This window comes from Rhizobium esperanzae (genome assembly GCF_014197615.1).
Classification (GTDB): Bacteria; Pseudomonadota; Alphaproteobacteria; order Rhizobiales; family Rhizobiaceae; genus Rhizobium; species Rhizobium esperanzae_A.
In genome coordinates this window covers 446413-493808 of record NZ_JACIFY010000001.1, presented here as the reverse complement: position 1 = coordinate 493808, position 47396 = coordinate 446413, and the positions used below count along the sequence as shown (strand labels likewise).

Sequence of the window (47396 nt, the reverse complement as noted above, 5' to 3'; positions counted from 1 at the left end):
CTGCGGTCCCGGCCGTCCGCAGTCCGGCGGATGGCCATCCGCCGGACTGCGCACCGATCATCCAACAATCAGCGCTAATTGAACATGCAAGGGGCCTCACGGCACGCCATCCAATGCCCTTCGCTTGCGCTCAGCGCATTCGCGGCTCTGCCGCTCACCCCCTCATCGCCTCGCTGTCGCTCCGGCACTTCTCCCCGCTGGGGAGAAGAGATGTGCGGCGGCCACCGCGGTTCCTTCCTTCCGGATTACCTGAGACGATGCCTTCTTGGGCGTTGACGCTTTGGCTATGCTTAGGAAGTTTGCCGCACCCTTTCCCGGCCCTTCGCTTAGGCTCAGGGCGTTCGGCCCTGCGATCGATTCACTGGATCGATCGCTCCCCGCTTTGCGGGGACCGGGCCTCACCCACCAGTGACACTCATATGCCGGGCCACCGCCGGGCGATTATGCGTGCGGTCGATGATGAAGTCGTGGCCCTTGGGTTTGCGGGTGATGGCTTCGTCGATGGCGGCGTGGAGGAGGGCGTCGTCTTCGGTGGCCCGCAGTGCAGAACGCAGGTCGGCGGCGTCGTTCTGGCCGAGGCACATATAGAGTGTACCGGTGCAGGTGAGGCGGACGCGGTTGCAGCTCTCGCAGAAATTATGGGTCATCGGCGTGATAAAGCCGAGGCGGCCGCCGGTCTCGGTGACCCTGACGTAACGCGCCGGGCCGCCGGTCTGGTAATCGATATCGGTCAGCGTGAACTGCTTCTCCAGATCGGCGCGCAGTTTCGAAAGCGGCAGATACTGGTCGGTGCGGTCTTCTTCGATCTCGCCCATCGGCATGGTTTCGATGACGGTCAGGTCCATGCCGCGGCCATGGGCAAAGCGCAGAAGGTCGGGCATCTCGGCCTCGTTGAAATCCTTCAGCGCCACGGCATTGAGCTTGATCTTCAGCCCGGCCTTCTCTGCAGCGTCGATGCCTTCCATGACCTTTGCAAAATCACCCCAGCGGGTGATTTTGCGGAACTTGTCGGGATCGAGCGTATCGAGCGAGACGTTGATGCGGCGCACGCCGCAATCATAAAGCTCCTCGGCATGGCGGGCGAGCTGGGAGCCGTTGGTGGTCAGCGTCAATTCGTCGAGGCCGGCACCGATCTTTTCGCCGAGCTGGCGAACCAGATACATGATGTTCTTGCGCACCAGGGGCTCGCCCCCGGTCAGCCTGATCTTGCGCACGCCCTTGGCGATGAAGGCGGAACAGAGCCGGTCGAGCTCTTCCAGCGTCAACAGATCCTTCTTCGGCAGGAAGGTCATGTTTTCGGCCATGCAATAAGTGCAGCGGAAATCACAACGGTCGGTGACGGAGACGCGGAGATAGGTGACCGCCCGCCCGAAAGGGTCGATCATCGGATGCGCATCCGCCACCAGCGGCGATGCAGTGCCTATCGTTCCAACTCTGGTGTTCACCTGTATCTCCGTACTCCAGTCAATGTGGGCATATGCTATTGTCGCGTCAAGGGAAACAGGCTGCGCGCGCATTCCAATTTCAGCTTGCGCTGAAAAAGATCAGCGCCTACTCCTCGCATGAGAAGAGGACAAAATGATGAGCGATATCTGGCCGAGCGAACTCCGCGTCTCGAAAGACAGGCAGCGGCTGGTGGTGACCTTCAACGACGGCCAGAGCTTTGAGCTGTCGGCCGAGATGCTGCGCGTGCTGTCGCCCTCCGCCGAGGTGCAGGGGCATGGGCCGGGGCAGAAGGTGACGGTGCCCGGCAAGCGCAATGTCGCGATCATTTCGATGATGCCGACCGGCAATTACGCGGTCCGGATCGGCTTCGACGACATGCACGATACCGGCATCTACACCTGGACCTATCTGCGCGAGCTCGGCGAACGGGGCACCGAGCTGTTTTCGGCCTATGAGGACGAACTCAGGGAAAAGGGAATGAGCCGCGACACGGCGGAAAAGCCGCGCTGACTTCAAGCTGAATTTTTTTAAGTATCGGGGGCGATATGGCGAAAACGGGAAAGAACTGGCTGCGCGCCAAGGGAAGTGCGAGCGGCAGCAAGGTGACCTTCCTCGAACTGTTCTTCGACCTGGTCTTCGTCTTTTCGATCTCGCAGCTTTCGCATGCGCTTGCCGCCCATTATACGCCGCTCGGTGCGGCCGAAGCGGCGCTGATGACCTTTGCCGTCTGGTGGGTGTGGATCTTCACCGCCTGGGTGACGAACTGGCTCGATCCCGAGAAAATGCCGGTGCGCGGCATGCTGGTGGCGCTGATGATGCTCGGGCTGCTGCTGTCGGCCTCCATTCCCGAAGCCTTCGGCGACAAGGGGCTGCTGTTTGCCGGCGCCTATGTGGCGATGCAGGTCGGGCGCTCGCTGTTTACGACCTATGCGATGACGCGCGTCGACCGCGCCAATACGCTGAATTTCATCCGCATCACCACCTGGCTCGCGGTGGCCGGCGTCTTCTGGATTGCCGGCGGGCTGTTCGAGCATGAAGCCCGGCTGATTGCCTGGGTGATTGCGCTTGCCATCGAATATATCGGGCCGGCCGCGGGTTTTGCCGTGCCCGGGCTCGGCCGCTCGCGGCCAAGCGACTGGGATGTTTCCGGGGCGCACATGGCCGAGCGTTGCGCGCTCTTCGTCATCATCTGCCTCGGCGAGGCGATCCTGGTTTCCGGCCGTACCTTTTCGGAACTGCCGTTTTCAGGGCTGACCGGTATCGTCTTCGTCACCGCCTTCATCGGCACGGTCGCCATGTGGTGGCTCTATTTCCGCTTCGGCCATGGGCGCGCCGCCCACCGCATCGAGCATGAAGAGACGCCGGGGAGCTTGGCGCGGCAGGCCTTCACCTACGGGCATATCCCGATTCTCGCCGGTATCATCGTGCATGCGGTTGCCGTCGAGTTCATGTTCTCGCATCCGCACGAGACCGGCGATCTCGGCATCGCCGCGGCGGTGCTCGGGGGCTCCGGCCTGTTCCTGATCGGCAATCTCTGGTTCAAAGGCGCAACCAGCGGCCAGTTGCCGCTGTCTCATCTCGCCGGCCTGGTTTTGCTGATCCTGCTCGCCTTCGCAGCGCCCTTCATCGAGATCTATCTGCTGGGCATTCTGGCGACACTGGTGCTGATCGTCGTCGCCGCCTGGGAATACCGCTCGCTGAGCGGCGCATCGGCAGCTCCGTCGCTGCATTAGTCGTCGTCGCGCAGATCCTTGAGCAGCGTGGCGATGATGCGCTCCATCGAGGTGGCGGTCGCCATGCATTGTTCGATCGGCTCGTCGGCGAGCGTGCGTTCGATGAGATCGGTCTGGATCGCCATCGCCGCCTCCGTTACTTTGCGGCCTTCGCCGGTGAGGTAGAGCCGCAGGACGCGCTTGTCGCGTTCGTCGCCGCGCCGCTCGATCAGCTGGCGTTTCTCCATTTGCGGTAAGAGCATGCTCATATTGGAGCGGCCGACCAGCAGCTTGCGCGCCAGCTCCTGCTGCGAGATGCCTTCGAAGCGGTAGAGATTGACGAGAATGTCGAGGTGGGGCGGCTTGATGTCGAGATCGGCAAGCGAGCGCGTCAGCGACTGCTGCATCAACTGGCAGGCACGCGCCACCGCAATCCAGCTGCGAAAACGCGGATGATCCCAGGGAAGGGATTGCTTTTTGTTCATCGTTGTACTTTATTGTTCAGTGTTGAACAGTCTTTTGGATTCTCACTATGGCAAATTTTGCGCTTGAGGTCACCCGCCTCGGCTTTTCGGCTCTGCAGGCAATTTCAGCTGATCTGGCGGGCAGGGCGGCGTTTCGGCTGTTCTGCCGCACACCATCACCACGTCCGAAAGGAGCAAGGGCCAAGGCGGCGCATGGCGCCGGCGCCGCCCGGCTTGCCGGCGCCGAACGCTTCACCCTCAAACTCACCGGCGGGGCGAAAGCGCATGCCTACCGGCTGAACGGCGGGGCGCGGGGCAAACGCAAGCGCTACCTGGTGACACACGGCTGGGGTTCGAGCGCCGAATATATGGCCGAGCTCATTTCGATGCTTTCGGCAACGGGTGCGGAAGTGGTGGCGCTCGATTTTCCCGGTCACGGGCGCGCGGGGGGACGCTTCCTGCATATGGGGCTTGCGGTCGGCGCGATCGCGGCGGCAGAGCAGCGCTTCGGCGCATTCGATGCGGTCATCGGCCATTCCTTCGGCGGTGCGGCGCTGATGGTTTCAGCGGCGGGTCTGCTGCCCGGTGTGCCGCCTGTGACCTCAGAGCGGCTGGCGCTGATCGGCGCGCCGAGCGAGATGGCCTGGCTATTTGCCGATTTCGGCCGGGTGATTGGCCTTCGCCCCGCCGCTCAAGTTGCACTGGAGAAGAAGGTTCATCGTATCACCGGTCGGAGACTCGAGGAGTTCGACGCCGCCAATGCCGTCGGTGCGATCGGGCGGCCGGTGCTCGTCATTCATGCTGAGGACGACAAGGAGGTGTCGCCGGTCCATGCCAGGCGTTATGGCGCGGCGGGTCCGAGTGTGCGGCTGTTCTGGGCGAATGGCTTCGGGCACCGGCGCATCGTTGGAGCGGCCCCCGTGCTTGACGCGATCGCGGCCTTTCTCGACCGCGGCGCGGATGAGGAAGCCGGCGAAAGCATCAAAAAAGATGCTGCAATCATTCCGTTTTTTGAGCTTCCGGCAAGGCGCGCGGCATTGTAGCGTCCGTCCCGATATCAAGCCGCGGCGGGACGCCTCATGAAAATCATCAGCAGCATCGAAGAGCTCAATACGATCTATGGCGCCGGGCTGTCGCAGGCCTCGGTCGACAAGGTGACCAAGCGGCTGACGCCGCTCTATCGTGAGATGATCGAGATCTCGCCCTTTGCGGCGCTGGCGACCGTCGGGCCGGAGGGGCTCGATTGTTCGCCGCGCGGCGATCTCGGCGGCGTGGTGCGTGTCGTCGACGACGAGACGCTGCATCTGCCGGACTGGCGCGGCAACAACCGCGTCGATTCACTCTCCAACATCGTGCGCGATCCGAGGCTTGCGCTGATGTTCCTGATCCCGGGCTCCAACACGACGATGCGCATCAATGGCCGCGGTGTCGTCTCGGATGATGCGGCGCTGCTTTCGAGCTTCGAGATGGACGGCAAACATCCGCGCACCGTCATCGTCATTTCGATCGACGAGGTTTATTTTCAATGCGCGCGTGCGGTGATGCGGGCCGAGCTCTGGAATGCGGCGCGCTTCGCCGATCCGGCAGGACTGCCGACGCCGGGACAGATGCTGAAGGCCGCTGTCGGCGATTTCGACCAGGAAACCTACGACCGGGAATGGCCGGGGCGGGCGGCGAAGACGATGTGGTAAAACCGCCGTCATCGTATCGTGACGGTTGAGGTTTCACAGACCTTGCCCTTATTCAATGTGATCCTCGGCCTTTGCCGAGGATCTGCTGCACTGGTTGCAGATGCTCGGCACAAGGCCGAGCATGACGAAAGAGAGGCTGTCACCTGGTGGTGACGGCGTGCGCGTGATGCGGAATTGCCGTCAGGTCTTGTAGATCAGCCAGCTCTTGGTGAAATCCTTCTGCATGCCGTCCTGATAGAGGATGGTGCAGTTGCGGCCGGCATTCTTGGCGCCGTAGAGGGCGATGTCGGTCTTGCTGTAAAGCTCGCCGGCATCTTCTGCGCAGGAGGCCATGCAGATGCCGATCGAGACGGTGATCGGGCCGTAGTTCACCCGCGTGCGGGAATTCTTGAATGGGGTCGTTTCCAACGTGCGGCGGATGCGCTCGGCAATCGCCGTGATTTCCTCTGCGGTATTGCCGTCGATGATGAGGGCGAATTCCTCGCCGCCGGCGCGCGCGACGAAGACATCACGCCGGACGTTGCTGCGGATGACGGAGGCGACGGTGGCCAGGATCTTGTCGCCGACCGGATGGCCGTAGGTGTCGTTGATCTTCTTGAAGTTGTCGATGTCAGCGAGCAGCAGCGCCGTCACCGGCCGCATGCCGGGATTGTTGAAGACGGCGGCGAGGCGCTCGTCGAAGGCGCGGCGGTTGGAAAGGCGCGTCAGCGAATCGGTGTTGGCGATGCGCTTGTATTCGTCGAGTTCCTTGCGGACCTGATCCATCTCCTGGGAACGTTGGACGACGTCCTCGACGGTGCGTTCGCCATGCGCCATGGTGTCGCCGGTCGCCTGGCTCAAAAGTTCGATGGCGTTTTCGATCAATTCGACGCTGGCATTGCTCTTGGAGGTGATGCGCTTGTGAGTCTCGCCGAGCAGCCTTGTATAGCTTTCCAGCGAACTCTGCTCCTGTCGCAGGATCCGCAACAGGCCATCGAGTTCGCCCGATATGCGCGAATGGGCGTCGTCGAAGACGCGGACCGGGCTGGTGGTGAAATATTGGGCGCCGAGCGCATCGAGTTCGGCCTGGGTCACCGGGGAGCCGAGGGCGGCTAGTTCCCGGGTGAGCGCCGGATTGGAGCCGATATAGGCCTCGTAGAAGAGTTCGTAATTGCGGGGTATCGGCGCAACGCCCATCGAGCGCATGGCATAGGTGATCTGGCCCGCTACGTCGGGAACCTGCACCTTGGGCGCGACAGCCGTATTCATCCGGCGATACTCCTCATATATTCAAAGGCAATATTTTAGTTGTTAGCTTAAATTCCTTGGGAAAAGATTAAAGCGACATATACCAAAGATTACATACGACAACTTCACAATAGGGCAATACTTCGATCAGGCCTATGATTTTCCATCGGAAAACGTATTTTTAGCAGGACAATGCATGCCCGCTGAACGGGAATGGATGTCTGAAAAACTTACAGTTCTTCTCGTGAGATCATGGAAACATCCCGCCATACTTCTTTCGCCATCCTCGCCTTCACCATTATCGCCGCCGGCGCCTTACTGCTGGAGCACACCGGCTTCCTGGCTTTCCGCACCGAAATCCTCGCGAGAGTGGACGATGGCGATGTGATGGGAGCTACGGATATTGTGAGCGAGACGCCGCCTGCGGCACCGGCACGATAGGTGAGTTGCCGGCGCACGTCGCGCATTTTGCCGGCAGGCTATAGAGCCTGCCGCAATTAGCCGAGGTTCAATTCCTGGAAGAAATCATTGCCCTTGTCGTCGATGACGATGAAGGCCGGGAAGTCTTCGACCTCGATCTTCCAGACCGCTTCCATGCCGAGTTCGGGATATTCGAACACTTCGACCTTGCGGATACAGTCCTGGGCGAGGCGGGCCGCGGGGCCGCCGATCGAACCCAAGTAGAAGCCGCCATGTTTCTTGCAGGCCTCGCGCACGGCGCGCGAACGGTTGCCCTTGGCGAGCATCACCATCGAACCGCCGAAGGACTGGAACTGGTCGACGTAGCTATCCATGCGGCCGGCCGTCGTCGGGCCGAAGGAGCCGGAGGCGTAGCCGGCCGGCGTCTTGGCAGGGCCGGCGTAATAGACCGGGTGGTTCTTCAGATAATCGGGCATGCCTTCGCCCTTTTCCAGCCGTTCGCGGATCTTGGCATGGGCGAGGTCGCGGGCGACGATGATCGTGCCGGTGAGCGACAGGCGCGTCTTGACCGGATGCCTCGACAGTTCGGCAAGCACTTCGGCCATCGGCTTGTTGAGGTCGATATGCACGGTCGATTCCGACAGTTTCGCCTCGTCGATCTCGGGCATGTATTTCGACGGGTCGGTTTCGAGTTGCTCGACGAAGATGCCGTCGCGGGTGATCTTGCCCTTGGCCTGGCGGTCGGCGGAGCAGGAGACGCCGAGGCCGATCGGCAGCGAAGCGCCGTGGCGGGGCAGGCGGATGACACGCACATCATGACAGAAATACTTGCCGCCGAACTGGGCGCCGACGCCCATCTGCTGCGTCAGCTTGTGGATTTCCTTTTCCATTTCGACGTCGCGGAAGGCGTGGCCGCTTTCCGAACCTTCGGTCGGCAGCTCATCGAGGTAGCGGGTCGAGGCGAGCTTGACCGTTTTCAGGTTCATTTCGGCCGAGGTGCCGCCGATGACGATCGCCAGATGGTAGGGGGGACAGGCTGCCGTTCCTAACGTCAGGATCTTCTCCTTAAGGAAGTCGATCATCCGGTCATGCGTCAGCAGCGAGGGCGTGCCCTGGTAGAGAAAGGTCTTGTTGGCCGAACCGCCGCCCTTGGCGACGAAGAGGAAGTCGTAGGAGTCGGTGCCTTCCTCATAGATATCGATCTGCGCCGGCAGATTGTTCTTGGTATTCTTCTCCTCGAACATTTTTATCGGCGCAAGCTGCGAATAGCGCAGGTTCTTCTTCTCATAGGCGTCGAGAACGCCCTTGGAGAGTGCTGCCGCATCCTCGCCCTCGGTCCAGACCCTGCGGCCCTTCTTGCCCATGATGATCGCCGTGCCGGTATCCTGGCACATGGGCAGCACGCCGCCGGCGGCGATATTGGCGTTCTTCAGCAGATCATAGGCGACGAAGCGGTCGTTGTCGGTCGCCTCGGGATCGTCGAGGATCGAGGCGAGTTGCTTCAGGTGGCCGGGGCGCAGCAGGTGGTTGATATCTGCAAAGGCCGTTTCGGCAAGCAGGCGGATGCCTTCCGGCTCGACGGTCAGGATGTTTTGGCCCTTGAAGCTGTCGACCGAGACGTGGTCATCGCTGATCTTGCGATAGGGGGTGTTGTCCTTGCCGAGCGGGAAGAGATCGTCAGCCATCGAAGTGACCTTTCTGGTGGGCGTGCGTCGCTAAATTGGAACCGGTCTAAATCCGCAGCGCAGCAAATGCAATCTGGATGCGACGGAGTCTGGCGTCGGGGCTTGCCCGTGCGACATTTTGCAGTCGGTGCGACACACGCGGTGGGCGAGTTTCGGGCGGAGAAATCGACATTTATTGCGATGTGAACGACTTCAGGTTGCTTTCGGTTCAGGCCCAGTCCATATTCCCGGCAGCGTTAACCTGCCGGGGCTTCCCATGACAAATGCCAAGCCAACTGCTGTCGACGACCTTCTCGTTTTTTTCGAGCATGACTGGATCAGGGGCGATCTGCTGCGCCTTGCCAGCGATCCCGAGGGAGCGGACATGTATGCTCGCTTCGTCAACGGCGTTCGTATCGACGCCAAACATGGGCCTGACCACGAAACAATCATTCAGGGCAAATACGGAACCTTCAAAGTGAAACCTGACGGTCACTTCACCTATGAGCTGGATTACACGCTCGACGTGGTGAAGAATTTGGGGAAGTCCGATCAGCTCATCGAAAAGCTGAGTTACAAGATGTCCGATGGCTCGGGAGGCACGGACCTCGGCGTGCTGACCCTTGCGATCGACGGCGTCAACGAAGACGAAAAATACCACGAAATCCTGGATTTCGACGATATGGGCGTCCTGTCGAGGGCGGATAATTTCTCTCTCCCCAATTACCGGGGCTTTGCGCTCTCGGTGAATGGCAGCCACGACCTGACGCTTCTGAACGGCATCGTCTATGATACGATCCCGGGCGTCGACGCCATTACCGAGGACGGTTTCAGCGATACCGTTCTATCGCCCGGCTCTGCGCCCGTAAGCTTGAAATTGCTCGATGGCGGGGAGTTCACCTTTCAGAGCGTCTCGATCGCCGAACTATCGGCAGCGCCATTTCACCTGACGCTCACCGCCCTGAATGGTGGCCAGATCGTCTATCAGCAGGAGCTCGAGGTCACCGGTCCCAGTCTCGAGGTCAATCTCGAAGACATCGAAGAAATCCGTTTCGACTTCATGGGCAATTCTGTCGTGATGGACAATTTTTCGCTGCTGGTTTGAACGTTTGCTCTGGGGAGGGCGCCTCACCGACTTCCCTCATTCCTGTGACATCCCTCGGGCGCAGCCCTGAGGGCACTGGAATGAGGGAGGTGAATGGGGAGCCTCAGCCGCCTACTTCGGCCCGATCATCGTCTCCGGACGCACGATCGCGTCGTACTCTTCCGACGTCACCAGGCCGCTGGCGAGCGCCTCTTCCTTCAGCGTCGTGCCATTCTTGTGGGCGGTCTTGGCGATCTTGGCGGCGGCGTCGTAGCCGATTTTCGGAGCGAGGGCTGTGACCAGCATCAGCGAGCGTTCGAGGCCGGCCTTGATGTTGTCCTCGCGCGCCTCGATGCCGACGACGCAATTGTCGGTGAAGGAGACGGCGGCGTCGGCGAGCAGCTGCACCGACTGCAGGAAATTATAGGCCATCATCGGATTGTAGACGTTAAGTTCGAAATGGCCCTGGCTGTCGGCGAAGGTTAGCGCCGCGTGATTGCCGAAGATGTGGATGCAGACCTGTGTCAGCGCCTCGCACTGGGTCGGGTTGACCTTGCCGGGCATGATCGAGGAGCCGGGTTCGTTTTCCGGCAGCGCCAGTTCGCCGAGACCGGCGCGGGGGCCGGAGCCGAGCAGGCGGATGTCGTTGGCGATCTTGAAGAGGGCGGCGGCGGCCGCGTTGATGGCGCCATGGGAAAAGACCATGCTGTCATGCGAGGCGAGCGCCTCGAATTTGTTCGGCGCGGTGACGAAGGGCATGGCTGTTATGGCGGCGATTTCTTCGGCAACCTTTTCGGCAAAACCCACCGGCGCATTGAGACCGGTGCCGACGGCGGTGCCGCCCTGGGCGAGTTCGCAGAGGCCGGGCACGGTCATTTCGATGCGCTTGATGGCCGAGCCCACCTGCGCGGCATAGCCTGAAAATTCCTGGCCGAGCGTCAGCGGCGTGGCATCCTGGGTGTGGGTACGGCCGATCTTGATGATGTGGCTGAATTCGATGACCTTCATGTCGAGAGCGGCATGCAGATGCTTCAGGGATGGCAGCAGGTGGTGGGCGATCCGTTCGGCGCAGGCGATGTGCATCGCCGTCGGGTAGGTGTCGTTCGACGACTGGCTCATATTGACGTGATCGTTCGGATGCACCGGCTTCTTGGAACCCATGACGCCGCCGAGCATTTCTATAGCGCGATTGGAGATCACTTCATTGGCGTTCATATTGGACTGCGTACCCGAACCGGTCTGCCAGACGACAAGCGGAAAATGCTCGTCGAGCTTGCCCTCGATCACTTCCTGGGCGGCATCGACGATGGCTTTGCCAAGCGCCGGGTCGAGCTGGCCGAGCGCCATGTTGGCGCGGGCCGCCGCCTGCTTGACGATGCCGAGCGCACGCACGATTGACAGCGGTTGCTTTTCCCAGCCGATCTTGAAATTGCCGAGCGAACGCTCTGCCTGGGCGCCCCAATATCGGTCGGCGGCGACGTCGATCGGGCCAAAAGTATCGGTTTCGGTGCGGGTTGCGGTCATCGGCCTTGCCTTCCCTTTACATGCTGTTTTCGATCATCTGAGAAAGATGAGGTCTTATAGGTTGGAAAGCCCGACAAGAAAACCGGATGCCCTGCGAAATATTGAAGACGGCACTCATGTTTGCGCGGGTTCTGCGGCGTGCCTTTTAGGCCACTTTCAAAATTTTATGCGTTCGGGCGTTTTCGCCGCACTGGTCTGGCGACAAAAATTGGGTAAAAAATTAACTAATAATTTCATAATTTTGTGTGAACTTCTGCGCGGCGCCGTGCAGGATCTCCGTCACACAAAATTGAGTCCGCCGGCGCTGGCGGCGCACGCCGGTTTCTGATCAATGAGCCGGACGCTGAGTTTCGCGTTATTTGAGCTGAGAACAGCATGACACCGGGACTGGAAGATATATGACGTTCGTTTTGAAAAGCGCGGCATCCGCATTGGCAATTTCCTGCGGCGTGGCAGTTATGAGTGCCGCACCCGCGCATGCTTATACACTGATGGACATGCTGCGCGGCGACAAGCAGCGGACCCAAAGCACCATCTTCATGGATCAGGCGCCCGGCCGTCCGGTGCCACGTGGCGCCGTCGGCGGTTCGCTCGGCGGGCTCGATCCGGAAGCGCCGCTGCCAAAGGTCAGCGGCCCGCGTTACTACACCTACAAAGCCGAGACGCTGCAGTTCGTCGATACCAGCAAGTTCGCCGATCCCGTCGTCACCGGCGCGGTCGCCGATGTTTCGGCAAGCGGCGATGCCAGCGCCGAACCTGCCGTGCAGCGCCGTTTTCTGGCACAGGCCAAGGTGCGCGCCAATGCCGACGTCGCCAAGGCACTCGAAGCCTATTACGCCGACAGCGGCAATCCGCTCGTCTGGGTCGAAGGCAGTCAGATCAACGAACGCGCGAAGTCGGCGATGGCGGCCCTTGCCGATGCCGCTTCCGTCGGCCTCGACCCTGCCGACTACGCCGTCCAGACGCCTGATATCGATCCAGCCAATCCCGATCCCGCCGCCCGCGATCGGGCGCTGACGCAGTTCGAACTGGAACTCTCGGCCAAGGTGCTCGCCTTCGTGCAGGATACGGTGCGCGGCCGCATCGATCCCAACAAGATTTCCGGTTATCACGACTTCCAGCGCAAGACGGTCAATCTGACGCCGGTGCTGAAGCTTGCGCGCATGAGCCCCGATGCCGGCGCCTATATTGCCAGCCGGTCACCCGATGGTCCGCAGTTCGAAGCGCTGAAGGCGGAGCTTGCCAAGCTGCGCGCCGCCGACGGCGGCAATGAGGAGCGAATCGTTGTTTCGCTCGACAAGCTGCTGAAGCCCGGTGAAAGTTCGCCGGAGATCGCCAATATCGTCAAGGCGATCGGCAAGCATGGCTCCGAAACGCTGAAGACCGATCACGCGGCAACGCTTGCGGCCTATACGGGCAGCGCCGACTATTCGCCCGAAATCGTCTCGCTGGTCGAGGATTTCCAGAAGGAGCGTGGACTGAAGGCAGATGGCGTCATCGGCCAGGCGACGGTGCGCGCCATGACCGGCGGCGATAGCAATGCCTCGAAGATCGACAAGCTCGATGTCGCGATGGAGCAGGCGCGCTGGCTGCCGGAGGACCTCGGTTCCCGTTACGTCATGATCAACCAGCCGGCCTTCATGGCCTACTACCACAATGACGGCAAGGAACAGCTGTCGATGCGCGTCGTGGTCGGCGGCAAGAACAATCAGACCTATTTCTTCGACGACGAGATCGAGACGGTCGAATTCAACCCGTTCTGGGGCGTGCCGCAGTCGATCATCATCAACGAGATGCTGCCGAAGCTGCGCTCGGATCCGAACTATCTCGACCAGCTCGGCTATGAGGTCGAGGTGAACGGCCATGCCGTCGCCTCATCGAGCGTCGACTGGTACGGCTCGACCGACAATGTGTCGGTGCGCCAGCCGCCGAGCAGCGACAATGCGCTCGGCGAACTGAAGATCCTGTTCCCGAACAGCCACGCGATCTACATGCACGACACGCCGTCGAAGAGCTTCTTCAAGCGCGACATGCGGGCTCTGAGCCACGGTTGCGTGCGCCTGTCCAATCCGCGCGCCATGGCAGCGGCTGTGCTCGGCACGACGGTCGACGACGTCGCCAAGCAGATCGCCACCGGGCAGAACCATGCGGTAAAGGTGCCGCAGAAGATCCCCGTTTACGTCTCCTACTTCACCGCCTGGCCGAACAAGGATGGCGTGGTGGAATATTTCGATGACGTCTATGGCCGCGACGCCTATGTCGACAAGGCTTTCGACGCGACGAGCAAGGCGCGTGGGGCGCAGATCTGACGGAGGTTTATTAGGTTATGGAGCGGGCGGTCTTTGGGCCGCCCGTTTTGTTTTTGAGGTGGGCTTTTAAAAATAAGGAATGACGAGAGTGTGTGCCGTGTGGCACCCCGGCAAGGGAGAAATGGGCAAATCGCCTCAAACCGCGACCTTCTCCGCAAATTCCCGCAGCAATCTTTCCACCAACTCCGTCGTCAGCTCATCGTAATGGGTGATGATGACATCCGGATCGAGGCTCGAAACCGGCACGTCGGAATAGCCGAAAGGCACCGCGATCGACGGGACGCCGGCGTTTCTGGCGACGGCGATGTCGTTGATGCTATCGCCGATCATCACGGTGCGGGCGATGTCGCCGCCGGCATGGTCGATGGTGCCGGTCAAGTGGCGGGCGTCGGGTTTTCGGTATTCGAAGCTGTCGCCACCAGTGATGGCGGCGAAATAGTGCGTGAGATCGAGCTTTTCGAGCAGGCCGAGCGCCAGGCTCTCCATCTTGTTGGTGCAGACGGCGAGGCGGAAGCCGGCAGATTTGAGCCGGTCCATCGCGGCGACCAGGCCGGGATAGGGCTCCGTGCGGCCGGGCATATTGCCGGCATAATGAGCGACGAAACGCTCGACCAGCGGCGGCAGGGCGTCACTTTCGAGCGGATGGCCGCGCAGCCGGCAAGCGCGCTCGATCATCACCCGCGCGCCATGGCCGACGAGGTGGGTAAGGTCGTCATAGCTGACCGCTTCCAGGCCAAGGGCTGCGATCGTATGGTTGAGGCTTTCGACCAGGTCCGCGTGGGTGTCGAGAAGGGTGCCGTCGAGATCGAAGACGATAAGCGCCGGGCGAACGGGGGCAGGGGTCAAGGGCTTGCCTCTTTGAGCGACGGGTCATCCAAGGGAGCAATGGATCGCCCCAAGGGAACGATCGTCTTTCTTGGGAACGATGGATGGCCCCGGAGTGAGATGTTCTTCCTGAGGTAGGCGATCACGCTGGGGAAAGCAACGTCCTGTGATGGCTGTGGAGGCTGCAGGCATTTGTTTCGGCTTTTCATTTTCCGTGATGATTTTGACTTTCGTTTGCCAGGCGAGCCGTGTAAACAGCACATCCAACGCAATAATCGGAGCTGGCGGCGCATGGATGCCCGCGAAATGAAGATCAAGGCCGCCGAGGCCGCACTCGCCCATGTCGAAAGCGGAATGCGTCTCGGCATCGGCACGGGCAGCACGGCGGAAGAATTCGTCCGCCTGCTGGCGGAGAAGGTCGCGGGCGGCTTCAGGGTCGAGGGCGTTCCGACGTCTGAAAGAACGGCGCGACTCTGCGTCGAACTCGGTGTTCCCTTGAAGTCGCTCGATGAACTGCCGGCACTCGATCTGACGATCGACGGCGCCGACGAGGTCGATGCGGCGCTCAGGCTGATCAAGGGCGGCGGCGGTGCGCTGTTGCGCGAAAAGATCGTCGCGGCTGCTTCCGAGCGGATGATCGTCATCGCCGACGAGAGCAAGCTGGTCGACACACTCGGCGCCTTCGCGCTGCCGATCGAGGTCAACCCGTTCGGTCTCGTCTCGACGCGGATCGCGATCGAGAAAGTTGCGGCCCGGCTCGGTCTTTCCGGCGAACTCAGTCTTCGCCAGTCCGGTGACGGAGAGTTTACCACGGATGGCGGCCATCACATCATCGATGCATCTTTTGGCCGCATTCCTGATGCAGAGGCGCTTTCGAGCGAGCTGAATTCCATACCCGGCGTCGTCGAACACGGGCTCTTTATCAATATGGCGGCACTTGCGATCATTGCCGGTCCTGCGGGTGCGCGCACACTGCAGAAAAACAGATAACAGGAGCATACACTCATGATGAACATTGCAGGTCTTGGCCGTCTTGCTGCTGCGACCGTCGTTCTTTCCGGGCTTGCCTTCGGCTCCGCCGTCAAGGCGCAGGAGGTCTCCGAGGAGCAGTTGAAGGCGTCTCGCGCGGCGATCGACGCGATCGGCGCCACGGCCCAGTTCGACAACATCCTGCCTGGTCTCGCCGAGCGGCTGAAGGCCGGCCTGATCCAGGATTCGCCGAACTACCAGGACGTGATTTCGTCGACGGTCGACGCGCAGGCGCTGAAGCTGGCGCCCCGCCGCGGCGATCTCGAGAAGGAAGCAGCGCTTACCTACGCCAAGGCCTTCACGGTCGACGAGTTGAAGGCGATTGCGGATTTCTATAATTCCGACGTCGGCAAGAAGCTGCTGCGCGACGGTCCGGTCGCCTCGCGCGAAACAGCGAAGGCTGCCGATATCTGGGCGCAGGGCATTTCGCGAGACCTGGAAAAGCAGAGCAATGCCGAGCTGTCCAAGGTCATCAAGGCGCCGCCGCCGGCAACCGACAGCCCAGTGGCTCCGGCACCCGCTCCGGCGCCGGCCCCGGCTGCTCAGAAATAAGGGCTGCCAACCGTCTCCGATGCCGGATGTCATTTCCGGGCATCGACGCAATAGGAACCGCCGTTTCGGCGGTTTCGTCGTTCATGTGGATCGATTGAGGCGACCGATGCGTCTTCTTCGCTCACCCGTGCCGTCGTCTGTGACGCATTCGTCTGATATTATCCGGGTTCAACAGCGCTTTTGGAGGGGAGCCAATGGCGAATGCGGACGCATTGCTTGGAACTTGGCGAATGCTGTCCTGGACGCGTGAGATCGTTGCGACGGGTGAGATCACCGACGCGATGGGACCCGATCCGATCGGTTATATTTCCTACAATTCGGATGGCCGGATGATGGCGCTGGTGGTGAACCGTCATCGACCCGCACTCAAGGGGGAAAGGCCGTCGGACGATGAAAAGATTGCGCTTTTCGATTCCATGCTAGCCTATTCCGCCTCTTATACGCTTGAAGAAGGGAGGGTCATCCATCATGTCGATGCAAGCTGGAATCCCGCCTGGGGTGCATCCGACCTGATCCGTCCATTTTCGCTCGATGGTGATACACTTGTCATCGGCGATGCACCGGGAATAGATCCGGCGACGGGCGAGGAGGTCATCTACCGGATCGAGTTTCGCAAGGTCTGAGGCGATTTTCGTGCGTCAGTCTAATACCCATCCGTTCTGCGGGGGATTGCAAATGTCGGATCATCATGCGGCAGTCCGGGTGCAGATATCCGGCAAGGTCCAAGGCGTCGGTTTTCGGGTCTGGACGCGAGGGGAAGCGGTGCGGCTCGGATTGACGGGCTGGGTTCGCAACGAAAGTGATGGGTCGGTGTCTGCTTTGATAGCGGGATCCGATGCCGCCATCTCGGCGATGATCGAGCGCTTGAAGCGCGGACCTCCCGGGGCATCGGTTTCAGGCGTCGCGACGGGAGCGGCTCAGCTCGAGGATATGCCGAGGGATTTCCGTATCATCGGCTGATCGTCGTGGCCAAGGATGATGTCGCGGTCGCAATTCGCAACAGTCAACCCCAATCCTTCAGGCTCTTGGCCAGTTGCCACTCGCCCGTTTCATCCGGCTCCACGCGCTTGTTGCCGCGATAGAAAATCGGCAGTCCTGTTTTCTTGTCCATCGCGAAGCGGCTCGGCGCGTATTTGTCGTTCTCGCGGCCTTGGATGGCGAGGCCGAGCGCTTCCTTGAATTTGCCAGCCTTGCACAGGTTGGCGAAGAGAGTTTGATCCATCTTTTGCTCCGGCGTCTTTTCTACTCCGTGGATTGCCTGCCAGCCTCAGCCGGCCGGGTCAACCGTTTGCCGGGAAGATTCGGTGAAGGGAACGGGATGATGCGAGGGCGGGCTTTTGTTTTCAGGGCGATCGCCCCTATATCAGGGACATCCTTCCTGCGATTCCCTTCCGGAGTTCCTCATGTCTTCCTACGACTACGACCTTTTCGTCATCGGCGGCGGTTCCGGAGGTGTGCGCGGCGCGCGTGTCGCCGCCTCGCTCGGCAAGAAGGTGGCGATCGCCGAGGAGTACCGCTACGGCGGCACCTGCGTGATCCGCGGCTGCGTGCCGAAGAAGCTCTTCGTCTATGCCTCGCAGTTCCACGAGCATTTCGAGGATGCGGCGGGCTTCGGCTGGACGGTCGGCGAAAGCAGCTTCGACTGGAAGAAGCTGGTGGCCGCCAAGGATGCCGAAATCACCAGGCTGGAAGGCCTCTACAAGAAGGGGCTCGCCGGCGCCAAGGCCGAGATCCTGGAAACACGTGCCGAACTCGTCGACGCCCATACGGTGCGGCTTACGAAAACAGGGCAGACGGTGACGGCAAAGACGATCGTCATCGCCACCGGCGGACGACCGAACCCGCACGCGGCCCTTCCTGGCCATGAGTTCTGCATCTCCTCCAACGAGGCCTTTCATCTCGAAGATCTGCCGAAATCGATCGTGATCGCCGGCGGCGGCTATATCGCCGTCGAGTTCGCCAATATCTTCCATGGCCTCGGCGTCGAGACGACGCTGATCTATCGCGGTGCCGAGATCCTGTCGCGCTTCGACGAGGATCTCAGGCGCGGGCTGCATGAGGCGATGGTCGCCAAGGGCATCCGTATCCTCTGCCATGATACGATGCAGAAAGTTTCGAAGGGGCAGAACGGGCTCGTGGTGGAGACGCTGAACAGCGGCATGCTGCAGGCCGACGTCGTCATGCTGGCGCTCGGGCGCGATCCGAACACGGAAGGCCTTGGCCTGGAGGCAGCCGGCGTCGCCGTCGACGAACGTGGCGCCATTATCGTCGACGAATATTCCCGCACCAACGTCGAGAACATCTACGCCCTCGGCGATGTCACCAACCGGGTACAGCTGACGCCGGTGGCGATACACGAGGCGATGTGCTTCATCGAGACCGAATACAAGAACAATCCGACCCGGCCGGACTACGAGCTGATCCCGACCGCCGTCTTCTCGCAGCCGGAGATCGGCACCGTCGGCCTCTCGGAAGAGGAGGCGGGCAAGCGTTACGCTGAGCTCGAGGTGTATCGGGCACAGTTCCGGCCGTTGAAGGCCACGCTTTCCGGCCGGGCCGAGCGGATGATCATGAAGCTGATCGTCGATGCGGCGAGCCGTGTGGTGGTGGGCGCCCATATCCTCGGCCATGATGCAGGCGAGATGGCGCAGCTGCTCGGCATCACGCTGAAGGCCGGCTGCACCAAGGACGATTTCGACCGGACGATGGCGCTGCATCCGACCGCGGCCGAAGAGCTCGTCACCATGTATGCGCCGAGCTATCGCATCCGAGACGGGCAGCGCGTCTGAGCCCTCTCGTCATGCTCAGCTGGTGATGCGCGGTGCGCGGATGACCTTGAGGAAAAGCGCCTTCATCGCATCGGCGATGCCGTCGGTCGGCGTCACCTCGAAATAGAGGCCGGGCGAGGCACATGCCTGCATCCTCGTCGGAATTTCGCTCTGGAAGGGCTTGATCCAGGTATTGTACCAGTTGTTGCTCGGCAGCGGCAGATAGGTGGTATAGAGCACGGCGATCTTGACGCCGCGGTCCTTCAGCGGCTTGCAGAAAGAGGTGTCGATCGGCTCCTGACAGCGGCCGCCGGTCGTCTTCTTGGTGCATGAGGACGGCTTGTAGCTGTCGCCGACGCCATCGGCGACGAAGAACAGGATCTTTTCGGGACTGATGTTCGATGTACCGTCACCGGCCGGATCGACGATGGTGTTCATCTGTGTCATGGCGCTGTCGAAGCTGGTGAGCTGGTCCTGGTTGTAGTTCTGGTAGGGAATGGTCATCAAGTCGACGGCGTCGGTGTAATTCTTCACTTTCGTCAGGTCGGAGGTGAGGCTGGAGATCGTCGTGAGTTTTGCGTCCTCGGCCTTGGTGCCGAAAGTATAGACGCCCATGCGGAACTGGTCGCTGCTGACGCGCTCGGTCTTGGCCGTATCGGTCAGCGCCTGGGTTGCCTGGCGCACCACGTCGATGCGCATGGCGACGCCGAGGCTCTTGGCGATGGTGTAGTTGTTGGTGGCCTGGTCCAACTGATGACAGGCGAAGGCGCAGCCTGTCTTGGCTTCCAGCTTTGAAACGTCGCTCGGGGTCGCGCCGACGCCCATGGAGGGCGTATTGTCGAGCAGGATGTAGAAATCCATGAAGGCGGCAGTCTGGTATTCGGCTGTCGCCGTGCCCGAGATGGTAATCGAATCCCGGCCGAAAATACGCATGAAGGTCGTCGGCACGGTGGCGGTGAAAGAGACCTGCGAATTCAGCTTGTTGGCCGTTTTGGTGACGTCGATGCCGAGATCGACGTGAACCTCGGACAGTTCTCCCGACACCTGAGACATGAAGATGTTGCGGGCATCGGTCTTGCCGAGCGAGATCGTGCCGTTGCCGCTCATCGTCATGGCGGTGGCGACCGCGCCGGATTTCTCGGCGATCGAGCCAACGGCGGCTGCATCGGCAGCCGCGTAAAGCTGCGTCCTCAGGCTCAGGGCATGTGCGAAATCCAACGCCATGCCGGCGGTACCGAGGAGCGGCACCATCAGCAATGCCGTCATGATGCCGAAATTGCCCGAGCGGTCCGCAATGAAGCCCGGCGGAAGGATCGCCATGACATGTCCCCAATGTTGAAATCCTTTGCGGTTCTACATTCAAAATCTAAAATATAGGGAAATCGACGTGGTATATGCCGGTTTAACGGTGGAACTGGCGGTTTTTGCTACCTATATGCGAGCTCTCGCCGATGGCGGCAGGGCGGCAATGGCGCTTTGGGTGATTGGTCTTTGCAAGGCCGATCTAAACGTCTATAAGCCGCCGCAATCAAGGATACAGGCATCCCGGGGACGGGTGTGATCGAGGTGAGTGACATGGCAGAAAATTGGACCCCGAGCAGCTGGCGGCAAAAACCGATCCTGCAGGTTCCCGATTATCCCGACGCAGCCGCTTTGGCGGCAACGGAAGCCACGCTCGCCAGCTATCCGCCGCTCGTTTTCGCCGGTGAGGCACGCCGCCTGAAGAAGCATCTCGCCAATGTTGCCGAAGGCAACGGCTTCCTGCTGCAGGGCGGCGACTGTGCCGAGAGCTTCGCCGAACACGGCGCCGACAATATCCGCGACTTTTTCCGCGCCTTCCTGCAGATGGCAGTCGTGCTGACCTTCGGTGCGCAGCTGCCGGTCGTCAAGGTCGGCCGCATCGCCGGCCAGTTCGCCAAGCCGCGTTCGTCGAATGTCGAGAAGCAGGGCGAGGTGACGCTGCCCGCTTACCGCGGCGACATCATCAACGGCATCGAGTTCAACGAGGAGTCACGCATTCCGAACCCGGAACGCCAGGCCATGGCCTACCGCCAGTCGGCTGCGACGCTGAACCTTTTGCGCGCCTTCGCGATGGGCGGTTACGCCAATCTCGAAAATGTGCATCAGTGGATGCTCGGCTTCGTCAAGGACAGCCCGCAGGGCGAACGTTACCGGAAGCTGGCTGATCGCATCAGCGAGACCATGGATTTCATGAAGGCGATCGGCATCACCTCGGAAAACCATCCGAGTCTGCGCGAGACCGATTTCTTCACCAGCCATGAGGCGCTGCTTCTCGGCTACGAAGAAGCTTTGACCCGCGTCGATTCCACCTCGGGCGACTGGTATGCCACATCAGGTCATATGATCTGGATCGGCGACCGCACCCGCCAGGCCGACCATGCGCATATCGAATATTGCCGCGGCATCAAGAACCCGATCGGCCTGAAATGCGGCCCGTCGCTGCAGGCAGACGATCTGCTGCAGCTGATCGACATCCTGAACCCGGCCAACGAAGCCGGACGCCTGACGCTGATCTGCCGCTTCGGCCATGAGAAGGTTGCCGAGAACCTGCCGCGGCTGATCCGCGCCGTCGAGCGCGAAGGCCGCAAGGTCGTCTGGTCCTGCGACCCGATGCATGGCAACACGATCACGCTCAACAATTACAAGACCCGCCCCTTCGAGCGGATCCTGTCGGAAGTCGAAAGCTTCTTCCAGATCCACCGCGCCGAAGGCACGCATCCGGGCGGCATCCATGTCGAAATGACCGGCAAGGACGTAACGGAATGCACCGGCGGCGCCCGCGCCGTCACCGCCGACGACCTGCAGGATCGCTACCACACCCATTGCGATCCGCGCCTCAACTCCGACCAGGCGCTCGAACTCGCCTTCCTGCTTGCCGAACGTATGAAGGGCGGCCGCGACGAGAAGCGTATGGTCGCCAACGGCTGATAGTAGCCTGAAACGGATGAAGAAAAACCCGGCGCGACGCCGGGTTTTTATTTGGTTTCATATACTCGCCTGAACGCTGTGCAGGTTGGCATAAACACCGCCTAGCGCCATTAGATCATCATGTGTTCCCTGTTCGACGATGCCGTCGCCCGTCAGGACCAGGATGCGATCGGCATGGCGGACGGTGGACAGGCGGTGGGCGATGACCAGGGTGGTGCGGCCATTCGCCAGGCTGAGCAGCGCCTGCTGCACCGCCCGTTCGCTCTCATTGTCTAGCGCGCTGGTCGCCTCGTCGAATATCAGGATTTCCGGATCTTTCAGGAAGGCGCGGGCGATGGTGATGCGCTGGCGCTGGCCGCCCGAGAGCTTGACGCCGCGCTGGCCGATATCGGTGTCGTAGCCTTGGGGCAGGGCCATGATGAAGTCGTGCGCATTGGCGGCGCGGGCGGCCGCTTCCAGCTCGGCATCCCCGGCATCGGGTCGGCCGTAGCGCAGGTTTTCGGCCACGGTGCCGGCAAAGAGGTAGACATCCTGCTGCACGACTCCGACATGGCGCCGGAGTGAGGCGAGCGTGACATCTCTTACATCGGTGCCATCGATGTGGATGGCGCCTGCCTCGACATCGTAGAAGCGCGGGATCAGCGCGCAGAGCGTGCTCTTGCCGACTCCCGAAGGCCCGACCAGGGCAACGAACTCTCCGGGCGCGATGGTGAGCGACAGCCGTTCCAGCACCCTCGGGCCATCGGCTTCATAACCAAAGGCGACGTCGGAAAAACTGATCTCGCCTTTCGGCGCCGGCATCGGACGGGCGTCCGGCCGATCGGTGATATCGGGAGCGATCTCCAGGATTTCCATGGCTCTGATGAAGCCGGTGTAGCCCTCCTGCCAGAGGCGCACGAAATTGGCGAGCCTCTGCACCGGATCGACCAATACGGCGACGCAGAGCAGGAAGGTCAGCATATCGGGGACGGTCAGTTCGGCCGCGAGGATGCGAAGGCCGCCGACGACGATCACCAATATGGTGATGAGCTGAGCGAAGGTTTCGGTGCCGACCGAAAACCACGCTTCGCTGCGGTAGCCGTCGGCGCGGCTTTGCAGGAAGCGCCGGTTCTGCTCGGCGAAGCGCTGCCGTTCCAGCGCCTCGTTGGCGAAGGACTGGACGACTCGGATACCCGCCAGCGCATCCTCGACGCGCTCGTTGACGGCAGCGATCTGCCGTTTGCTGGCTTCGAGCGCACGGTTCATGCGCCGGTTGAAATAGAGCGCATAGGCGACTGCGACCGGAGTGAGCAGCAGGATGAGGGCGGCCAAGGGCGGGTCGATTGTGAATAGCACCAGCATGGCGCCGCCATATTTCAGGACGGCGATGAAGAGATCTTCGGGGCCATGGTGAAAGAGCTCTCCCAGCCACAGGGAATCATTGGTGATGCGGCTCATCAGCTGGCCGGTGCGCTGGCGGTCGTAGAAGCTGAAAGAGAGCTTCTGGCAATGCTCGAAGAGCTCCTGCCGGACCGTCGCCTCGATGCGGGCGCCCATGACATGACCGCGATAATCGACAAAGAAGATGGCGGCCATCTGGACTGCCAGAACGGCCAGCATGACGCCGCCCATCGCCAGGACGTGTGCGAAGGCCTGCGGCGCGTCGGGCAGGGCCAGAAGCCGGCTGGTGACGATGTTGGCGCAGAGCGGCAGGGCGACGGCTGTGCCGGCGACCAGGATGGCGCAAAGCAGATCCGCCAGCAGCAAAGGCAGGTGCGGGCGATAGTAAGACAGGAATTTGCGCATACGCGACGAGCGCTGCGCGCGGTCGGCGGCTTTCGAATCGTCGCGGAAGAATTTCAGGAAGCGGTTATGGCGTCGCGAGCTTTTCCTCGCACGGGAGAACGAAATGTTCATGAGGCTGAATGTCCTTGTGGGCGATGTTTCCTTTCTGTTTGGACAGGGTCGCTCTCATGTCAGTCTCCCGGGGCGGAATGGATTGGATGGTGAGTATCGCCCGTAATGGTAGTAAATTCAATGCGGCGATGGAGGAGACTGATAAGTGTTGTCGACGGGCAACAGGTCTAGGCCAACGCCGGCCGGTACCGATGCCCGGCTCTTACTGCACCAGCACTGGCTGCTGGCAGCGCACATCGGTGACGCGTATGTCCGCCTCACCGATCTTGATGCCGAGCAGGGTCAGCGTGTTGAAAAGCAACTCATCAAGCGGTTTCGCCAGCGCCGAGAGCGTATCGGCGACAGCGCCTTGCACCACGGTCTTCGACAGGCCGATACCGAGACCGGCAATCGTGACCTGGATATCGGTATCCTTGACCAGCGATTGCACGGCCGAGGTCAGCGTATCTTTCGTCGAGACGTTTTTGATGGTCTTTGCCGCGATGTCGCTCGGCTGGAAGGTCAGCTTGCTCTTGCTGAGATTGGTCACGTTGATATGGGCCAGGCCAGAGACGTTGAGCAGCGGCGCGTCCATTAGCGTCGCGCGCGTCACGCGGGGCGGGCTGTCGAAATTGACGAAGGCCTTGCTATCGACGTCGCCGAGCGACAGCTCTGCGACGCCGGGCACGACTTCGACGCCGACGCTGGCATTCCTGGCCGCGCCGCCGAGACAGGAGATGCTCGCAAGCCGGGCCTCGGCGTGGGCGACCTCAAGATAGAGGGGAACGCGCACCCTCAGCCCGGCGATCGAATTGGCGCCGAGCAGCGTTACTTCGAGCGCCAGTCGGACCTGGGCCGTCCGCACGGTTGCGCCGGTGACTCCGACCGCGTTCGAGGCCGCGCCCTTCGGCATCTCGCCGATAGCCAGCGTCAGCTTGACCGTGCCAAGTCCGGGCACGGCGGCCCCCAGATCGGCGGAGACCTGCTTCTTCTGGTTTGCCGCAACGGCTGCTGCCGAGACGATATCCATGACGCTCGCCTGGGCCGAGAGCTGTGAGCCGCTGCCGATGACACGCTCGCCTGCTAATCCTAGATTGAATATGCCTTCGAGTCTTATCTTGAGTTGATTTGCGCCAAGCGACTTCCCGATCGCGTCGAGCGACTTGGTGACGGTGGGTGTAAGGCCGCCGGACTTTTCAAGCGTCTTCAAGAGGCGGGGATAGGAGATGTCGGTCGCCAGCAGCTCATCATAGGTGGCGGCGGTCAAATTGAGATCGGTCGCCAGCATTTCCAAAAAGGGGAAGAGCTTGACGTCGGCAGAGGCGAGGGCCTCGTAATCGGCTGCCTTCAGCGAGAGGCTGGTGCCGAGCAGGTTGCCGAGCAGCGAGTTCAGCACGCCGCCATTGAGGCTCGCAAGCCGAGAGCCGATGGAAAAGGCCGCAAGTTTCGAGGCCGAGGCGGTGCCGACGGCGGTGAGGTTGGGAGCGGCGGCGAAAGCAGTGGCGAAGAACAACTCCGCTTTCTGGGTAATGCCCACCTTGGCGGCGTCGTAGGGCTGCGTGCCGGCGGCAAAACGGCTGCCGAGCGGCACCGACGCATCCGCGAGGTAGGTGCCAGGGGTGAAATCGGCAACGGCGTCGAATTGCATGAGATCTGCCGTCAGCGGCAGAAGGCCCTTCTTCGTCGCATAACCGGAGCTGGTGCGGACAGCGATATTAAGGCCGTTCTCGTCGAAGTTGGCGACGAGACTGTCAACGGCGTGGTGGATGTCGGCGGCAGCGACGATGGCGCCGAGATCGCTCAACTGCTGAAGACGGCGCTGCTGAAGCGTCATCATGCCGTAGTCGACGCCGAGGCCGAGAGAATAGAGGACGAGAGGCGCGCACAGCGCTGCCATGATGGCGATATTTCCGGAAGCATCGGTGGCGATGCGCCGCCGGCGAGGATAGAACATGCGCATCTACAGGCCCCCCATCCGGATTGTCGCAAAGCGTCGAATCGTGTGGTCCGGCAAGGGAAAAGTATAGAGATTCCAAATCGGCAGGTTGGCGGTGTCGTATTCCGCCGTCACTGTGAACTGGTTGGAATTGGCGGCGTCGGTGGTGACCGTGACATGCAGCTTGGTCTTCTCGATCAGCGGGTGGTCGATCGTCGACTGGCTGATGAAGTCATTGACCAGTTGAGATCGCTCTTGGCTTGTCAGACCGGCGACGGCGGTGCGCGCCGCATCGGCGGTCAGTTGCTGCACCGCATGGGCAGCGCTCAGATAGATACCGTAGGCAATCATCGTCAGCACGACCAGGAGAAAGAGCGGCGCGACGATGGCGAATTCTATCGCGGCGGCGCCATGCTGGTTCGAAGGGAAACGTTGGAAAATTCTCATCTTTCACCCCCTCTGCGGGACTGCGTCGATGCAGATCACCGGTTGCGACTATAGATCATCATGTGTTAATTTTGGATTATCTAATAAACGTGCTGGATGTATCCAGTCATTCAACGGCGAGATACTTGGGTTATATTTCCGCGATTTTGGCGGAGTTTGTTTGGTTTTGCAACCGTTGATATTGATCTTCTGCATGGGTGTCGATGCACGCAGAAGGAAGTATTTTCAGTTGTTTTCCGCCAGAGCATCGGTTTGCTATGCGCTAGCCCGGCGGCCTTCAGAATTGTTGATCCTTCGTTCAGGGAAATGGATTTGACGCCGATGCGGACGGCTGGAATCTTTCTGTCAGAAACAGGGGGATGACCATGAGCGAACGACATATTGGCAGCTGCCTTTGCGGGGGCGTGCGATTTTCAATTCGGGGGAAACTCGGGCCTGTCGTCGGTTGCCACTGTTCGCAATGCCGCCGGCAGACGGGGTTTTATTATGCCGCGGTAAACGTGCCGCGCGCGGCTCTTTCGGTGGAAGACGAAGACGCGGTGCGTTGGTATCGGTCGAGCCAAGAGGCGCAGCGCGGCTTCTGCTCGAACTGCGGTTCGGCGCTGTTCTGGCAGGGCGATGAATCGCCTGAGATTTCAATTCTGGCCGGAGCTTTCGACGAACCGACCGGCCTTGCCTTCAGCCATCATATTTACTGCGCCGACAAGGGCGATTTCTACGAGATCTCGGATGGGCTGCCGCAATATGACAGATATCCCGTTTAGCTTTTGGCAGAAAGCGCGGCGGTGAGGCGGGCGACGTCCTCGCGTAGCGCCGTCAGTTCGGTCAGAACGCTCATGTCTATCTTCTGGTGGAGCGAGAGCACTTCGAGTTCGGCCTTGAGATTGACTTCGTAATCCTTGGCGGCCTCGAAGCGGTCGCGCTCGGCCTGACGGTTCTGCGACATCATGATGATCGGCGCCTGGATGGCGGCCAGCATCGACAGGATCAGGTTGAGGAAAACAAAGGGGTAGGGGTCGAAAGCGCCGGTCGCCAGGATGATGGTGTTGATCAGCGTCCAGACGACAAGGAAGGCCAGGAAGGCGAGGATGAACGACCAGGAACCGCCGATGCGGGCGATGCCGTCGGCGACACGCTCGCCGAACGAGGCCTCGGCGGTAAGAGCGGCGTTGACGTCGGTCGAGATGACCTTGCGCTCGTGCGCCCTTGCGAGCACGCGCTTTTCGATATCGCCGAGTTCGTTGGCCGGCTTGTCGAAATGATGGTGCATGAAGTTCGAAAGATTAGACATTGCCTGGTTCCGGTGCCGGTTATCCCTAAGATCGCTTTCGGGGCCAGTATTCAGCTGTGCCGGTAAATTGCAATGCGTATCGATGCCGCGTCGCGCCGTGCGATCCGTTCATAAAAATTTCGTCTCTGGGAAGCGCCGCTTTCGGAGCGAACATGTTGCCGTTGCGGAAACTGCAAGCTAAATAAATGACATGACACAGGAAAACGCTCTCTCCGATATCCTCCGCATTGCCATCGCGCAGCTCAACCCAACGGTCGGCGATGTCGCCGGCAATCTCGCCAAGGCGCGGGAAGCACGCGCCGATGCGGGCCGGGAGGGCGCGCATCTGCTCGTGCTGACCGAGCTTTTCATCTCCGGATACCCGCCTGAAGATCTGGTGCTGAAGCCGGCTTTCATCCGCGCCTGCTGGAAGGCGGTCGAGAGCCTGGCGGCCGATACGGCCGATGGCGGGCCGGGCGTCATCATCGGTTTTCCCCGGCAGGACGAGGCCGGGCGCTACAACTCCGTTGCCGTGCTCGACGGCGGCAAGGTAATCGCGGTGCGCGACAAGGTCGATCTGCCGAATTACGGCGAATTCGACGAGAAGCGCGTTTTCCATCAGGGCGCCATGCCCGGGCCGGTGAATTTCCGCGGCATCAGGATCGGTATTCCGATCTGCGAGGATATCTGGGGCGATCTCGGCGTTTGCGAGACTCTGGCCGAAAGCGGTGCCGAGATCCTGCTGTCGCCGAACGGTTCGCCTTATTATCGCGGCAAGGTCGATATCCGCCATCAGGTCGTGCTGAAGCAGGTGATCGAGACCGGCTTGCCGCTGGTCTATGCCGCCCAGCTCGGCGGCCAGGACGAGCTTGTCTTCGACGGGGCGAGCTTCGCCTTCAACGCCGACAAGTCGCTGGCTTTCCAGATGAGCCAGTTCGAGACCGCGCTTGCGGTGACCACCTGGAAGCGCGGCGAGGCCGGCTGGCATTGCGCCGAAGGGCCGATGGCGCATATCCCGGAAGGCGAGGAGGCCGATTACCGGGCCTGCCTGCTCGGCTTTCGCGACTACGTCAACAAAAACGGCTTCAAGACCGTCGTGCTCGGCCTTTCCGGCGGCATCGACTCGGCAATCTGCGCGGCAATCGCCGTCGATGCGCTCGGCGAAGAGCGGGTTCGCACTGTCATGCTGCCCTACCGCTATACATCCGAGGATTCGCTGAAGGACGCCGCCGATTGCGCCAAGGCGCTCGGCTGCCGTTACGACATCGTGCCGATCGAAGAGCCGGTGACGGGATTCAGCAACGCGCTCGCTAGCCTCTTCGAGGGCACGGATAGCGGCGTCACCGAAGAGAACCTGCAGAGCCGCGCCCGCGGCGTCATCCTGATGGCGATCTCCAACAAGTTCGGCTCGATGGTGGTGACGACGGGCAACAAGTCGGAAATGTCGGTCGGCTACGCCACGCTCTACGGCGATATGAACGGCGGCTTCAATCCGATCAAGGACCTCTACAAGATGCAGGTCTATGCGCTGTCGCGCTGGCGCAATGAGAATGTGCCGCCCGGCGCGCTAGGCCCTTCCGGCGAGGTGATCCCGCGCAATATCATCGACAAGGCGCCATCGGCCGAACTGCGTCCCGACCAGAAGGATCAGGATTCGCTGCCGCCCTATCCCGTTCTCGACGATATTCTCGAATGCCTTGTCGAAAAGGAGATGGCGGTCGAAGAGATCGTCGCGCGCGGCCATGACGTCGCTACCGTTCACCGCGTCGAGCACCTGCTCTATCTTGCCGAATACAAGCGCCGGCAATCGGCGCCGGGCGTGAAGATCACCAAGAAGAATTTCGGGCGCGACCGGCGCTATCCCATCACCAACCGGTTTCGGGATCGCTGAGCTACCCAAGCTATCTGGAGGAAACATGCGCAGCTCGGTCGAGATCTACAATGTCAGGACGGGCAGGGCTCGCGAAGTCTGGCAGACGGACAGGCTGGTCGAGGCACCGAACTTCTCGCCTGATGGTTCCTACCTGCTCTTGAACGGCGACGGTCTGCTCTTCCGGCTGCCGCTTGATGGTGGCGAAGTCACCCAAGTCGACACCGGCTTTGCCGTCAACTGCAACAATGATCACGGCATTTCGCCTGATGGCACCGGGATCGTCATCTCCGACAAGACCGAATTCGGCAAGTCGACAATCTATATCCTGCCGATTGAGGGCGGCACGCCGCGGCTGATCACCGAGAACCAGCCTTCCTACTGGCACGGCTGGTCACCCGATGGCCGCCAACTCGCCTATTGCGGCATCCGCGACGATCTCTTCGACATCTATACGATCTCCGTCGACGGCGGCACAGAGACGCGGCTCACGCATGGCGAGGGCCGCAATGACGGGCCGGATTATTCCGCCGACGGGCAGTGGATCTATTTCAATTCCAGCCGCACCGGGCTGATGCAGATCTGGCGCATCCACCCAGATGGCACAGGCCTCGAGCAGGTGACGTCGGACAATCACGGCAACTGGTTCGCTCATCCGTCGCCCAAAAACGACAAGGTACTGATCCTGTCCTACGACCCCTCGGTTTTCGACCATCCGCGCGATCTCGATGTACGGCTGCGGATAATGGACATGGACGGCGGCAATCTGAAGACTCTGTTCGAGCTTTTCGGCGGGCAGGGCACGATCAACGTGCCCTGCTGGTCACCAGATGGTGACGAGTTTGCTTATGTCAGATACTTCCCGGTGAGATCTTGAGAGTGGTGCCCCGCCATTTGATGATGGGCGGTAGGTATTTGATGATATCGAGAGACCGCCTACTGAGGATGAATCTGGAGGTATAGACTTGCTGGCTGTCTTGAGATGCGTGTGGACGCTGCGTGGTTTCACGATCGCCGGCTCCGTGGTGGCAATGGGTTTCACGCTCGCAGGATGTTCATATCTTTTTGTCCGCGGCGTCGAGGGAAGCTACCTCGCAACGGGTACTCCGGTGCTCGGAAAGGTGACTGCGAGGAACGAGAGTGAGGAGATGGGGGGAACGATTGAGATCGGCTCGGCCGAAAGGCAGCAATGCAAGGGTCGCTACAGCGTATCGCAGGTGAAGACAGATTTCTGGAAGCTGGAGACCGGCGAGCGAACCTATCGCGGGAAGATCTACTGTCTGGATGGTCGAGCAGGGGCGTTTGAACTCATATCGAAGGATAAGGGGAAAACCGGTTCGATCACCGGCGAAATCAATGGCGAGGCATTTCAACTCGATATGTTCGAATCGAAGAGCCGTGAGTGCGTGACGGACGAATGCAGATGGGGCTTGAGGTGGACTTACGAAAAAGAGCGCGACAACATGCGTACCTATTACAAGGTCGCGACTGAACACGAGCCCGATTCAACGGATCCATGGCTGCTCTATTAGATCTGCTCCTATTCCGCGTGCTGGTGATCCGGCCCGGGCTCCACCCATGATGGCGGGCGGTGGGTTAGTATAGTAACCCCATGAAGCCGTATCCGGTAGGCGTAGCCGTGAGATAACCGGCTTGGTCCCACCGCCCTGTTGGGCGATGGGTGTCTGCCCGCCGCGCTTGATGCTGTCTGTCAGGCTGCGACGGCTGCCTTGCGCCGGTCGCGGACGGCCTTGGCCAGATCCTCGAGTACATCCACCGACATATCCCAGTCGATGCAGCCGTCGGTAATAGACTGGCCGTAGACCAGCGGCTTGCCGGGAATGAGATCCTGGCGGCCGGCGACGAGGTTGCTTTCGATCATCATGCCTTTGATGTGGCTGTTTCCGGCAGCGATCTGCGAGGCCACGGATTTGACGACGCGCGGCTGGTTCATCGGGTCCTTGCCGCTGTTGGCATGGCTGGCATCGATCAGGATGCGCGGGGTCAGGCCGAGCTTGACGGCCTCGCCGACGACGGCTTCGACATCGGCCGCTTCATAATTCGGCTGTTTGCCGCCGCGCAGGATGATGTGGCAGTCCTCATTGCCGCTCGTCGAGGCGATCGCCGCCTGTCCGTCCTTGGTGACGGCGGGGAAATGATGCGGCTGCGAGGCGGCCAGGATCGCATCGAGGGCGACGCGGGCGCTGCCATCGGTGCCGTTCTTGAAACCGATCGGGCAGGAGAGGCCGGAGGCGAGCTGGCGATGGATCTGGCTTTCGGTCGTGCGCGCGCCGATGGCGCCCCAGCTGACAAGGTCGGCGATGTATTGCGGCGTGATCGTGTCGAGGAATTCGACGCCGGCCGGAAGGCCCATGGCATTGATGTCGAGCAGCAGGCGTCTGGCAATCCTTAACCCTTCCTCGATGCGGTAGCTGCCGTCGAGATGCGGGTCGTTCATCAGGCCCTTCCAGCCGACGGTGGTGCGGGGCTTTTCGAAATAGACGCGCATGACGATTTCGAGATCGTCGGCGAAGCGTCGTCGCTGCTCCTGGAGCCGCGCCGCATAGTCCCGGGCGGCGACGGGGTCGTGGATCGAGCAGGGGCCGATGACGACGATCAGGCGATCGTCTTTGCCGTGGAGAATTTTATGGATCGCATCGCGATTGCTGGTCACGGTCTCGGTGACAACAGCATCGCGGTGGATTTCCGCAATCATATCGGCGGGTTTGGTCAGCGGGGTGATCTCGAGGATTCGCAGATCATCAATGGTATCGGACACGGTATGGCTCCTGTTTGGTCATACCGGGCGAAACAAAAAAGCCGCCAGGTAGACTAGCGGCTGTTCGGGTTGTCGTCGCGTTGACTTCAGCTACGCATAGACCCGCATCCGCTCTGAGCAGCGGTACGAATAAAATCGCGAGGCGTAGATCGAAGTGGTCGACATCAGGCGTATGTAGCGCCACGGCCGCCTGATGTCACGCAGAATTTGCGGCCTGAAAATCCGGCTGCTGCGGGCCCCCCAAATCGCTGGAGCAGGGAGGCAGAACGCATATCGCCCGGAAGCGTGCTGCTTCCGGGCGATATGAACGCGGAAGCCGAGATCAGAGGGCGTCGACGTTGACGCCGACGGTGATGGCGCCGATCGGCGTTCCCTTGTCATCGGATATCGTGACACTTGCCTGCGACTGCAGCGCCTGGGTCGATTCGTCCTTTTCGATCTCATCGACGAAGACGGCATCCTTGCCGGCGCCGAAGGATTTCTGGAACTTGCCCTCGTCGCCCTGCCAGTAGTCGGAAGTGGGGTCGCTTTGGCCGACATTCAGCCCCTTTGCATCCATGACGAAGATTTCAGCAATCTTGCCGTTGGACGCGGCCTTCTTTTCCTGCAGGAATTTCGACAGCGCGTTGCCGAGCACGCCGTCGATCATCGAATGGTCGGAACCATCGACCTCGGCGCGCCACTTCTTGTCGAGGGCGTCGATATCGCCCTGGCTGAGATTGGCGTTTGCGGCATTCTGCGCCTTGATGGCCTCGATGATCGCAGGGTCGTTCAGCCAGGGTTTGATGTCGCTTGTCACGTAGTCGGCGATCGGCGCAAGCTTCGCATCCTGCGCCATGGATACGCCCATGGGCATGGCGACGGCGGTGCAGGCCAAAAGCAATGCGGTCATAACTTTCTTCATAATGTTCCCTTCCCGATTTTGGGGTGTTGAGGATTAAAGGCTTATCGAACTTCGTTGGCGTCAGAACTCTTCCCAGGCGCCGGGAGAGGCGGCGACGGCGGCGTTACCCGCATGGCGCTGCGAAAAACTCCTCTGTTCCGAGCGAGGTTGACGAACGGGTTGAGCGGCTTTGGGCTGGCTGACGGCAGAGACGGCGACGGTGAACCGGCCGGCCGACTCCTGCAGAAGGCGTCCCTGCATCAGCAGTTCCTGGCAGGCTGCGTTGGTCTCCTCGACCATCGCCGCATTCTGCTGTGTGGCCTGATCCATCTGGTTGATCGCACCGTTGATTTCCTGCAGGCCCGTCGCCTGTTCGCGATAGGACAGGACAATCGACGCGATGCTGTCGCTGATGCGGTTGATCTGCTCCTCGATCTTCAAGAGGGCATCGCCGGTCTCGTTCACCAGCCCAACGCCGGCTGCCACCTCCTGGCCGGATACGCTGATCAGGTTCTTGATTTCCTTTGCCGCATTGGCGGAGCGCTGGGCGAGTTCCCGCACTTCCTGCGCGACGACCGCAAAACCCTTGCCGGCTTCGCCGGCACGCGCGGCCTCGACGCCGGCATTCAGCGCCAGCAGGTTCGTCTGGAAAGCGATTTCGTCGATGACGCCGATAATACGGCCGATCTGGCTCGATGAGGTCTGGATCCTGTCCATCGCTCCGATCGCATCGCGTACCACCGTTGCCGAGACATGGGCACTGCGCTTGGTTTCCTCGACCAGCTTGCCGGCACTTTCGGCCCGCTGCGACGACGTTCTGACCGTCGTCGTCACCTCATCGAGGGCTGCGGCGGTCTGTTCAAGGGCGGCGGCCTGTTGCTCTGTCCGCCTGGCGAGCTGATCGGCGGATGATGCCAGTTCGCTGGAGCCGCCTTCAACTGCCACGGAGGCAGTCTTGATCTCCGTCAGCGCGGCTGCGACCGCCTGAACCATGTTGTTGAAATCCTGGCGCAATTTGTCGAACTCAGGACCGAGATCGGCGAGCTGGATCGAGAAGTCGCCGGCGGCAAGCTTTTCCAATTCATTTGCTAGCGCTGTCATTACAAGCCGCTGAGCGTTGCTGGCCTCTTCCGTCAACAAGGTATTACGCGCCCGTTCGGCGTCGAATGAGGCGCTCTGCTCGGCAGCGGCCCGCTCTCTTTCGATCTTGGCAATCGCCTCGTTGCGGAAAACTTCCAAGGCACGCGCCAGGAAGCCGATTTCATCGCCATTTTCCCGGTAGGTGACGGGAGAGGCGAGATCGCCTTTCTGCAAGGCGCTAATTCTCTCACTGAGGATCCTGAGGGGCCGGCCGACGAGGCTGCGCATGGCGAGAAGAAAAGCGACGACGGCCATGGCGGTGATCGCGAACTGCGTCAACAGCGAAACCAGGACCTTCTGCTTGACTTCGGCAGCGATTTTTTCGATCGACCAGTTGGTGACGACGTAGCCGGTGGCCTTGCCCGCCTTATCCAGCGGAAGCGGCGCGATGATCGTGACCACGCCGGCAGATATCCCGCTGTCATCGATCGTGGTTTTTTCCGGCTTCGCGCTGAGGCGCTTTGCCAGATCGGCCGATGCGGGCAAACCGTCGATACCGTCGCGCGTCCAAGTATCGACGGCGGCAGGTTCGGCGTTGAAGGCGGCAAACTGAACGAGGTCGAGCGAGGGATCGTCGCGGTAGAGTGAATAGGCCTCGCGAACGGCGTTCGCCTTGCCCCATTTCACGCCGCCGGCAGACAGAGATGCAAACTGCTCTGCATCCTTGGACCAGTTCGCCTTGGCGCCATCGATCAGCGCCTTGGTTTCGTACATCCATGTATAGGTGGCAAAGGCGGAAATGCCGCAGAGGTTGACGGCAACGATAATCGCCGCCAGCTTGGCTGTCAGAGGCATCGTTTTTAAAAATTGGAACATGCCGCGGGGGCCTCGAAACGCGGCTCAGTCGAATAGTTTCTCGACCAGCCTATCAACACGGGCATCCACGCCGGCGGTCGCAGCACGAGCACTCATGCCCATGTCCCCCTTGCGACCCAAAACGCGCAGACGCAGTGTGTCTGCGATGTGTGAATAAATCATAAAGTAGAATGGGATGCGGGGACGGACCGGCTCCCAGTCCGGGATGGCCGGCCTTGATCGCGGAGAGCGACCTTTCATGCGAAATTAGGGGCTGTTTTCCGCCATGGCCTCTTCGGGCTCGGTCCGGCGATGCTTGCGGCGGCGCGTCGTCAGTTCGCCGCCGGCATCGCGCGGGAGGCGCAGGAAGGTGATGCAGGCGAGCGCCGAGATCGCCGAGACGCTGAAGAAGGCGGTGTGGAAATCCGAAACCAGCAGCCTGCCGCCGTGAAGGCTGCTCGAAATTTCCAGGATGCCGCCGGCAATCGCCACACCCATCGCCATCGAGATGCGCTGGGCGACGGCATTGATGGCGGTCGCCTGACTGCTGTCGGCATCGTCGACATCGCCGAAGGCCATGGCGTTGACGCCCGAAAAGGCCATGGAGCGGAACAGGCCGCCGATCAGCAGGCAGGCCATGATCAAGGGCAGCGGCGTTTCGGCGGTGAAGAAGCCGTTGATGCCGAGGAAGATCGCCGCCAGCAATGTGGTGATCGATATGACGGTGCGGAAGCCGAAGGCATTGAAGGTGCGCGAGGCTGCGAATTTCGACCCCATGGAGCCGAGCGCGCTGACGAAGGTGACCGAGCCGGATTGCAGCGGCGTCAGGCCGAAGCCGAGCTGCAACATCAGCGGCATCAGAAAGGGCAGGGCGCCGAGCCCCATGCGGAAATTGGAGGCGCCGAGGATCGCCGCCCGGAACATCGGGTAGCGGAACATTTTCGGATCGAGAAGCGGATAGGCAGCGCGGCGGGCATGCAGGAGATAGAGGAGGCCGGCGAGGATGCCGATCGCCACCGTGACGTAACCGTAGATGACGGGTACGGCCGGCAGGCTGATGACCGACAGGCCGAAGACGAAGCCGGAAAAGCCGATGCCGCAGAGGAAGAAGCCCGGAAAATCCATCGGCCGCGGACTGCGCGGCTCGACCGCCGGCAGGAAACGCGTGACGAGGATGATGCCGGCGACGCCGATCGGGACGTTGATCCAGAAGATCCAGTGCCAGGTGAGATAGGTGGTGAGGAAACCACCGATCGGCGGCCCCATGATCGGGCCGATCAACGCGGGAATGGTGAGCCAGGCCATGGCATCGACCAGTTCATGGCGCGGCGTTCCCCGGACCAGGAGCAGGCGGCTGACCGGCGTCATCATCGAGCCGCCGGCCCCCTGGATCAGCCGCGAGACGACGAAGGCGGCGATCGAATTGGAAAAGGCGCAGGCGACCGAGCCAACCATGAAGACTGATATCGCCAAACGGAAGACGTTACGTGCGCCGAAACGATCCGACATCCAGCCGCTGATCGGAATGAAGATCGCCAGCGCCACGAGATAGCTGGTGACGGCAAGCTTCAGCGCGATCGGCGACGTGCCGATATCGGCGGCGATGGCGGGCAGGCTGGTGGCGATCACGGTCGAATCCATCTGTTCCATAAACAGGGCGACCGCGAGGATCATGGGCGTCAGGCGGGGCACGGGCAACCGGGATGCAAAGAGGAAAATCGCGGCGCCACGGGCGTCGATTGGTATCCGTTCGTTTCTACGGCAGCGATATGCACCTGTCCATGCGGTCGATGTCACATGCAGTTGAGCGCTGCATGAAGACCAGCTTGCCGCAGCACCCGTTTCCTGAAATAGATGCGCCGTCAGGTGCCCGTCGGTGAGGCGGGAGAATCGGGAATCCGGTGTAAGACCGGAACGTGCCCAACGCTGTAAGGCCGACGCCTGCCGCATCATTACGCCACTGGCTTTTGCCGGGAAGGCTGCGGCAGACGGATGACGCCAAGTCAGAAGACCGGCCTGGCAAGATAGACCCAACCCGCGCGGACGGCGGGCGGTTGCGTTGTTGGGGATATGACGATGCGACCCTTTGATGAGGATGCCCTTTCAGTGGCGTCCGGTTTTTCCTTGGCCGAACGCGAGGCCGTTTATCACGCGATCATGACGCGGCGCGACGTGCGCAGCCAGTTCCTGCCCGACCCCTTGCCCGACGATGTCGTGGCGCGGCTGCTGACGGCCGCCCATCACGCGCCCTCGGTCGGCTTCATGCAGCCGTGGAATTTCATTCTGGTGAAAAGCGCCGCTGTCCGTTCGCGCGTGCGGGATGCTTTTGCCAAGGCCAACGAGGAGGCGGCATTGATGTTCGAGGGCGAGCGGCGGCAGACCTACCGCTCCCTCAAGCTCGAAGGCATCGTCGAGGCGCCGCTCGGTATTTGCGTGACCTGCGACCCCACCCGCAGCGGCAGCGTGGTGCTGGGGCGCACGCACAATCCCAGGATGGATAGCTATTCCACAGTCTGCGCAATCCAGAATCTCTGGCTTGCGGCCCGCACTGAGGGGATCGGCATCGGCTGGGTCAGTATCTTTCGGGAAGGCGACCTGAAGACCATTCTCGGCATACCCGAGCATGTCGAGGTGGTCGCCTGGCTCTGTGCCGGTTTCGTCGATCGGCTCTATGACGAGCCGGAACTTTCCGTCAAAGGCTGGCGGCAGCGGCTGCCGCTTGAGGAACTCGTGTTTCACGAAGGCTGGGGACGGAGCGAGCGCTGAACGGCGCCGCGTCGAACCCGGCTCGGCCAATCACTGCTGTTGCGGCTGCGGTCCCGGCGTTGCCGGATTGGCGAGGTCGATCGAACCCTGATCGCCGGCGAGGAATTGCGGGCCGACCTGCCGGACCTTGTTCTGCGTGGGGTCGTAGGGACGATCGGGAACGGATGGCTGCGGGGCTGTTGCTGCCGCAGTATCTTTTACCGGCCGATTGGTGCGAATGGTGGTGATCGAGCCCTGCTGCGGCGGTTCGCTTAACGTCTGCTTGCCGCGCATCTCGTCGTAATAGGCGGTCAGATTGCAGGCGCAGGAGGACTTTTCGCCGGGCGAGCGGTTCTTGTAGGCAAAGGCGTTCTTCATGGCGCTGTAGGGCGTGCCGGTTGCGACCGAGATCATGTTCGAGGCTTCGGTGCTCGTCACCTCGCGATAGAACAGTTCCGTCTCGATGCCGGGACACATTTTGGCGCAGGTTTCGGCGTCGCGGCCGAAATCGACCGAGGTGGCGTTCGAGCTGATCGGGAAGAAGCCGCCGTCGCAGCTGCGCACGCACATGGTGCTGATGGGAGAGAGCATATCGGCCCGCGGCAGGCCGTAACGCGGATCGACTTCTCCACCGCCGCCGAGCGGAATGAAGGTGTCGCCGCGCATCGCCTGTTCCTCGATGCTGGGGGCGGGATCGTTGGCGCTGCGTTCGGACGGCGCATAGAAATTTTCGCTGTTGCAGCCGTTGCGCTCCAGAGCGGCCATCAGTTCCCGGCGCGCGCCGTCATCGCCCTGGCTGCGCAGCTCGTCGCGGCGATCCTGGAGGTAGCGGATATTGTCGATCATCCGGGCTTCGGCCTGCGAGAGTTCGGCGCAATAATCGGCATTCTCGCCGCCGATCACGACCATGCTGCCCGAGGTGCAGCCGTAGCTGCGCAGATCGTTGCGAACCTTGCGCAGCTCGAGGTTCTGCTCGGCCATGGCGCTGGAATATTGGCGCGCTTCAGGGCCGTTGCCATTGCCGATCGATCGCGGCAGGTCCGCGAGGCGGCCGCGCAGGTCGTTGCAGATAGCGCTGCTCTGCGCAGCCGCGGGCGATGCCAACGCAAGAAGAAGGACAAGAGAGAGGTTTCGGCGTTTCACGGCTCGTCCCGGAATGAGCATACGGTCGAAGATCGATGCGACGTCACTTCGCCGCGTGGTTTCTCTTAGCGTGTTTCTCTTAAGAAGCTCAGCTAAATTCTTAGCGCATTTTCGCGATTTTAGCCAGCAATGGCGTCCCCCGGTTTCGCTTGCGTCAGGAGTTGTGCTATCGCGAAACATATACCATCAGAAGAAACCAAACGTGAAAAACGTCCTATTCATATGTAGCCAGAACAAACTTCGCAGTCCGACGGCTGAACAGGTTTTTGCCGACTGGCCAGGCATCAATGCCTCCTCGGCCGGCACAAACAATGATGCCGAAAACCCGCTGTCCGCCGAGCAGATCGAATGGGCTGATATCGTGTTCGTTATGGAAAGAACTCACCATACGAAAGTTCAGAACAGGTACAGATCAGCTCTCAAAGGGAAGCGCCTGATATGCCTTCATATTCCGGATGATAACGATTTCATGGACCCTGCGCTCATCCGGCTGCTGAAGGCTAAAGTCCCTCAGCATCTGTAAGTTCAATTTCGCTGCATTCGCCGGCAGCCGGCTTACGCCGGCTGCGAGGCCTCGACGACGGCGAGTGCCGCCATGTTGACGACGCCGCGGGAGGTGACCGAGGGAGCGAGGATATGGGCGGGCAGGGCGGCGCCGAGCAGGATCGGGCCGACATGCAGGCCGTCGGTCATCGACTTCACCACACCGAGCGTGATGTTGGCGGCGTCGAGGTTCGGGAAGACCAGCAGGTTCGCCTCGTCATGGAGCGTCGTGTGCGGCATGACGCGTTTGCGCAGTGCCTCGGTGATGGCGCTTTCGCCGTGCATTTCGCCGTCGACCTCGAGATCCGGCGCGCTGTCGCGCACGAGCTGCAGGGCATTGCGCATCTTGGTGGCGCTTTCGGATTCGCGCGAGCCGAAGTTGGAATGCGAGACGAGGGCGGCACGCGGGGTGATGCCGAAGCGGCGGATTTCCTCGGCGGCCAGAACCGTCGATTCGGCGATTTCCTCGGCGCTCGGATTGAAGGTGACGTAGGTGTCGGTGAAGAAGGTGGCGCCGCGCTGCGAGATCATCAGGCTGAGCGCGGAGAAATCGCGGACATCCTTGCGCTTGCCGATGATCTGGCGGACATCGCGCAGATGCTTCTCATAGCGGCCTTCCAGGCCGCAGATCAGCGCATCGGCCTCGCCGCGCCTGAGCGCCAGCGCCCCGATAACGGTGGTGTTGGTGCGCACGATGGTGCGGGCAGCCTCCGGAATGACGCCGCGGCGGCCGACGAGCGAAAAATAGAGATCGACATATTCGCGGAAGCGCGGATCGTCTTCCGGATTGATGACCTCGAAATCCTGCAGCGGGCGGATACGCAGACCGTAGCGCTTCAGGCGCGTCTCGATGACCTGCGGGCGGCCGATGAGGATCGGGTCGGCAAGGCCTTCCTCAAGCAGCACCTGGGCGGCGCGCAGCACGCGTTCGTCTTCGCCTTCGGAGAAGATGACGCGCTTGCGTTCGGCGGCCTTGGCGGCGGTGAAGATCGGCTTCATGACGAAGCCGGAGCGGAAGACGAAGCGGTTCAACTGATCGAGATAGGCGTCGAAATCCTGGATCGGGCGGCGCGCCACGCCGCTCTGTTCGGCAGCCCTTGCGACTGCGGGCGCGATGCGCAGGATCAGGCGCGGGTCGAAGGGCGAGGGGATCAGGTAATCGGGGCCGAAGACCGGGGTCTCGCCGGAATAGGCGCGGGCGGCGACATCGGACGGTTCCTCGCGGGCAAGGGCGGCGATGGCGCGCACGGCTGCCATCTTCATTTCCTCGTTGATCGTCTCGGCGCCGCAATCGAGCGCGCCGCGGAAGATATAGGGGAAGCAGAGGACGTTGTTGACCTGGTTGGCGAAATCCGAGCGGCCGGTGCAGATCATCGCGTCAGGACGGGCAGCACGAGCAAGATCCGGCATGATCTCGGGCGTCGGGTTTGCGAGCGCCATGATCAGCGGCTTGTCGGCCATCTGCGCCAGCAGTTCCGGCTTCAGCACGCCGGCGGCCGAAAGGCCGAGGAAGACGTCGGCGCCGCCGATATTTTCGGCCAGCGTGCGCGTCTCGCTCTTCTGGGCATAGACGGATTTCCATTCATCCATCAGCTCGGTGCGGCCCTCATAGACGAGGCCTTCGAGATCGTGGACCCAGATGTTTTCGCGTTTTGCCCCGAGGATCACCAGGAGATTGAGGCAGGCGAGAGCCGCGGCACCGGCGCCGGAGGCGACGATCTTGATGTCGGCGATGTTCTTGCCGGCGAGTTCCAGCCCGTTCAGGATCGCGGCGGCGACGATGATCGCCGTGCCGTGCTGGTCGTCGTGGAAGACGGGGATCTTCATCTTCTCGCGCAGGCGCCGCTCGACTTCGAAACATTCCGGCGCCTTGATGTCTTCGAGGTTGATGCCGCCGAAGGTCGGTTCCAGCGAGGAAACGGTGGAGACCATCTGTTCGACGCTTGCCGCGTCGATCTCGATATCGAAGACATCGATGCCGGCGAATTTCTTGAAGAGCACGGCCTTGCCCTCCATGACCGGCTTCGAGGCGAGCGGGCCGATATTGCCGAGGCCGAGAACGGCGGTGCCGTTGGAGATGACGGCGACGAGATTGGCGCGCGAGGTATATTCGGCCGCCATCTCCGGATTGTCGCGGATCGCAAGGCAGGGGGCGGCAACGCCGGGCGAGTAGGCGAGCGCGAGGTCGCGCTGGTTGCCGAGCGGCTTGGTCGCCTGGATCTCCAGCTTGCCGGGGCGGGGGTAGCGGTGGAAGAAGAGCGCCTGTTCGTCGAGATCGCCGCTCGTCAGGTTCTTTTCCGTCTTGGATTTTTCTTGGTTATCCATCGCCGCCTCCGTGCACGTCTTTTTGGGAGTTCCCTCCATACATCAATCGGATACGGGCGACAGTATGGAAATGAGGGCTGGGAGAAGTTTTCGTCGCGCGCGCGCGGAGGGGGCACGCACTGCGGATGGGCCTGACGTATCGTCATCACGGTACTAATCCTTTTGGAAAACTTGTTTGACGCCTTCCGCAAGCGCAAAATGCCGGCCGCGACGGTGCGGGGCGCCGGTCGCATGGAGGAAATCATGGACAATTTGAACCTGACGACCCTGCAAAAGGGGCAGACGATGGTCAATGACGTGGCCATGGATGCCTTTGCCGCCGGATTTCGCGGCAATCTCCTGACCGGCAAAGATATGGATTACAATGCGGCGCGGGCGATCTGGAACGCGATGATCGACCGCCGGCCCGGCCTGATCGCACGCTGCGCGGGTGCAGCCGATGTCGTTCGCGCGGTGCGCTTTGCACGCGACAACAATCTGCTCGTTTCGGTGCGCGGCGGCGGCCACGGTATTGCCGGCAATGCGGTCTGCGAGGGCGGTATCGTCATCGACCTGTCGGCCATGAAATCGGTGCGCGTCGATCCTGAGATACGCCGCGCCTGGATCGGGCCGGGCGCGACGCTGGCCGACGTCGATCAGGAAACGATGGCCTTCGGACTGGTGCTGCCGACCGGCATCAATTCCACGACCGGCATCGCCGGACTGACGCTCGGCGGCGGGTTCGGCTGGCTGACCCGCAAATTCGGGTTGACCGTCGACAATCTGCTTTCGGTCGATGTGGTGACGGCCGACGGCGAACTGGTCAAGGCGAGCGAGACGGAAAGGCCGGACCTCTTCTGGGCGCTGCGCGGCGGCGGCGGCAATTTCGGTGTCGTCACCTCCTTCGAGTTCCAGCTCAACCCCCTCAAAACAGAGGTTCTCGCCGGGCTGGTGGTGCATCCCTTCACTGACGCGGAGAAGGTGCTGAGGGAATATCGCCAGGCGCTGGAAGCCGCACCCGATGAACTGACCTGCTGGGTGGTGATGCGCCAGGCGCCGCCGCTGCCGTTCCTTCCCGCGGAATGGCATGGCAAGGAGGTCTTGGTGCTTGCCATGTGTTATTGCGGGGACGTGGCGGCCGGGGAAAAGGCAACGGCCGGATTGCGCGCCATCGGAAAACCGATTGCCGATGTCGTCGGCCCAGTGCCGTTCACCGGCTGGCAGCAGGCATTCGATCCGCTGCTCACCCCCGGTGCGCGCAACTACTGGAAGAGCCAGGATTTTGCTTCGCTTTCGGATGCGGCGATCGACGTTTTGCTCAACGCCGTGCGCAAACTGCCGGGGCCGGAATGCGAAATATTCGTCGGCCATGTCGGCGGAGCCGCCGGCCGCATCCCCACCGAGGCCACCGCATTTCCGCAGCGCAGTTCGCATTTCGTCATGAATGTGCATGCGCGCTGGCGGGAAAGCGGCATGGATGCAAGCTGCATCGGCTGGGCGCGCGAGCTGTTCGAGGCAACCAAGCCGCTTGCCGTTGGCACCGCCTATATCAACTTCATGCCGGAGGACGAGACCGATCGGGTCGAAATGGCGTACGGCGCCAATTATGCCCGGCTTGCCGAAATCAAGCTGCGCTATGATCCGAACAATCTGTTCCGCATGAACCAGAATGTGAAACCGATGGCGGCGGTGCGGGCTGCCTGAGGGGAGCGATAAATACCAGCAAGTCGAAGCCGCCGCTGCGCGTCAAGCAGAACGCGCGGCGGCCTATATCTTCGGCTGGTGACAGGCGGATTGCTTGTCACCCATCGGTGATATCGAGCAATTCCTGCAGCAGGGCCGCATCGTCGGACCCGGGATCTCCGTCGGGTCTCAGAACATGGGCAAGCCATGCCCCATCCGCCGCCAGGCGGACGATTTCGAGCCGGATTCCCCTGTCGGTCGCGGCATGCCTGATGAGCCGGTCATTGATCCATTTGTGCCAGAGGCTCTTGGAGTAGGGGTCGGCAAGCACCGTCATGGTCTGGGCCGACCATGGGCTGTTGTTTTGAGCGCGGTCGGCAAACAGGGTGCGGACATAGGCGCGGGTGAATGTGCCGTGGCCGCCCTTGTCCTTTTCCAATTCCTCGTCGATCTCGCGATCCAGGTTTTCCATCATCCCGTCGAAGACGGCTTCGATGAGAGCCTGCTTATTGGGGAAATGGTGAAACAGGCCTCCCTTGGTCACGCCGGCAGCACTGGCGACCGCCTGCAGGCTGACGGCAGCCAGGCCATGCGCTAGCGCCAGTTTCGTGGCGCAATCGAGCAGCGCTTGTCGCACGACATCAGGCTGTTTCTTTCTGTTTCGGGGGCTATCTATCAATGGACGATCCGTGTTCGTGCGGCGCTTCGCGACGAGGGCGCGCAGGAGGTCAGTATCACTCTCGGGATCGCAATGCCACGGGATCTCGTGAAACGGTTTCGCTATCATACCAACCGGTAGGTATCTTGAAAACCGAAAAAATATCGACTACCTGTCGGCTCAGGAGGCCCGCCGAACGTCATTGTCGGCGGGCTGTGTTTTTGGCACCACAATGCGCCATCCAAGAAGGGTGATGAACATGCTTCTTCGAACGAAATCATTGCGTTACACGTTCATCCTGGCGCTGCTGCTTGGTGCGGGACTGCCGGCTCACGCTCAGGAAGGCGGCGCGATGCCGCCCGCGGCCGTCAGCGTCCTGACGCTTGAGGCGCGCCCCGTTCCCGTCGTCAGCGAATTGCCCGGCCGTATTGCCGCGACACGCGTATCGGAGGTGCGGGCCAGGGTTTCCGGCATTCTGCAGGAGCGGGTCTTCGAGCAGGGCAGCCTCGTTCACCAGGGCGACGTGCTCTACCGGATCGATCCGGCGCTGTTCCGCGTCCGGGTGGCAAGTGCCGAGGCAAGCCTCGAGCGCGCAAAGGCGACGCAGACGAATGCCCGCCTGCAGCTCGATCGCCAGAAGTCGCTGCGCGACCGCGATGTTGCAAGCGGTATCGAATACGATACGGCAGCTGTCGCCCTTGCCCAGGCGGATGCCGATGTCGCGCTGGCGCAGGCAGCGCTCGACGAGGCGAAGATCAATCTCGGTTATACCGAAGTCCGAGCGCCGATATCAGGCATCATCGGCGGTGCGCTGGTGACTGAAGGTGCGCTGGTGACGGCCGACGCCGGTGATGCTCTTGCCATGATCCAGCAGATCGACCCGGTCTATGCCGACTTCACGCAATCCTCCGGCGAGCTGCTGGCGCTGAAGCGGGCGGTCGAGAACGGCAGCCTCGCCTCGACGGAACCAGGCAAGGCCGACATCAAACTCGTCTTCGACGACGGCACAGTCTACGGCCAGGCCGGAAAGCTGCTCTTCCGCAGCGCCAGCGTCGATGCGACGACGGGCCAAGTCACTCTGCGCGGCGAATTTCCCAATCCCAAGGGCGATCTGCTGCCGGGTCTCTACGTCAGGGTCCGCATCGAGCTGGCCGTCCGGGAGAAGGCGATCCTCATCCCGCAACGCGCCGTCATCCGCGCGGCCGATGGCAAGCCTCAGGTTTACGTGGTGCAGGAGGGAGACGTGGCGCAGCCGCGCGACGTCGAACTCGGTCAATCCTCCGGCAATGAATGGGTGGTCGAAAGCGGCCTGTCGTCAGGCGAACGTCTTGTCGTCGACGGCGTGCAGAAGCTGCAGCCGGGCGCCAAGGTCGCGCCGGAAGAGTGGCGTAATGGCGAAGTCGCGTCCGGTGACACCAAGAAGCCGGAGTAAGATCGATGGCACGTTTCTTTATCGATCGCCCGATCCTTGCCTGGGTGTTTGCGATCTTCATCTCCATCGCCGGCCTGATCGCGCTGCCGTTCCTGCCGGTCGCCCAGTATCCGAAGGTCGCCCCGCCGCAGCTCAGCATCACCACCAGCTATCCCGGCGCATCGCCGCAGGACATCTATCAGGGCGTGACCCGCCAGATCGAGGAAGAGCTGAACGGGGTCGAGCACCTTTCCTATTTCGAGTCGACCTCCGATACTTCAGGCGCGATGACGATCACGGCGACCTTCGCGGCAGGCACGGATATCGACCAGGCCTCCGTCGACGTCCAGAATGCCATCCGCCGCGTCGAGCCGCGGCTGCCGCAGTCCGTCAAGGATCAGGGCATTACGGTCGAGGAGGCGTCGTCGGGCTTCCTGATGTTCATCTCGCTGACGTCGACGGACGGGAAGACCGATGAGGTGGCGCTCGGCGACTATCTCAACCGAAATGTCATCGGCGAGCTGCGCCGCCTCGACGGCGTCGGCCGCGCGCAGCTGTTTGCCTCGCAGCGGGCGATGCGTATCTGGATCGATCCCGACAAAATGGTCGGCCTCAACCTCACGGCATCCGATATCAGTACGGCGATTTCGGCGCAGAATGCCCAGGTCGCGGCAGGCCAGATCGGCGCGGCGCCCAATCCGATCTCCCAGGACCTGACGGCGACGGTGCTGGTCAAGGGTCAGCTGACCGATACCAAGGAGTTCGGAGACATCGTGCTGCGCGCCAATGCCGACGGCTCGAACGTCAGGCTGCGCGACGTCGCACGCATCGAAGAGGGCAGCGAGAGCTACAGCTTTTCCACCCGGCTGAACGGCCAGCCGAGTGCCGCGATCGCCATCCAGCTGTCGTCGACGGGCAATGCCGTCAGCACCTCCAATCTGGTCAAGGCGAAGATGGAGGAGCTGTCGCGCTTCTTCCCCGATGGCGTCGAATATTCCGTTCCCTACGACACCAGTCCGTTCGTCTCCGCATCGATCGAAAAGGTGGCGCATACGCTCGCAGAAGCCGTCGCGCTCGTCTTCATCGTCATGCTCATCTTCCTGCAGAGCTTCCGTTACACCATCATTCCGACGCTCGTCGTGCCGGTCGCGCTGCTCGGAACGCTTGCGGTGATGTTTGCCGCCGGCTTCTCGATTAATGTGTTGACGATGTTCGCGATGGTGCTTGCCATCGGCATTCTGGTCGATGACGCCATCGTCGTGGTCGAAAACGTCGAGCGGCTGATGGCGGTGGAAGGGCTGTCGCCGAAGGAGGCGACCAAAAAGGCGATGCGGCAGATCACCGGCGCCATCCTCGGCATCACGCTGGTTCTTTCCTGCGTCTTCGTGCCGATGGCGTTTTTCCCGGGCTCGACCGGCATCATCTATCGCCAGTTCAGCCTGACCATGGTTGTCTCAATCCTGTTTTCGGCCTTCCTGGCGCTGTCGCTGACACCGGCGCTCTGCGCCACATTCCTCAAGCCGATCAAGGGCCATCACGAGAAGAAAGGCATCGCCGGCTGGTTCAACCGCAATTTCGACCGGCTGACCGGCCGTTATGCCCGCACCGTCGAGGGACTGGCCAAGCGCTCCTGGCGGGTGATGGCCGTCTACGTCGCGCTCGTCGTCGGTCTCGGCTACCTCTTCGTCAACCTGCCGAGCAGCTTCGTGCCGGATGAGGATCAAGGCTTCCTGATCGTCGACGTGCAGGGGCCGCCGGAGGCAAGCCGCAACCGCACGGTGGCCTCGCTCGAAAGCATCGAGGCGATCTTCAAGAAGGAGCCGGCCGTTGCCAATGTCGTCGCGATCCAGGGCTTCAGCTTTTCCGGTCAGGGGCCGAATGCCGCCCTGGTCTTCGTGACCCTCAAGGACTGGGCCGAACGCGGCGCCGGCAATACGGTGCAGGAAATCTCCAACCGCGCCAATATGCAGCTGTTCGCGTTGAAGGATGCGATGTCCTTCGCGCTGTCGCCGCCGCCGATCGAAGGTTTCGGCACCACCAACGGCTTCACCTTCCGCCTGCAGGATCGTGGGGGCAAGGGCCAGGCTGCACTGACCGAGGCTGCAGGAATGTTGCTCGGCAAGGCCTCCGAGAACCCCATCATCGCTGGTATCCGCCCGGAAGGCATGCCGGATTCGGCCCAACTGGTGCTCGTCATCGATCGCGAAAAGGCCAATACCTTCGGCGTCGCCTTTGCCGACATCAACAGCA

Annotated in this window: 42 protein-coding genes and 1 riboswitch (1 of these 43 running past the window's edge); of the genes, 23 read left to right on the top strand and 19 right to left on the bottom strand. The window is 61.5% G+C overall.

The genetic code is table 11. The features are described 5' to 3' along the window. Nucleotides 1-398: 398 nt before the first annotated feature. A complete protein-coding gene (moaA, locus tag GGD57_RS02475; protein ID WP_184466480.1) occupies nucleotides 399-1445 on the bottom strand; it encodes a GTP 3',8-cyclase MoaA in 1047 nt (348 codons plus the stop codon). A gap of 136 nt (nucleotides 1446-1581) precedes the next feature. Here moaA and GGD57_RS02470 point away from each other — a divergent pair, with 136 nt between their 5' ends. Continuing rightward, nucleotides 1582-1956, top strand: a complete 375-nt coding sequence (locus GGD57_RS02470; RefSeq protein ID WP_184466517.1) for a gamma-butyrobetaine hydroxylase-like domain-containing protein — start codon at nucleotides 1582-1584, stop codon at nucleotides 1954-1956. Between the two features lie 35 nt (nucleotides 1957-1991). Then, the gene (locus GGD57_RS02465; RefSeq protein WP_184466478.1) at nucleotides 1992-3179 is read left to right on the top strand and encodes a low temperature requirement protein A; all 1188 of its coding nucleotides are present in this window, start codon (nucleotides 1992-1994) and stop codon (nucleotides 3177-3179) included. On the opposite strand, the gene GGD57_RS02460 is transcribed toward GGD57_RS02465, so the two are convergent. Continuing rightward, the gene (locus GGD57_RS02460; RefSeq protein WP_184466476.1) at nucleotides 3176-3643 is read right to left on the bottom strand and encodes a MarR family winged helix-turn-helix transcriptional regulator; all 468 of its coding nucleotides are present in this window, start codon (nucleotides 3641-3643) and stop codon (nucleotides 3176-3178) included. The two genes, GGD57_RS02465 and GGD57_RS02460, sit on opposite strands and share 4 nt — an antisense overlap. 47 nt (nucleotides 3644-3690) lie before the next feature. On the opposite strand from GGD57_RS02460, the gene GGD57_RS02455 reads away from it, so the two are divergent. Both GGD57_RS02455 and GGD57_RS02450 read left to right on the top strand, forming a co-directional pair. Then, nucleotides 3691-4665 (top strand): alpha/beta hydrolase, encoded by a 975-nt coding sequence (locus GGD57_RS02455; protein ID WP_184466474.1) that lies wholly within the window; start codon nucleotides 3691-3693, stop codon nucleotides 4663-4665. Between the two features lie 36 nt (nucleotides 4666-4701). Next, nucleotides 4702-5313, top strand: coding sequence for a pyridoxamine 5'-phosphate oxidase family protein (locus tag GGD57_RS02450; protein ID WP_184466472.1), 612 nt, complete (start codon nucleotides 4702-4704; stop codon nucleotides 5311-5313). Between the two features lie 180 nt (nucleotides 5314-5493). On the opposite strand, the gene GGD57_RS02445 is transcribed toward GGD57_RS02450, so the two are convergent. Next, nucleotides 5494-6561: a GGDEF domain-containing protein gene (locus GGD57_RS02445; RefSeq protein ID WP_184466470.1), complete on the bottom strand. Its 1068-nt coding sequence runs from the start codon at nucleotides 6559-6561 to the stop codon at nucleotides 5494-5496. Between the two features lie 231 nt (nucleotides 6562-6792). Here GGD57_RS02445 and GGD57_RS02440 point away from each other — a divergent pair, with 231 nt between their 5' ends. Beyond that, the gene (locus GGD57_RS02440) at nucleotides 6793-6981 is read left to right on the top strand and encodes a hypothetical protein (RefSeq protein ID WP_184466462.1); all 189 of its coding nucleotides are present in this window, start codon (nucleotides 6793-6795) and stop codon (nucleotides 6979-6981) included. A 56-nt stretch (nucleotides 6982-7037) separates the two neighbouring features. Here the strand turns inward: GGD57_RS02440 and GGD57_RS02435 are convergent, their stop codons facing one another. Beyond that, nucleotides 7038-8645, bottom strand: a complete 1608-nt coding sequence (locus GGD57_RS02435) for a fumarate hydratase (RefSeq protein WP_184466460.1) — start codon at nucleotides 8643-8645, stop codon at nucleotides 7038-7040. Nucleotides 8646-8901: 256 nt separating this feature from the next. On the opposite strand from GGD57_RS02435, the gene GGD57_RS02430 reads away from it, so the two are divergent. After that, nucleotides 8902-9729 carry a VCBS domain-containing protein gene (locus GGD57_RS02430; protein ID WP_184466458.1) on the top strand — a complete coding sequence of 276 codons (828 nt, stop codon included), beginning with the start codon at nucleotides 8902-8904 and terminating at the stop codon, nucleotides 9727-9729. A gap of 111 nt (nucleotides 9730-9840) precedes the next feature. On the opposite strand, the gene fumC is transcribed toward GGD57_RS02430, so the two are convergent. Then, nucleotides 9841-11232 carry a class II fumarate hydratase gene (fumC, locus tag GGD57_RS02425; RefSeq protein ID WP_184466456.1) on the bottom strand — a complete coding sequence of 464 codons (1392 nt, stop codon included), beginning with the start codon at nucleotides 11230-11232 and terminating at the stop codon, nucleotides 9841-9843. A gap of 61 nt (nucleotides 11233-11293) precedes the next feature. Here fumC and GGD57_RS02420 point away from each other — a divergent pair, with 61 nt between their 5' ends. Continuing rightward, nucleotides 11294-11560 carry a hypothetical protein gene (locus GGD57_RS02420; protein WP_184466520.1) on the top strand — a complete coding sequence of 89 codons (267 nt, stop codon included), beginning with the start codon at nucleotides 11294-11296 and terminating at the stop codon, nucleotides 11558-11560. Nucleotides 11561-11630: 70 nt separating this feature from the next. Further along, nucleotides 11631-13541 (top strand): L,D-transpeptidase family protein, encoded by a 1911-nt coding sequence (locus GGD57_RS02415; protein ID WP_184466454.1) that lies wholly within the window; start codon nucleotides 11631-11633, stop codon nucleotides 13539-13541. A 135-nt stretch (nucleotides 13542-13676) separates the two neighbouring features. Here GGD57_RS02415 and GGD57_RS02410 read toward each other — a convergent pair whose 3' ends face one another. Further along, nucleotides 13677-14387, bottom strand: coding sequence for an HAD family hydrolase (locus tag GGD57_RS02410; RefSeq protein ID WP_184466452.1), 711 nt, complete (start codon nucleotides 14385-14387; stop codon nucleotides 13677-13679). Nucleotides 14388-14657: 270 nt separating this feature from the next. Here GGD57_RS02410 and rpiA point away from each other — a divergent pair, with 270 nt between their 5' ends. The 4 genes from rpiA to GGD57_RS02390 all read left to right on the top strand — a co-directional run bounded on the left by rpiA (nucleotide 14658) and on the right by GGD57_RS02390 (nucleotide 16907). Further along, the gene (gene rpiA, locus GGD57_RS02405) at nucleotides 14658-15356 is read left to right on the top strand and encodes a ribose-5-phosphate isomerase RpiA (RefSeq protein ID WP_184466450.1); all 699 of its coding nucleotides are present in this window, start codon (nucleotides 14658-14660) and stop codon (nucleotides 15354-15356) included. A 15-nt stretch (nucleotides 15357-15371) separates the two neighbouring features. Then, the gene (locus tag GGD57_RS02400) at nucleotides 15372-15947 is read left to right on the top strand and encodes a DUF2059 domain-containing protein (RefSeq protein ID WP_184466448.1); all 576 of its coding nucleotides are present in this window, start codon (nucleotides 15372-15374) and stop codon (nucleotides 15945-15947) included. A gap of 194 nt (nucleotides 15948-16141) precedes the next feature. Further along, entirely contained in the window at nucleotides 16142-16570 is a 429-nt protein-coding gene (locus GGD57_RS02395) for a lipocalin-like domain-containing protein (RefSeq protein ID WP_184466446.1), read from the top strand. A 52-nt stretch (nucleotides 16571-16622) separates the two neighbouring features. Then, nucleotides 16623-16907, top strand: coding sequence for an acylphosphatase (locus GGD57_RS02390; protein ID WP_184466444.1), 285 nt, complete (start codon nucleotides 16623-16625; stop codon nucleotides 16905-16907). Between the two features lie 43 nt (nucleotides 16908-16950). Here GGD57_RS02390 and GGD57_RS02385 read toward each other — a convergent pair whose 3' ends face one another. Continuing rightward, the gene (locus tag GGD57_RS02385) at nucleotides 16951-17169 is read right to left on the bottom strand and encodes a hypothetical protein (RefSeq protein ID WP_184466442.1); all 219 of its coding nucleotides are present in this window, start codon (nucleotides 17167-17169) and stop codon (nucleotides 16951-16953) included. A 181-nt stretch (nucleotides 17170-17350) separates the two neighbouring features. On the opposite strand from GGD57_RS02385, the gene gor reads away from it, so the two are divergent. Continuing rightward, on the top strand, nucleotides 17351-18736 hold the full coding sequence (gene gor / locus GGD57_RS02380) for a glutathione-disulfide reductase (protein ID WP_184466440.1): 1386 nt from the start codon (nucleotides 17351-17353) through the stop codon (nucleotides 18734-18736). 15 nt (nucleotides 18737-18751) lie between these two features. On the opposite strand, the gene GGD57_RS02375 is transcribed toward gor, so the two are convergent. Next, the gene (locus GGD57_RS02375; RefSeq protein WP_184466438.1) at nucleotides 18752-20035 is read right to left on the bottom strand and encodes a TadE/TadG family type IV pilus assembly protein; all 1284 of its coding nucleotides are present in this window, start codon (nucleotides 20033-20035) and stop codon (nucleotides 18752-18754) included. 255 nt (nucleotides 20036-20290) lie between these two features. Here GGD57_RS02375 and GGD57_RS02370 point away from each other — a divergent pair, with 255 nt between their 5' ends. Then, a complete protein-coding gene (locus tag GGD57_RS02370) occupies nucleotides 20291-21664 on the top strand; it encodes a class II 3-deoxy-7-phosphoheptulonate synthase (RefSeq protein ID WP_184466437.1) in 1374 nt (457 codons plus the stop codon). Nucleotides 21665-21721: 57 nt separating this feature from the next. Here the strand turns inward: GGD57_RS02370 and GGD57_RS02365 are convergent, their stop codons facing one another. The 3 genes from GGD57_RS02365 to GGD57_RS02355 form a co-directional block, all read right to left on the bottom strand. Next, complete coding sequence (locus tag GGD57_RS02365; RefSeq protein ID WP_184466436.1) at nucleotides 21722-23560, bottom strand: ABC transporter ATP-binding protein; 1839 nt, start codon at nucleotides 23558-23560, stop codon at nucleotides 21722-21724. Nucleotides 23561-23762: 202 nt separating this feature from the next. Further along, the gene (locus GGD57_RS02360; protein ID WP_184466435.1) at nucleotides 23763-25499 is read right to left on the bottom strand and encodes a pilus assembly protein TadG-related protein; all 1737 of its coding nucleotides are present in this window, start codon (nucleotides 25497-25499) and stop codon (nucleotides 23763-23765) included. Continuing rightward, nucleotides 25500-25922 (bottom strand): TadE/TadG family type IV pilus assembly protein, encoded by a 423-nt coding sequence (locus GGD57_RS02355; RefSeq protein WP_184466434.1) that lies wholly within the window; start codon nucleotides 25920-25922, stop codon nucleotides 25500-25502. Nucleotides 25923-26287: 365 nt separating this feature from the next. On the opposite strand from GGD57_RS02355, the gene GGD57_RS02350 reads away from it, so the two are divergent. After that, the gene (locus tag GGD57_RS02350) at nucleotides 26288-26686 is read left to right on the top strand and encodes a GFA family protein (protein WP_184466433.1); all 399 of its coding nucleotides are present in this window, start codon (nucleotides 26288-26290) and stop codon (nucleotides 26684-26686) included. Here the strand turns inward: GGD57_RS02350 and GGD57_RS02345 are convergent. Further along, nucleotides 26683-27213 (bottom strand): DUF1003 domain-containing protein, encoded by a 531-nt coding sequence (locus GGD57_RS02345; protein ID WP_184466432.1) that lies wholly within the window; start codon nucleotides 27211-27213, stop codon nucleotides 26683-26685. The two genes, GGD57_RS02350 and GGD57_RS02345, sit on opposite strands and share 4 nt — an antisense overlap. Before the next feature lie 190 nt (nucleotides 27214-27403). Here GGD57_RS02345 and GGD57_RS02340 point away from each other — a divergent pair, with 190 nt between their 5' ends. From GGD57_RS02340 to GGD57_RS02330, 3 genes are all read left to right on the top strand, one after another. Further along, nucleotides 27404-29083, top strand: a complete 1680-nt coding sequence (locus tag GGD57_RS02340) for an NAD+ synthase (protein WP_184466430.1) — start codon at nucleotides 27404-27406, stop codon at nucleotides 29081-29083. Nucleotides 29084-29108: 25 nt separating this feature from the next. Next, the gene (locus tag GGD57_RS02335) at nucleotides 29109-29939 is read left to right on the top strand and encodes a TolB family protein (protein WP_184466428.1); all 831 of its coding nucleotides are present in this window, start codon (nucleotides 29109-29111) and stop codon (nucleotides 29937-29939) included. An 88-nt stretch (nucleotides 29940-30027) separates the two neighbouring features. Next, the gene (locus GGD57_RS02330; RefSeq protein WP_184466426.1) at nucleotides 30028-30594 is read left to right on the top strand and encodes a hypothetical protein; all 567 of its coding nucleotides are present in this window, start codon (nucleotides 30028-30030) and stop codon (nucleotides 30592-30594) included. A gap of 179 nt (nucleotides 30595-30773) precedes the next feature. On the opposite strand, the gene GGD57_RS02325 is transcribed toward GGD57_RS02330, so the two are convergent. From GGD57_RS02325 to GGD57_RS02310, 4 genes are all read right to left on the bottom strand, one after another. Beyond that, nucleotides 30774-31841, bottom strand: a complete 1068-nt coding sequence (locus GGD57_RS02325; RefSeq protein ID WP_184466424.1) for a 3-deoxy-7-phosphoheptulonate synthase — start codon at nucleotides 31839-31841, stop codon at nucleotides 30774-30776. A gap of 322 nt (nucleotides 31842-32163) precedes the next feature. Further along, complete coding sequence (locus tag GGD57_RS02320; protein WP_184466423.1) at nucleotides 32164-32745, bottom strand: hypothetical protein; 582 nt, start codon at nucleotides 32743-32745, stop codon at nucleotides 32164-32166. 60 nt (nucleotides 32746-32805) lie between these two features. After that, a complete protein-coding gene (locus tag GGD57_RS02315) occupies nucleotides 32806-34680 on the bottom strand; it encodes a methyl-accepting chemotaxis protein (protein ID WP_184466421.1) in 1875 nt (624 codons plus the stop codon). Nucleotides 34681-34926: 246 nt separating this feature from the next. Next, nucleotides 34927-36333, bottom strand: a complete 1407-nt coding sequence (locus tag GGD57_RS02310; protein ID WP_184466419.1) for an MFS transporter — start codon at nucleotides 36331-36333, stop codon at nucleotides 34927-34929. 173 nt (nucleotides 36334-36506) lie between these two features. Next, nucleotides 36507-36693, top strand: a riboswitch (cobalamin riboswitch). A 42-nt stretch (nucleotides 36694-36735) separates the two neighbouring features. Here GGD57_RS02310 and bluB point away from each other — a divergent pair. Continuing rightward, on the top strand, nucleotides 36736-37425 hold the full coding sequence (gene bluB, locus GGD57_RS02305) for a 5,6-dimethylbenzimidazole synthase (RefSeq protein ID WP_184466417.1): 690 nt from the start codon (nucleotides 36736-36738) through the stop codon (nucleotides 37423-37425). 30 nt (nucleotides 37426-37455) lie between these two features. On the opposite strand, the gene GGD57_RS02300 is transcribed toward bluB, so the two are convergent. Next, the gene (locus GGD57_RS02300) at nucleotides 37456-38547 is read right to left on the bottom strand and encodes a DUF2865 domain-containing protein (protein WP_184466415.1); all 1092 of its coding nucleotides are present in this window, start codon (nucleotides 38545-38547) and stop codon (nucleotides 37456-37458) included. A 202-nt stretch (nucleotides 38548-38749) separates the two neighbouring features. Between GGD57_RS02300 and GGD57_RS02295 the strand changes: the two genes are divergently transcribed. Continuing rightward, nucleotides 38750-39070: a low molecular weight protein tyrosine phosphatase family protein gene (locus GGD57_RS02295; protein ID WP_184466413.1), complete on the top strand. Its 321-nt coding sequence runs from the start codon at nucleotides 38750-38752 to the stop codon at nucleotides 39068-39070. A 32-nt stretch (nucleotides 39071-39102) separates the two neighbouring features. Here GGD57_RS02295 and GGD57_RS02290 read toward each other — a convergent pair whose 3' ends face one another. Beyond that, nucleotides 39103-41415 (bottom strand): NADP-dependent malic enzyme, encoded by a 2313-nt coding sequence (locus GGD57_RS02290; protein WP_184466411.1) that lies wholly within the window; start codon nucleotides 41413-41415, stop codon nucleotides 39103-39105. A 243-nt stretch (nucleotides 41416-41658) separates the two neighbouring features. Here GGD57_RS02290 and GGD57_RS02285 point away from each other — a divergent pair, with 243 nt between their 5' ends. Further along, entirely contained in the window at nucleotides 41659-43098 is a 1440-nt protein-coding gene (locus tag GGD57_RS02285; protein ID WP_184466409.1) for an FAD-binding oxidoreductase, read from the top strand. 97 nt (nucleotides 43099-43195) lie between these two features. On the opposite strand, the gene GGD57_RS02280 is transcribed toward GGD57_RS02285, so the two are convergent. Beyond that, on the bottom strand, nucleotides 43196-43756 hold the full coding sequence (locus GGD57_RS02280) for a TetR/AcrR family transcriptional regulator (RefSeq protein ID WP_184466407.1): 561 nt from the start codon (nucleotides 43754-43756) through the stop codon (nucleotides 43196-43198). Nucleotides 43757-43988: 232 nt separating this feature from the next. On the opposite strand from GGD57_RS02280, the gene GGD57_RS02275 reads away from it, so the two are divergent. Both GGD57_RS02275 and GGD57_RS02270 read left to right on the top strand, forming a co-directional pair. Then, on the top strand, nucleotides 43989-45167 hold the full coding sequence (locus tag GGD57_RS02275) for an efflux RND transporter periplasmic adaptor subunit (RefSeq protein ID WP_184466405.1): 1179 nt from the start codon (nucleotides 43989-43991) through the stop codon (nucleotides 45165-45167). Nucleotides 45168-45172: 5 nt separating this feature from the next. Continuing rightward, a protein-coding gene (locus tag GGD57_RS02270; RefSeq protein ID WP_184466402.1) for an efflux RND transporter permease subunit crosses the window boundary here: on the top strand, nucleotides 45173-47396 show its 5' portion. It continues 929 nt past the right edge of the window; only the first 2224 of its 3153 coding nucleotides appear in the window; its start codon is at nucleotides 45173-45175; its stop codon lies off the right edge, out of view.

Coding starts and splice junctions, on each gene's coding strand:
- GGD57_RS02390 (WP_184466444.1), top strand. CDS start 16,623: ATGTCGGATCATCATGCGGCAGTCCGGGTGCAGATATCCGGCAAGGTC.
- GGD57_RS02375 (WP_184466438.1), bottom strand. CDS start 20,035: ATGGCGATCCTTCCGCCGGGCTTCATTGCGGACCGCTCGGGCAATTTC.
- GGD57_RS02445 (WP_184466470.1), bottom strand. CDS start 6,561: ATGAATACGGCTGTCGCGCCCAAGGTGCAGGTTCCCGACGTAGCGGGC.
- GGD57_RS02315 (WP_184466421.1), bottom strand. CDS start 34,680: ATGTTCCAATTTTTAAAAACGATGCCTCTGACAGCCAAGCTGGCGGCG.
- GGD57_RS02370 (WP_184466437.1), top strand. CDS start 20,291: ATGGCAGAAAATTGGACCCCGAGCAGCTGGCGGCAAAAACCGATCCTG.
- GGD57_RS02385 (WP_184466442.1), bottom strand. CDS start 17,169: ATGGATCAAACTCTCTTCGCCAACCTGTGCAAGGCTGGCAAATTCAAG.
- GGD57_RS02400 (WP_184466448.1), top strand. CDS start 15,372: ATGATGAACATTGCAGGTCTTGGCCGTCTTGCTGCTGCGACCGTCGTT.
- GGD57_RS02440 (WP_184466462.1), top strand. CDS start 6,793: ATGGAAACATCCCGCCATACTTCTTTCGCCATCCTCGCCTTCACCATT.
- GGD57_RS02320 (WP_184466423.1), bottom strand. CDS start 32,745: ATGAAGAAAGTTATGACCGCATTGCTTTTGGCCTGCACCGCCGTCGCC.
- GGD57_RS02285 (WP_184466409.1), top strand. CDS start 41,659: ATGGACAATTTGAACCTGACGACCCTGCAAAAGGGGCAGACGATGGTC.
- GGD57_RS02350 (WP_184466433.1), top strand. CDS start 26,288: ATGAGCGAACGACATATTGGCAGCTGCCTTTGCGGGGGCGTGCGATTT.
- gor (WP_184466440.1), top strand. CDS start 17,351: ATGTCTTCCTACGACTACGACCTTTTCGTCATCGGCGGCGGTTCCGGA.
- fumC (WP_184466456.1), bottom strand. CDS start 11,232: ATGACCGCAACCCGCACCGAAACCGATACTTTTGGCCCGATCGACGTC.
- GGD57_RS02355 (WP_184466434.1), bottom strand. CDS start 25,922: ATGAGAATTTTCCAACGTTTCCCTTCGAACCAGCATGGCGCCGCCGCG.
- GGD57_RS02455 (WP_184466474.1), top strand. CDS start 3,691: ATGGCAAATTTTGCGCTTGAGGTCACCCGCCTCGGCTTTTCGGCTCTG.
- GGD57_RS02275 (WP_184466405.1), top strand. CDS start 43,989: ATGAACATGCTTCTTCGAACGAAATCATTGCGTTACACGTTCATCCTG.
- GGD57_RS02290 (WP_184466411.1), bottom strand. CDS start 41,415: ATGGATAACCAAGAAAAATCCAAGACGGAAAAGAACCTGACGAGCGGC.
- GGD57_RS02345 (WP_184466432.1), bottom strand. CDS start 27,213: ATGTCTAATCTTTCGAACTTCATGCACCATCATTTCGACAAGCCGGCC.
- bluB (WP_184466417.1), top strand. CDS start 36,736: ATGCGACCCTTTGATGAGGATGCCCTTTCAGTGGCGTCCGGTTTTTCC.
- GGD57_RS02340 (WP_184466430.1), top strand. CDS start 27,404: ATGACACAGGAAAACGCTCTCTCCGATATCCTCCGCATTGCCATCGCG.
- GGD57_RS02470 (WP_184466517.1), top strand. CDS start 1,582: ATGAGCGATATCTGGCCGAGCGAACTCCGCGTCTCGAAAGACAGGCAG.
- GGD57_RS02450 (WP_184466472.1), top strand. CDS start 4,702: ATGAAAATCATCAGCAGCATCGAAGAGCTCAATACGATCTATGGCGCC.
- GGD57_RS02335 (WP_184466428.1), top strand. CDS start 29,109: ATGCGCAGCTCGGTCGAGATCTACAATGTCAGGACGGGCAGGGCTCGC.
- GGD57_RS02435 (WP_184466460.1), bottom strand. CDS start 8,645: ATGGCTGACGATCTCTTCCCGCTCGGCAAGGACAACACCCCCTATCGC.
- GGD57_RS02465 (WP_184466478.1), top strand. CDS start 1,992: ATGGCGAAAACGGGAAAGAACTGGCTGCGCGCCAAGGGAAGTGCGAGC.
- GGD57_RS02365 (WP_184466436.1), bottom strand. CDS start 23,560: ATGAACATTTCGTTCTCCCGTGCGAGGAAAAGCTCGCGACGCCATAAC.
- GGD57_RS02360 (WP_184466435.1), bottom strand. CDS start 25,499: ATGCGCATGTTCTATCCTCGCCGGCGGCGCATCGCCACCGATGCTTCC.
- GGD57_RS02415 (WP_184466454.1), top strand. CDS start 11,631: ATGACGTTCGTTTTGAAAAGCGCGGCATCCGCATTGGCAATTTCCTGC.
- GGD57_RS02395 (WP_184466446.1), top strand. CDS start 16,142: ATGGCGAATGCGGACGCATTGCTTGGAACTTGGCGAATGCTGTCCTGG.
- GGD57_RS02310 (WP_184466419.1), bottom strand. CDS start 36,333: ATGATCCTCGCGGTCGCCCTGTTTATGGAACAGATGGATTCGACCGTG.
- GGD57_RS02430 (WP_184466458.1), top strand. CDS start 8,902: ATGACAAATGCCAAGCCAACTGCTGTCGACGACCTTCTCGTTTTTTTC.
- rpiA (WP_184466450.1), top strand. CDS start 14,658: ATGGATGCCCGCGAAATGAAGATCAAGGCCGCCGAGGCCGCACTCGCC.
- GGD57_RS02460 (WP_184466476.1), bottom strand. CDS start 3,643: ATGAACAAAAAGCAATCCCTTCCCTGGGATCATCCGCGTTTTCGCAGC.